Consider the following 56050-nt stretch of genomic DNA (forward strand, 5'->3'; position numbering starts at 1 on the left):
ATGACAACAACGACGGATCCCATCCTCCCGGCGCGGCTCGAAGACCTGGTCGCGCTCTTCGACGTGCGGCCCACCGACGTGCCGACGCCGGACGCCGAGCGCGCCGAGGCGCTCAGCGCGCCGAAGTTCGGGACGGTGTTCACGGACCACATGGCGCGGATCTCCTGGACCAGCACCGACGGCTGGCGGGACCGGCGGATCGAGAAGTACGGTCCGCTCCAGCTCGACCCGGCGACGGCCGTGCTGCACTACGCGCAGGAGATCTTCGAGGGCCTCAAGGCCTACAAGCATGCCGACGGGTCGGTCTGGACGTTCCGGCCCGACCACAACGCCGCGCGGTTCGCCCGGTCGGCGCACCGCCTGGCCCTGCCCGCGCTCAGCGTGGACGACTTCATCGGGTCCCTGGCGGCGCTGGTCCGCACGGACATCGCCTGGGTGCCCGACGGCGAGGACTCCTCGCTCTACCTGCGGCCCTTCATGTTCGCGTCGGAGGCGTTCCTCGGCGTGCGGCCGTCGCTCGAGGCCGAGTACCTGGTGATCGCCTCACCGGTCGGGCCGTACTTCGCGGGCGGCGTCAAGCCCGTGTCGATCTACGTGTCCGAGCAGTACCACCGGGCCGGGCCGCCCGGCGGCACCGGTGACGCGAAGTTCGGTGGCAACTACGCGGCGAGCCTGCTGCCGCAGCGCGAGGCGCAGGAGCACGGCTTCGACCAGGTGTGCTTCCTCGACGCCGGGGAGAGCACGTACCTCGAGGAGCTCGGCGGCATGAACGTGTTCCTCGTGATGGACGACGGGACGCTGCACACACCGGAGCTCGGCTCGATCCTGGAGGGAATCACGCGCGCGTCGGTCCTCCAGCTCGCGTCCGACCGCGGGTACGAGGTCGTGGAGCGGCGGATCCCGCTGACCGAGGTCGTGTCGGGCCTCGTGTCCGGCAAGGTCAAGGAGTTCTTCGCGTGCGGCACCGCCGCCGTCGTCACGCCGGTGGGGCGCCTCGCCGGCAGCTCGTTCGACCACGAGGTCAACGGCGGAGAGCCGGGCGAGCTCACCATGGCGATCCGCCAGGAGCTCACCGACATCCAGTACGGCCGCGCAGAGGACCGCCACGGCTGGATGCGCCGCCTGGCCTGACCTCTCCCGCCGAGGTAGTCACCTGGTAGAAGCCAGGTGACTACCTCGGTGAGACTTGCTGGTTGCGGGGTGGCGGTCAGCTCCAGAGCCGGCTGATCGCGTCCCGTGCCACGAGGAACCCCACGATGCCCACCACCCACGCGGTGGTGCTCGCCGCGTTCTTGGTGAGCCAGCGGTCCAGCCGTCCGAGGGGTCGCTCCACGAGCCGTGCCGCGACCAGCCGCGCCGCCATCAGCACGAGGGCCGGCACGATCATCACCAGGCAGTACCCCAGCACCCACACCCCCGACATCGGCCAGCCCGGACCCTGCGTCCCGATCAGGCCCAGCGCCGCGAGGTACGGGAGCATCGACGCGACCTCGACCAGGCCGGCACCGACGGCGAGCGTCGCGAGCGCCCCTCCGCTGCCGGACTCGCTGCCCAGTACCCGCTCGCGCCAGCGGCTCAGCCGCCCCGGCCGGCCCGGCACGTCGGTACCGGCCGCCGGCTCCGCCGGCTTCTTGCCGCCGATCGGGTCCAGCTTGAAGCTCCACGCGACGAGCCCCACGCCGAGCACGAGCTGAGCGATCAGGAACGGCCGGTTGCTGGAGAGCGTGCCGAGGGTGTCGCTCACCGCGCCGGCACCCAGCAGGATCGCCAGCCCGACCAGTGCGTAGAACCCGGCGATCGAACCGAGGTACACGAGCATCCGCCCCACCCGTACGCGTCCCGGCGACATGAGCAGCCACACGGGGATGAGCAGGGTGCCGAAGCTCGTCGAGTCGATGAGCGCGAGCACGGCCAGGGCGCCGATCAGTGCCGCGCCCGTCAGCTCGCTGGAGAGGAGGTCCATGCGGCCCAGCCTGGCGCAGGCCATGTGCGCGCGCATCGTCCGAAGCGCCGAGAACCCGGTACATCCTTTGGATGACCCGCACCGCTCCTCCTCGTGCTGAGATGGTGGCATGTCCCGCCTCGCCGACCTCACCATGCCCGTCGCCCGGGCGGTCACGAGGGCGGTCATGGCCGAGGACCGGCGCGGCGACGTCATCACGGCGGTCGGCCTCCTGGTCATCGCGTTCGCGCTCGACGCGCTGGGCCTGATCAGGACGTCCTGGAGCGGCTTGCCGGACACGCCGTCCTGGTGGTTCGTCGTGCCCGCCGCCGTCGGCTGCGCCGCGCTCGTCTGGCGCCGGTTCCATCCGCTCGGATCGCTCGGCGTCGTGGTGGTCGCGTTCGGCGCGGACACGGCGCTCGGTGGCAGCGTGGGCATGCTGGTGGTGCTGTGGGAGGCGCTGTACTGCGTGCACCTGCACGGCCGTCCGGTGGCGCGCCGGGTCACAGCGATCGGCGTCGGCATCATCTCCCTGGCCGCGATGATCGTGGTCGGCGAGGTCACGGGTGAGGTCAGGCCCGCGATCCTTGCCGGGCTCCAGGCGGTCACCCTCCTGGTCATGCCGATGTGGTGGGGTGGGAACGTCCGCCAGGGCCGCGAGCTCACCGCCGCCGCACACGAGCGGACGCGGCTCGAGCGGGAGCGCAGCACCGCGCTCCTCCGCCTCTCCGAGGCGGCCCGGCACGACGCCGTCCGCGCCGAACGCACCGCCGTCGCTCGCGACCTGCACGACGTCGTCGCCTCGCACCTCTCCGCGATCACCATCACCTCCGGCGCCGCGCTCGCCGGTGCGGCCGAGCCCGAGCGCGACCGCGCGGCGCTGCGCAGCATCCGGGCGGAGAGCCTCGCCTCGCTGCAGGACATGCAGGCCATGATCCGGGTGCTCTCCGCGCAGACGGGGCAGCCCGGCGCGGGACCGGACGGCGCAGGAGCGGACGACCGAGGACCGGACGGCACGGGACCGGTCGGCGGGGCGCGGTCCGGATCGGCCCGTCCCGGCGCGTCCGGCGGGGGCGGCTCCGACCTGCTGGCCGCGCCGCGCGTCGCCCAGCTGGCGCCCGTGCTGGAGCAGGTGCGGCTCGCGGGCCTGGACCTCGAGGTCACCGATCCCGGTGGTGTGCTGGACGGCGACACGATCCTGCCCGCGGCGGTGGACCATGCGGTGTACCGCGTCGTGCGGGAGTCGCTGACGAACGTGCTCAAGCACGGCGGCGCCCGGGCGGGGGTACGGGTCGCCGTCGGTGAGGCGCTGGAGCTCGAGGTGCACGACGACGGCGTCCGTCCCGGCGGTGCACCCCCCGACCCCGCCGATGTCGGCGGCGGGACCGGGCTCGGGCTGCTGTCGATGCGCGAGCGTGTCGAGTCGCTCGGTGGCTCCTTCGCCGCGGGACCCGCTGGACCCGCAGGACCCGCGGGTGCCGGGCCGGGCGGGGCCGAGCCCCATGGCCGGCCGGCCGGTACCGGATGGCGGGTCCGGGCGGTCCTGCCCATGCCGGAGGGGGCGGTCCAGGAGCCGTCGGGGCAGGAGTCGTCGGGTCAGGAACAGGCTGAGCCGGCGCCGACGGACCAGATCGCCCCGGAGCTCCGCGCATGATCCGCGTGCTGCTCGCCGACGACCACGCGGCGATCCGCGCCGGCCTGCGCATGCTGCTCGCGACGGCCGGCGACATCGAGGTGATCGGTGAGGCCGGCGACGGTGCGGTGGCGGTCGCGAACACGCGGGCGCTGCGTCCCGACGTCGTGCTCATGGACGTCCGGATGCCGGGGACCGACGGCGTGACCGCGACCCGCCAGATCGTCGAGGAGGGCTTGTCCGAGGTTCTGGTGCTGACGACGTTCGACCTGGACGAGTACGTGTTCGGCGCGCTGCGGGCGGGGGCGGCGGGTTTTCTTCTGAAGACCGCCGAGGCGACAGCGCTGGTGGACGCCGTGCGGCACGTCGCGGCCGGTGACGGCGTGGTCGCACCCGAGGTGACCCGGCGGCTCATCGCGGAGCTGGCGCAACCGGGCGTCCGGAAGGGTGCGGGCAACCGGGGCGGCTCCGCACGGCCCCTGCCCGCGGACCTGACGCCGCGAGAGCTGGACGTCCTCGCAGGTCTGGGGAGCGGCCTGTCGAACGCGGAGCTCGCCGCAGAGCTGATGATCAGCGAGGCCACGGCCAAGACCCATGTGTCACGCGTGCTCGCCAAGCTGGGGGTCACGTCCCGGGTCCAGGCGGCGATCGCGGCCCGCGACGCCGGGCTCGTCTGACGGAAAGCGGTTGCTCGGCACCCTTGACTTCACCCGCACCCACCCCGAGCATGGGAGCGTTCCCACAGGTGCACACGAGAAGGGCCTCGTCATGCAGAGAACTGCGCGCACCACCCTGGCCGGCATCGTCGCCGGCGTGGCACTGATACTCGTTCCGATCGCTCCGGCGGCCGGTGCTGGACCGGCCGGCGGACCCGAACCCGGTAGCGTCGCCGGGCGGGCGGCACAGCAGGAGCCGAACCGGTCCGAGAGCAAGGTCAAGGACAAGGTCAAGCACCGGAGCAAGGCCTCGGTGGCGGACATCGCCGCCGACATGCAGCCGGGATGGAACCTGGGCAACAGCCTCGACGCGGTCGGCGAGGACGAGACGGCGTGGGGCAACCCTCGCATCACCGAGGAGCTCCTGGACCAGGTCCGCGCCCAAGGCTTCAACAGCATCCGGATCCCGGTCACCTGGACCCAGCAGCTGGGCGGGCCGCCGGACCACACCATCGACCCCGTGTACCTCGACCGCGTCGAGGAGGTGGTGGGCTGGGCGCTCGACGACGGCTTCTACGTGATGATCAACATCCACCACGACTCGTGGCAGTGGGTGAACGCCATGCCGACGGACCATGACGCCGTGCTCGACCGCTACACCGACGTCTGGACCCAGCTGGCGGACCGGTTCCAGGACGCCGACAGCCGGCGGCTGCTGTTCGAGAGCGTGAACGAGCCGCAGTTCGCCGGCAGCTCGGGCGAGGCGCAGGAGCTCGAGCTGCTGGCCGAGCTCAACCGGGTGTTCCACGAGATCGTGCGCGGTTCCGGCGGCGGGAACGCGACACGGCCGCTCGTGCTGCCGACTCTCCACACCGGGTCCGAGCCGGCCCTGCTGCAGGCGCTGGCCACGGAGATCACGGCGCTGGACGACCCGAACCTCATCGCGACGGTGCACTACTACGGCTTCTGGCCGTTCAGTGTGAACATCGCCGGGTACACCCGGTTCGACGCCGAGGTGCAGCGGGACATCACCGACACCTTCGACCGGGTGCACTCCGCGTTCGTGGCCCGCGGTGTGCCGGTGATCCTGGGGGAGTACGGGCTGCTCGGGTTCGACCGGCACACCGGGACGGTGGAGCAGGGCGAGAAGCTGAAGTTCTTCGAGTACCTCGGGTACGCGGCGCGCGAGCGCGGCATCACGACGATGCTCTGGGACAACGGGCAGCACTTCGACCGCACGGCGCACACGTGGCAGGACCCGGCGCTGTTCGAGCAGATCTCGTCGAGCTGGACCGAGCGTTCCGGGACGGCGTCGTCGGACCTGGTGTTCGTCCCCGCCTACGGGGACGTCGCGGCCCAGAGCCTGACGCTCACCCCGAACGGCACCACCTTCGAGGCCCTCCTGCACGACGGCGCGGAGCTGGCCGCCGGGACCGACTACACGCTGTCGGGCGACCAGCTGACGCTGTCGGCCGGCCTGCTGGAGCGCCTCGCGGGCGACCGTACGCCCGGTCCGGCCGACGAGCTGGTGGTCCGGTTCTCGGGCGGCGTGCCCTGGACGGTGCGGATCATCAACCAGGAGACCCCGGTGCTGCGGGCCGCCTCGGGGACCACGGCGTCGTTCGAGATCCCGACGTCGTTCACCGGCGACCTGCTCGCGACGATGGAGGCGACCTACGCGGACGGGTCCAACGCGGGGCCGCAGAACTGGACGTCGTACAAGGAGTTCGACGTGACGTTCCGGCCCGACGACGCGGCCGGCACGATCACCCTCACTCCGGAGTTCTTCGCCGAGGTGAACGACGGGACGGTCCACCTGACGTTCCACTTCTGGAGCGGTGACACGGTGCGCTACACGCTGACCAAGAGCGGGACCACGGTCACGGGCGCCCCCTGACCTGCCCGGGCGCACAGTTCTTGCCGGGTCGGCACGCGCCGACCCGGCAAGAACCACGCACCCGACGACGGACGGTCAGGCCGTCGGCATGCGACGTACCACCGTGCGGCTCAGCGTCCCCGTCAGCAGGGAGTAGACCGCGGAGCCGATGATGATCCAGATGATCGCGGCGAGGATGGCGGGCACCAGCTCGAACTGGCCCGCGAAGGGAACCGCGGCGAGGATCACCGTCGCGAGGGCGACCACCCAGCCGAAGAACGACCGGGGCCGGGGCGTGCTCATCACGAGCAGATAGAGCACCGCCGCCGCCGCGAGCGCGAACAGCGCCCCCGCGACCACCCAGGCCAGCGTGTCGGATCCGGTGCCGAACAGGTCGGCCTGTGCCCGGACCTCAAGGTTCAGCACTTCCCCGAGGATGAAGTTCGCCGCCAGCCCGATCAGGGCGGCCACGAGCGTCGTCGCGAGCGCTCCGGCCCAGAAGCGGCCTACCTCGAGGCCGAGCCGAGGGTTCTCGGTGCCGGACGTGACGGGTTGGACGGCTGCACCGTCGGCAGTCTGGCCCACGGGTTGCGTCGGAGTTCCAGGAGTCTGCGCCGGCGGCGGGTAGACCGGTGGCGGCTGCTCCCCGTAGTCGGCGTCGTAGGGTCGGTTCGGGTCACTCATCGCGGTACCTCCCGGTTGTGAGCCCTATGTCCACTCCACCACACATCTGCACAGGCCGCACGGCACAGCGGGCCCCACCACCGAGATCGGGTGAGGATCAGCGAGCGCCCTGGAGGTCCAGGACCAGTCCCTTGACCGCGGTTGCCGGCACCTGGCCGGCATCGTCCTCGACCCAGCGCGCGACGGACTCGGGCACCTGGGCGTCCGAGCAGAGCACGAGCGGCGTGTCCGCCGCCGAGTCGGGCAGGCGGCCGTGGGTGCCGCGCACGTACGACGCGTCGAGCGGGGTGGTGCTCATCGCGTACCGCAGCCCGAGCTTCTTGCGCACCAGGTTCAGGCCCGCCTTCGCCTTGGCCAGCGGGTCGGCGGGGTTGAAGAAAAGCTCGGCGGGGTCGTAGCCCGGCTTGCGGTGGATGTCGACGCCGCGGGCGAACTCGGGCGCCCGGTCGTCATCGAGCCAGTAGTAGTACGTGAACCAGGCCCGCGGCTCGGCCACGACGACGAGCTCGCCGGCCCGCTCGTGGTCCAGCCCGTACCTGGCCTGCGCCTCGCGGTCGAGCACCTCGTCGACGCCGGGCACACCACGCAGCAGGTCGGCCACCCTGGTCACGTCCGACGGGTCGTCGACGTACACGTGCGCCACCTGGTGGTCGGCGACGGCGAAGGCGCGTGACGTCCACGGGTCGAGCTGTTCCCGGCCGTCCTGCGTGTAGACCTCGAGGAAGCCCTCGCGCCGCAGCACCCGGTTGATGTCCACCGGCTGGTTCGCGGGCCCGATGCCGTACTCCGAGACGGCGACCACGGTGACACCCGCCGCCTCGGCGTCGTCGAGGAGCGGCCTCAGCACGACGTCGAGCTCGGCGGCCGCCCGGTCCGCCTCGGGCGACTCCGGCCCGAAGCGCTGCAGGTCGTAGTCGAGGTGGGGCACGTACGCCGTCGTCAGCTGGGACGTCCTGGTCCGCAGCAGGTGCCTGGTGACGTCGACGATCCACTGCGACGAGGCGATGGACGCCGTCGGGCCCCAGTAGGTGAACAGGGGGAAGTCGCCGAACCGGCCCACCAGGTCGTCGTGCAGGGCCGCGGGCCGGACGTACGCGTCGGGCGACTTGCGGCCGTCGGCGTGGTAGACCGGGCGGGGCGTGACGGTGATGTCGGTGGTCATGCCCATCGCATACCACCAGCAGACGTTGTCGGCGGTGTAGGCGGGGTCGTGCCGGCGGGCCGTCTCCCACACCTTCTCGCCCGCGACCAGCTTGTTGTGCTGGCGCCAGAGGTACACGTCGCCCAGCTCGCGGAAGTACCAGCCGTTGCCGACGATCCCGTGCTCGGCCGGCATCAGGCCGGTGAGCATCGTCGACTGGACGCTGCACGTCACGGCGGGCAGCACGGTGGCGAGCTCGGACTGCCAGCCGGCCGCGGCCAGCCGCCGCAGCCGCGGCATGTGGGCCAGCGCCCGGGCGGTGAGACCGACGATGTCGAGCAGCAGGACCGGCTTCATGCCCTGACTCATACCGTGACTCATGCGGTGACTCCTTCCGTGGTCAGCAGGTTCTCCCGGGCCCAGCGGAGCTCCGCCGCGATCCCGGAGACGAGCTCGTCGGCGCCGTCGGGCAAGACGTCGGGCGGCAGCACCGACCACGTGTAGGTCTCGACGTCGAGGTGCGCCTCGGCGCCGTGCGGCGCCGCCCGGACGGCGGAGACGGCGTCACGCAGCACCTGGGTCGTCGCGGCCAGCGGCGGGGCGGGGTCGTGGTGCAGCGGCACGTGGAAGTGGACCCGCCACGGACCCTCGCCCGGCAGGCCGGGTCGCCGGTCGGTGTCCCCGAGCGCCACGGGCAGGTCGTCCGAGGCCAGCACGTCACCCGACGCCGTGAGCTCGCGCACCTGGTGCAGGTAGCGCTTCTCCACGAACCGTCCCACGGCGTCCCGCGCGCCCGGCGCCGACAGGTCCGCGACCTCCAGGGCCGCGGAGGCCTGCACCTTGACCACGCGCAGGCCCGAGTCCGTGATCCGGCGGACGGCGCCCGCGGGGTCGGCGAACGAGACGGCCAGGTGGCACGTGTCCAGGCAGACGCCGATGTACTCGGGATCGATCCGCCGGTCCTCCGGCCACTCGGGGCCGGTACGCGCCGACAGCCACGCGACGACGTCGTCCACGGTGTCCAGCACGCAGCCCGGTTCGGGCTCGACCGCGATGCGCACGGTCCGGCCGGTGCGTGCGGCCAGCTCGCGCAGCTCCGCGGACAGCGTGGCGAACGCCTTGGTCGCCTCGTCGTCGTCGGCGCGGGTCCAGGGGGCGCGCCAGGCCAGGGGCAGGGTGGAGATGGACCCGGAGGCACCGTCGGGCAGCAGGTCGGCCAGCACCCGCGCGCAGGCGAGGACGTAGTCCAGGCGGGCGCGTTCGGCCCAGGTGGGGGAGTAGACCGCGAGCTTGACCACCTCGCGGTGGAAGCCGCCGTACGGGAAGGCGTTCAGGGTGTGCACCTGGAGCCGGTGCTCGGCGAGCGCCGCGCGCAGCCGGGCACGGTCCTCGGCGGAGGCGTCCAGGCGGTGGGCGAGCTCGGCGGGCAGCCACAGCCCGACGCCGAGGGTGTCGAGGCCCGCGGCCTCGCGCACCGGTCCGGAGTACCGGGCGAGCTGGTCGATGACCCCGTCGAGGTCCTCGGACGGGTGGACGTTGGTGCAGTAGGAGAGCAGCATCTCGGATCCCCTCAGGCTCGTGCGCCGCGGAGGACCGAAGAGCCCTCGAACTCGACGCCGGGGGCGGGCGGCGCGCCTTCCGTGAACCCCGGCACGGGGTCGAGCACGAGGTTGCCGGACTGCCCGTAGAACGCGACGGGGTTGCGCCACAGCACCTGGTCGACGTCGTCCTCGGAGAACCCGGCGGCGAGCATCGCCCGGCCGGTCTTCACCGTCTTGAGCGGGTCGGAGCGGCCCCAGTCGGCGGCGGAGTTCACGATCATGCGCTCGGTGCCGTACTCCTGGAGCAGGGCGACCATGCGGTCCTCGTCCATCTTGGTGTCGGGGTAGATGGAGAACCCGGCCCACGCGCCGGCGTCGCGCACGAGGGCGACGTTGGTCTCGTTGAGGTGGTCCACGAGCACCCGTTCGGGCGCCAGGCCGGACTCGTGCACGACGTCGAGGGTGCGGCGCGTGCCGACGAGCTTGTCGCGGTGCGGGGTGTGCACCAGGACGGGGAGCTCGGCGTCGCGGGCCATCTGGAGCTGGGCGGCGAACACCTCGTCCTCCTCGGGGGTCATCGAGTCGTAGCCCACCTCGCCCACGGCGACCACGCCGTCCTTGAGCAGGTAGCGGGGCACCTCGGCGAGCACCTCGCGGCAGCGCGGGTCGTTCGCCTCCTTGGGGTTGAGCGCGATCGTCGCGTGGTGGCGGATGCCGAACTGCGCGGCGCGGAACCTCTCCCAGCCGAGCAGCGAGTCGAAGTAGTCGGTGAACGAGCCCACGCTGGTGCGCGGCTGCCCCAGCCAGAACGCGGGCTCGACGACCGCGCGCACGCCCGAGGCGTACATGGCCTCGTAGTCGTCGGTGGTGCGGCTCGTCATGTGGATGTGCGGGTCGAGGATGCGCAACGTCACTCCTTCGTGGTGCCGGGCGTGGTGCCGAGCCGGATGTTCGTGAGCAGGCCGAGATCGGTGGGCACGGGCCGGCCGGCCGCCTGGCGCTCGGCCGCGAAGTCGCGGGCCATGCGCTCGAGCTCGTCGTCGGCACGGTCCGCGAGACCGCTCGCGGCCTCCAGGCTCACCTCCTGGAAGACGAGCTTGAGGATCGCGTGCCGCCACGCGTGCTGGTCCAGGTACCGGGCACCGAACGGGCCGACGGCGGCCGCGACGAGGCTCGGGTCGTTGGTGCGCAGCGCGTCGGCGGCGAGCTCCAGACCGGCGGCCACGAGCGCGGGGGCGTCGCAGCCGGCAGCGGTATCGGCGCTGCCGAGGCCGTCGCGTTCCGCCAGCGCGTCGAGGCCCCGCAGCACACCGCGCCGCTCGGCGGCGTCACCCTGCCGGTAGAGGGCGACCAGGCGTGCCGCGCAGTCCGGACCGGTGCCCACGGTGTCGGCCAGCGAGACGACGAGGGACGCCCGGGCGGCGTCGTCGACCGTGCCGTGCACGACGCCGGCCGGGTCGGTGTCGGGGCGCCGCGGAGCGCGACCCACCCGCCGGGCGGCGAACGCGAAGGCGCGGGTGATGCTGTCCGGGTCGCGGACCACCTCGGCCCGGGCGTCGGTCAGCCAGTCGGAGCCCGCCAGGTCGGTCGGCGGACCGCTCGGCAGGGCGCTCGCAGCAGCAGGGCGGTCAGCGTTCATGGTCCGGTCCTCTCTCCGGTCGGGGTGCCGATGACGGTGCCCCACGCCCGCATGAGGGCGGCGCGGCTGTCGAGGGCCAGGCGGGGCGCGTCGTGCGAGTGCCGGGGCAGCTCGACGGCGGCGACGCCCGTGTACCCCACGTCGGCGAGGGTGGCGAGCACCATCGGCAGGTCGATGCCGCCCTCTCCGAAGGGCCGGTGCTCGTGGTGCGTGCGCGGCATGTCGTCGAGCTGCACGTTGCTCAGATAGGGCGCGGCGGCACGGAGCGCCCCCTCCACACCCCCGGGCTCCACGACGAGGCAGTGTCCGACGTCGACGGTGATCCCGAGCTCGGGCGGCATGCCGACGTCGGCCAGGAGCCGCAGGGCGTCGTCGACCGTCTCGACGAGCATGCCCGGCTCGGGCTCGAGCGCGAGCCGCACACCGCGCTCCCCGGCGTACTCGACCAGGGCGGGGATGCGGTCGCGGAGCCTGGCCCAGCCGTCGGCGGGAGCGGCGTCGGCTGGGAGGATCCCCGAGAAGAACGAGACGCAGCGGGCGTCGAGGTCCGCTGCGATCTCGATGGCCCGTTCGAGATAGCGCATGCGCAGGGCGGAGTCCCGGTCGACGAGCGTGGGCCGGTGCTTGTGCAGCGGGTCGAGCAGGTACCGGGTGCCGGTCTCCACGACCACCGCCGCTCCCGAGCCGCCGCGCATCCGCCCGAGGTGGGCGCGGACCGCGGTGACGTCGTCGCCGGCGAGCGGCGCGAACGGGTCCAGGTGCGGAAAGCCGAGGGTGAGCGCGACGGCGTCGTACCCGACGTCGTCGAGCACGTCCAGCGCCGTGTGCAGCGGGTGGTCGCCGAAGCCGTTGGTGCCGTAGCCCAGCAGGAACGGCGGCCTCATGTGATGCTCACTCCCGCCCTGCCGCGGGCGCGGCCCAGCAGCCGCAGCCCGTACCCGAGGCCGGCGACGCCGGCCAGGAGGGCCGTCGTGCCGAGGCCTCCGGAGCGGGCCGCCCACGTGGCCTGCAGCGGCACCATCGCCTGGATCCCGGACCGGGTGGCGGTGCGGGCGTTGGCCGCCGTCGGCGTGGCCGCCGCCCGGACCTGCGCGGGCAGGCAGGCTGCCGCGTAGGCGCCGGCCGCCGCGACGGTGGTCCAGCGGACGGCGGAGCGGCGGCCGGCGGTCACCGAGCCGGCGGCCGGTGAGGTGGCCGCCGCCGCTGCCGCACCCGCGAGGGTCCCGGCGGCGACACCGCCCGCGAGCCGCGTCGTGGTGCCGTGCACCTCGCCGCGGGAGAGCACGGTGACGCCGAGCGTGTGGGCGGCCAGCCCCGCGGCGGCCGGGAGCGCGGACCGCAGGTGCCCGGGCGTCGCGCCGAGCAGCACGTCCAGCCCGCGGCACGCGGCCATGACGAACGGCCCGGTCCGATGCTCCTTGGCGACCAGGTCGTAGGTCCAGACGCACGCGGCGAGCGGGACGGCGACCGCGAGCGCCCGGCGGCCGCCGGCGACTCCGGCCGCCGCGATGCCGCCCGCCGTGAGCGCCGTACCGACCAGGAGCGCGCCGCGTGGCGTGACCCGTCCCGAGGGGATGGGCCGTTCGGGGCGCTCGGTGGCGTCGAGGTGCCGGTCGGCATAGTCGTTGAGGGCCATGCCGCCCAGGTAGAGGCACGCCGAGGCGACCGGCAGCAGGACATGTCGTCCGCGGAGCGCCGTCGGCGTGCCCGCGCGGGCGGCGGCGAGCCCGGCCAGGGAGTCGCCGACCACGCTCAGGGCAGCGGGCGCGCGGACCAGCTCGGCGAGGTCGCCGAGGCTGGGCCGGTGCGCCGGCCCACCCGAGGTCGGGCGGGGCGAGTCGTCGCGCAGCGGGGGGTCGAAGTGGGGCCTGAACCGGGGTTCCGGCACCGGCTTCATGACCCGACCTGCGCCGAGGTGCGGCGGACCCATTCCTCGAGGACGCGGGCCTGCTCGGCGGCGTCGTGCACGTCGGAGTCCCAGGGGTCCTTGAAGAAGAAGCCCAGCTCCTGGACCGTCCCGCTGATCCCCGCCGCATGGGCGAGCGCGAGCAGGCGGGCCAGGTCGAGGACGAGCGGCGCGGCGAGCATCGAGTCGTGGGCGCTCCAGGTGGTCTGGAGCGTGAGCCGCGAGCCGAGGAAACCCTCGACGTGCACGTGGTCCCAGGCGACCTTGATGTCGCCCAGGTCGGGCACGTTGTCGATGTGCAGGGGTGTCGTCTCGCTCCCCGTCAGTGCTGTCAGCCCCCGGGACTTGGTCGCGAGCTTGCTGCGGACGGCGTCGGGGTCGGCGAGGGTGGCGCCGTCGCCGCCGCCGAGCAGGTTGGTGCCCGCCCACGACAGGACCTTCAGCCCACGAGCCGCGAACGCGGGTGCCAGCACCGTGCGGAGCCAGGTCTGGCCCGTCTTGCCGTCCTGCCCCGCGACGGGGATGCCGCGTTCGTCCGCGAGCCGGGCCAGGGCGGGGATCCCCATGCCGGCCGACGGTGTGAAGGCGGCGTACGCGGCTCCGGCAAGGATCGCCGCGTACGCGGAGACGGACGACGCCGGGAGCACGGCGCGGGCCGGGTCGGCCAGGGCGGTGAGCAGGGCGTCGAGGTCGTCGTGCTCGGGTGCCGGGGCGACCGGCGCCTCGGTGGAGGACAGGTCGACCACGACGACGCGTGCCAGCTCGTGCCGGTCGCGGAAGGAGGTGATGTCGGCGGCGAGCCGTTCGGCGACGGCCTGCTGAGAGGTGTCGTCCGTGCCGCCGCGCGGGTCGTACCCGGGACGTACCTCGGCGTCCGCCCGCTCGAGCGCGTCGTGGGTGGCGGCCAGCAGGCGCGGTGGGATCATCCCGGTCTCGACGAGGCACTCCGCCCGCTTCGTCATGGTGACGGAGGAGATGTCGTGCCCACCGACGACCAGGTCGGCGAACCCGGGCAGCCCGGCGGACGCGAACGGCTCCCGCGCGGTGACGCAGCCCGTCGGTGGTGCCTGCCCCTCGGCGATGGCCGCGAGCCCTACGGCTGCGGTGCTGGCCACGGAGCCACGGGCTCCGACGAACCAGATTCCTGTGCGTTCTGCTGCGTTGTGGCGTGCAGAGGCGTCGTGCATCATCGCTCCCCGGATCGACATCGTCGTCCTGAGCAACCTATCCCGGACTTATGGCGATTAGCAAACAAAAGTTCAAAGATCCCCGCAAGAAGCGAGATGACCGACATCGACCGGAAATTCTCCGCCGTCCGAGGGGCGGCAGCGAAGAAGCGCGGGCACGCCACCAGGCCTTCCCGGGACGGTGGATCAGCCGAGCCGCTCCAGCACCCGCCGTGCCGCGTGCACGCCGGACAGGCCGTGCACGCCGGGGCCGGGCGGGGTGGAGGACGAGCAGAGCCACACCCCGTCCGCGCCGGTCGCGTACGGGTCCGGCCGCCGGGCCGGTCCCAGCGCCAGCCGGGGGAGCGTGAGCGCCCCGCCGAGGATGTCGCCGCCGACGAGCGCGGCGTTGTGGTGCGCCATGCGTGCCGCGGGCACGCACCGGGAGGCGACGACCACGTCGCGGAAACCCGGTGCGAACCGCTCGATCTGCCGGACGACGTCCTGCGTCACGTCCCGGTCGGAGCCGAGCGGCACGTGCGCGTAGGCCCAGAGCGGTCGCAGCCCGCCGGACGCGCGGCCCGGGTCCACCACCGAGGGGTCCGACACCAGGCACACCGGCCGCTCGGCGTGCCGTCCTGCCGCGACGTCGGCCTCCGCCCGGGCGATGTCCGTAAGGGTTCCTGACACGTGGACGGTCCCGGCCCTGCCGACGTCGGCAGCCTCCCACGGGACCGGGCCCGAGAGGACGAGGTCGACCTTGGCCGCCGCGCTGCGCCGGGCGGGCGCCGCGAGCCGGCGCCGGACCGTCGCCGGCATCCGGTCGCCGAACACGGCCGCCACGACCTCGGGCGCCGTGTCGAAGAGGTAGGCCCGGGCGGGCGGCAGGTCCGCGCGGGACGCCACCCGGTGGCCCGTGACGATCTCCCCTCCTGCCGCCTCCAGCGCGGTGACGAGCGCGTCGACGATCGTCCGCGAGCCGCCGCGCGGGACCGGCCATCCGGCGCCGTCGTGCGCCAGCGCCGCGAGCAGCAGCGCCACGGCGGCCGCGGGCACCGAGGGCAGCGGCGTGATCCCGTGGGTGGCGACCCCGGCGAGCAGTGCGGGCGCGACGTCGCCCCGGAAGCCCAGGGCACGCTCGCTCCCGGGCCGGAGCATCGTCCCTGCCGCACCGACCCGGGCGCCCAGGTCGGCGAGCAGGGCCAGGTCCTGCACGCTCGTCGTTCCCCGCAGCACGGTGCCGGGCAGCCGGGACAGGTCGCCGAGGGCCAGCCCGGCGAGCCGGCCGGCGTCCCTGGACAGCCGCCCCACCATCCGCTCCCACGCGCGCCCGTCCGCGCCGAGGCCCTCGACCGTCCGGTCGAGCGAGCGGTAGGCGATCCCGGCCCGCGCGCCCGGGAGCGGCTGTGCGTAGGACACCTCCGGCGTCAGCAGCTCGATGCCCAGCCTCCCCAGGAACGGTGACGCCCAGGCCATCGGGTGTGCCGCCGAGCAGATGTCGTGCACGATCCCGGGTGCGAGGCCGAGGTCGAGCGTGCGGGCGCCGCCACCCGGTGTGTCCTGCTCCTCCAGCACCGTCACGGCCAGGCCGGCGCGGGCGAGCACGACGGCGGCGGCCAGGCCGTTCGGTCCCGCGCCGACGACGACGGCGTCCGTCACGTCGCCTGCTCCCTGCCGGCGGTCCCCGGGGCTCCGGCGACCCGTGCGGCCCCGAAGACCACGGCCGGAGCCGGCCGCCGGGGTCCGGGAGCGGTGCGCCCGCCGGTGCCGGCCGTCGCCCGAGCCGTGGACCAGCGCGCCGGGACGCCCGTGGCCAGGACCACCGCCCAGACCGTCAGCGCCCACGCGGCGTAGTCGATGCCGAGGAACGCCCAGATGCTGCCGTGCATCAGGGTCACCGCGACGGCGAACGGGAGCCGGGCCGGCTGCCAGGCGAGCCACAGCGGCGCCGACAGCTCGAGGGCGAGGGCACCGCCGGCCAGCAGGTTCGGCAGGACGGGGGTGTCCGCGACGAGGTGGATCAGCCCGTCCCCGAAGGGCGAGCTGCCCTGACGCAGGATCCACGCCATCGAGTCGCCGAGCACCCAGTCGGCGCCGCCGTGCGCCACCTTCTGCGCACCGGTCAGGAAGTAGACGCAGCCCAGCACACCGAGCGCCGCCCGGGGCGGCCAGCCCCAGGCCGGGTCCTCGGCCTCCGGCGAGGGCCCGTGCGGCCCGTGCGGCTCGCGTGCGTCGGGCGGAAGGTCCGGCGCCCGGGCGAACAGGAGCGGGAACGCGACCGTGAGGCCCAGGAGGTCGTTGTGCGTGAACTTGCCGGACGCACCCCAGAGCCCCGCCAGCACGAACAGGGCACCCCAGGCGAGGGCGAATCCCGCGCGCGGCGCCCGACGGGTCAGCACGAGCGCGACGCCCGCGAGCCCGGCGACCTGCAGCGCGGTCAGCATCGGCGCCGGGACGGGCCCCGGCAGCCAGCCGAGGACCCAGAGATGCTCGGTGAGCTCGGGCGGTCGCTGCGCGATCAGCGTCCAGTCCCGCGTCGCGAGCCGCAGACCGAACAGGAGCGCCAGCAGCGTCCGCAGGTTGTGGACGCGGCCCCCTGGCCCGGGTGCGACGAGCGCGGCGTCCAGGCGCCGGAGCAGCGTGAGCGCCGCCCGGAGCACGGCGGTCACAGCTCGCCCTCCACGGCGAGAGCGTCCGTCCAGCGGACGTCCAGGACCGTCTCCGACCAGGCGAGCGTCGCGGGGTCCACCACCCGGCGCACCCGCTCGGTGCGCAGGTGCCGGACCTCCGCCGGGTCCAGGCCGGCCTGCTCCAGCCAGGTCGTGAGCATGACCTGGCGGGTGGCGGGGCCGGCGTCGTGGAGCTCCGGGAGGAAGTTCTGGGTGGGTCCCAGCACGGGGTCCGCGCCCCGGCCGACCGCGGCCTCCCGCCCGTCGTCAAGGGTGGCGACCAGCCGGGTGGACGTGACCGTGTCGGTGCGCACGCCGCTGAACAGCTTGTACGCGGACAGCGGCCAGAAGTCGACCTGCGCCACGCCGGCGGCGAGCAGCATGCTGAGCGTGCCATAGGTGACGCGGCGCGCGATCCTCATCGGTCCTCCTCGGTTCAGGAACGGCGGCGGGTCAGGGTGACGCGGGAGCGCGTCACCGTCCAGGCCGCGACGGTGGCCAGGACCGGGACGGCGACGGCGAGGGCGGTGACCTGGAGCCAGGGGACCTCGACCGGATACCTCGACAGCAGCGTCCATCCGATGCCGATCGCGATGCCCGCCACGAGGCCGAGCGCCGACCCGATCACCGAGATCGTCGCGGCCTGCGCGGCGACCACCCGCCGTCGGGCCGACGGCGCCGCGCCCACCGCGGCGAGCGTCGCCAGGTCGGGCCGGGCGTCGACCGCGGACAGGGCGACCGCCGACCATGTCCCGGCCAGCGCGAGGAACACCGCCGCGAGCGCGATGGCCAGGCCGATGATGGGCCGAGCATCGTTGGTCCACGGAGTGGAGAGCGACCCCAGCAGGCTGTCGGAGCCCTGGCCAGGTTGCCTGCCCGTCTCGACCCTGACGTCGAGTGCTCTGTCGGAGGCGAACCCGACGAGCTCTGCGTTGACCCGGGTCTGCAGCAGCGACTTCTGCTCGGAGGTCGGAACGGTCGGGTTCTCGACCAGGTACCCCCCGAGCGCCGGTTCCGCGCCGAGCTCGTCGAGGAGCGCCTCCGGCAGGATCGGGAGGTTCCGGATCCGCTCTCCGGGCACGCCCACGACGGCGGCAGGGAGCACCCTGTCCTCCACGGGCGGGTCGTCGAAGTACGCCCGGACCGTCACGGTCGCGTTCCCGTCGGCGTCGACGTGCGAGGACGGCAGGGGCAGGCGTCCGTCGGCGAGCGCCGCGGCGACGTCGTCGAGGTGTTCCTCGGGGATGCCGAGCGCGTGCAGCAGCTGTCGGTCAGACCCGTCGGTGACGACGGGGCCGGGCCACCGGTTGAAGTCGGGAGACAGGTTGACATCGGGGCCGGCCGGATCGACCGGCAGGACGGTCAGGTCGAGCAGCTCCCGGCGAGGAGCCGGGCTGTTGTCGGCGGACGCGGGGATCACCGCGACCGGGAGGGGCAGGAGCGGGCCGGCGTCGGGGAGCGCCTCGTCGACGAGGGCCTGCAGGCGTTCGGACTCGTCCTCCGCGAAGACGTGCCCGTACCCCTGCGTCACGGCGACCGTCCCGGTCGAGGCCCACGGCCAGTACGGGGTCCCCTCCACCACGACCTTCTCGGCGTCGAAGTAGGTCAACCCGGCGGTGGCCCCGGCCATGGCGACCAGCACGGCCGCGACGGCGGGCACGGTGCGAGCCCGGTAGCGTGCGGCGTCGCGCAGGGCGAAGCGCCATGTCCAGGGCAGCCGGTGGGCGACCCGGCCGAGCAGGGCGACGATGCCGCCGCAGGCGAGGATGAGGCCGAGGTCCGCGACCACGATGCCCGCGGACAGCCCGACGGCCCAGTGCTGGGCGCCGGCCACCACGGCGAGGACGACGCCGCCCACCGCGGCGCTCGCGCCGATGATGGTGGGCCAGCGGGGGGTCGAGACCTCGGGCCGCCGCCCGGCCAGCACGGTGACGACGTCGGCGCGTGCCGCGCGCCGGGCCGGTGGCCAGGCGGAGACGACGGCGAGCAGCACCCCGACCAGGAGGATCGCGGTGAGCGGGCCCACCGGCAGGCGCAGCGCGGGGAGCCGGTCGGGGATCATCTGGGCGAGGACCGCGGTCGCCGCGATCCCGAGACCGACGCCGGCCAGCGATCCTGCCGCCCCGGTGAGCAGCCCGCGGGCGAGCATCACGGCGCGCAGGGTGGGTGCAGGTGCCCCGTTGACGGCCAGCAGCGCGAGCGACCGGGTCTCCCGCCGTGCCCCGACCGCGAAGGCGGGCCCGATGAGCCAGACCGCCTCCAGCAGCCCGACCAGCACCAGCGCGGCGATCACGGAGAGGGACGCCCAGTCGACGTAGCCGGACCACGTGCTCCCGGCGTTCACGGGCGCCGGTGGGTCGAGGAGCACGTCCCTGCTGGTCACGAACGCGCCGGCGGCGTTGATGTCCTGGACGTCGGACCAGGTGACGGGGGCGTCGCCGACCACGTACCACAGCGGGTAGTCGAAGCCGCGGGAGACGACCTCCTGGGGCGGTGTGAGCGGGCCCGACTCCGGCAGCAGCACCGGCGAGATCATGTCGATGGTGCGGGGGACGATGCCGCTGACGGTCGCGGTGGTGGTCGTGCCGTCGGCCAGCTCGACCTCGACGGTGTCGCCGAGGTCGAGTCCCAGGTCCCGGTGCCGTTGGGTCACGGCGATCTCACCGTCGCCGGGCAGGTGCCCCTGCAGCACCGGGAACCGGGCCGCGACGTCGGGCTCGGCGAAGTCGGTCTGCACGGCGACCGACATGGCCGCGCCCTCGCCGTCGTCGAGACGGACCGTGCCCTTGAGCGCCCGGACCAGCTGGTCGTCGTCGGGCAGCTGGCGCTCGATGCTCTGCTCGAGCTCCTGGTACGGCATCGAGACCGCTGTCACCGAGTCGTACTTCGTCCAGCCCACGGCGTCCCAGAACCATAGTGAGCCGTTCCCCTGCCAGAACTGCTCGATCGGCCCTCCGATGCCCTCGATCTTCGCCTGGAGCCCCGGTCCGAGCTCGGCCTCGGTGTCCGCGGGCGCGTACGGCTCGTTGGACTCGAGCGTGGTCATCACGAACGACCCCGCGGCCACGGGCAGCGCCACCATGACCGCGATGAGCACGGCGCGACCCGCGTGCCGGCGCAGGTCGCGCCGGGCGAGCCGGAGCGCGAGCCGCCAGCGGCCGACCACCTGCCGGTACCGGAGACCCGCCGTCGGCCGGTCGGTGCCCGGGATCCTGGCGTTCACGCGTCAGCTCCCTGCAGCTCGCCGCTCTCGTCCAGGCCTGCGCCGTCGGAGCCGGGCCCGCCGCCTTCCACGAGGCCGTCGCGCAGGTGCACGGTCCGGTCCGCCCACGCCGCGTACCGCGCGTCGTGCGTGACGAGCAGTCCCGCCGCGCCGGCGTCGACCCGTGCGCGCAGGAGGCGGATCACCGCGTCGCCGGTCACGGAGTCGAGGGCGCCGGTCGGCTCGTCGGCGAGCACCAGCCGCCGGGGCCCCACCAGGGCGCGGGCGATCGCCACGCGCTGCTGCTGACCGCCGGACAGGTCCTCCGGGAACCGGTCCGCCGCCTCCAGCAGCCCGACCTCGGCCAGCGCCGCCTCGGCGTCGCCCCGCGCGGCACCCGGCCGCATGCCGTCCAGCTCCAGGGGGAGCGCCACGTTCTCCAGCGCGGTGAGCGCGGGCACGAGGTTGAGGTCCTGGAACACGAAGCCGACGTCACGGCGCCGGACGGCGGCGCGCTCGCGCGCTCCCCGGCGTGCGATGTCCGTGCCGGCCACGTGCACGCTGCCCGACGTCGGGGTGTCCAGGCCGCCCGCGACGTTCAGCAGGCTGGACTTGCCGGACCCGGACGGACCCATGACCGCCACGAGCTCGCCCTCGCGGACCGTCAGGTCGATGCCGCGCAGGGCGTGCACCTCGTTCGCGCCGCGGCCGTGGACCTGGGTGACGCCTTTCATCTCCAGCGGGACGTTCATCGCGTCATCTCCTTGGTCAGTGCCCCGGTGGGCTGGTTCGTCGTGGTGTCGCTACCCGCTGTGCCCGCCCGTGCCGGCCCGTACGCCGCGACCGAGGCCTCGACGTGGTCCAGCCAGCGCGCCTCGGCCTCCGCGGCGAAGACCTGGGACTCCAGCACGAGGGAGTGGGCGAGGTCGGCGGCAGGGTCGAGGCCGCGCTTCTGCTTCGTCAGCGCTCTCAGCGCGCGCAGCGTCTCGTCCCGCTGCCGCCGCACGACGGCGGTGACGTCCACCCCGGGGACCGTCACCGCGAGGGCGAGCTTGATGGCCAGCTCGTCGCGGCCCGGCTTCTCGCGTCCGACGGAGGTGACCCACCAGGCCTCGGCCTGGACGGCGCCCGTACCGGTGAGGCGGAACTGCTCGGGCGATCCCTCCGTGCCGTCCGCGACGGGTTCCACGAGACCGTCGCGCTGCAGACGTGCGAGCGTCGTGTACGCCTGCCCGATGTTGAGCGGCCAGGCACCGCCCGTGCGGCGCTCGAACTCCTGGCGCAGCTGGTAGCCGTGCATGGGCTGCTCGCTGAGGAGCGCGAGGAACCCCTGGCGGATGGACACGAGGCGGCTCACTTCCCTGTCGGTTGCTTACTGGGTAACTACCTCTCGGATCGATAGTTACCGAGTAAGCATCCGTTGTCAACGGAAGAGCCGCCGGGGGAACGGGTGAAGGGCGGGCCGGGTGCGGTCGGTCCGCCTGCTGGTCACCACTTCCGTCGTCCGCGCGGCTGTGGCACGATGACCCGCATGACCCCGCGCTTCACCCTGCGACAGGCGATCATCATTTCGTAGCGCGTCCGGAGACACCCCACCGGACGCGCAGACCTTCCACACCCGGAGGGTCTTTTTTTGTTGGTCTGGCGGTTCTGCTCCCGCGGGATCGTCAGCCCTCTCGTCAGCCACATCGTTGGGAGCATCGATGACCACCTCCTCGTTGACCGCCGCCTCGTTCCAGGTGTACGACACGACGTTGCGCGACGGCGCGCAGCAGGAGGGGATGAACCTCTCCGTCTCCGACAAGCTCGCCATCGCGGTGCTTCTCGACGAGCTGGGCGTCGGCTTCATCGAGGGCGGCTGGCCGGGCGCGGTCCCCAAGGACACCGACTTCTTCGCGCGTGCCGCGACCGAGCTCACCCTGAAGAACGCGGTGCTCGCCGCCTTCGGGGCGACCCGGCGGGCGGGCGTCCGGGCGGGCGACGACCAGCAGGTGCGAGCCCTGCTCGATGCCGCGACGCCGGTGGTGACGCTCGTGGCCAAGTCGGACGTGCGGCACGTGGAGCGTGCCCTGAAGACGACGCGCGCCGAGAACCTCGCGATGATCGCCGACACCGTCGCGTTCCTCGTCGCGGAGGGCCGCCGTGTCGTCCTCGACGCCGAGCACTTCTTCGACGGCTACCGGCACGACGCCGAGTACGCGACGAGCGCCGTCACCGCCGCGTTCGAGGCCGGCGCCGAGGTCGTCACGCTCTGCGACACCAACGGCGGCATGCTGCCGACCTGGGTCGGCGAGATCGTGGGGGAGCTGAAGAGCGCGATCACGCCCGGCACCGGGCAGCTGCTCGGCGTGCACGCGCACAACGACAGCGGCTGCGCCGTCGCGAACTCGCTCGCCGCCGTCGAGGCGGGCGCCACGCACGTGCAGGGCACCGTCAACGGGTACGGCGAGCGCACCGGCAACGCCGACCTCGTCACCGTCGTCGCCAACCTTGAGCTGAAGGGCGGCATGTCCCTCCTGGCCGACGACGGCCTGCGGGAGGCCGCCCGGATCTCCCACGCCATCAGCGAGATCACGAACATCTCACCGTTCGCGCGGCAGCCCTACGTCGGGGCGAGCGCGTTCGCGCACAAGGGCGGGCTGCACGCCAGCGCCATCCGCGTGGACCCGGACATGTACCAGCACACCGACCCGACGCTGGTCGGCAACGACATGCGCATGCTCGTCTCGGACATGGCCGGTCGTGCCTCGATCGAGCTCAAGGGCCGGGAGCTGGGCTTCGACCTCGCCGGCCAGGGTGAGCTGCTGTCCCGGGTCACCAACCGCGTGAAGGCGGACGAGGCCGCCGGCTACACCTACGAGGCGGCCGACGCGTCGTTCGAGCTCCTGCTGCGGTCCGAGCTGGGCCGCCGTCCGGAGTTCTACACGGTCGAGTCGTGGCGGACCATCATCGAGACCGTTCCCGCGGGCGCGGCGCCGCCGGCGGTCCACGCGCCCGATGCCGTCGCCGTGGCCGAGGCGACCGTCAAGATCCGGGCCGGCGGTGAGCGGATCGTGACGACGGGCGAGGGCAACGGGCCGGTCAACGCGCTGGACCAGGCGCTGCGGACCGCGTTGTCCCAGGTCTACCCGGAGCTCAGCCGGTTCGAGCTCATCGACTTCAAGGTGCGCATCCTCGACACGGAGCTGGGCACCGACGCGATCACCCGGGTCCTGATCGAGACGACCGACGGCGAGCACTCCTGGTCCACCGTCGGGGTGGGTCCCAACGTGGTCGAGGCCGCCTGGGAGGCGGTCACCGAGGCCTACGTGTACGGCCTGCTGAAGTCGGGCGTAGCCCCCCACCCCTGACCCCCGGAGCGCCGAGGTAGTCGTCTGGCGAGGCCCTCGCCAGACGACTACCTCGGCGGTGGGGAAGGGTCAGGCGACCGGGGTGGCCGGGGTCGCCGGACGGTCCGGCTTGCTGTTGCCCTGGTCCAGGCGCTGGTCGCGCACTGCCTCGTACGTCGCCTTGATGGCGATGGACGAGCGGTCGTACGTGCGCTGCGCGACGCGGACGAACAGGTAGTCCACGACCGTGAGCTGGGCGATGCGGCTCGACATGGCGCCGACCCGGAACTGGGTCTCGCGGGCCGTGGTGGCCAGGACGACGTCGGACACGAGGCCGATCGGCGCGTCCGGGAAGTTCGTGATCGCCGCGGTGAGCGCGCCGCGCTTGCGCGCGATCTCCAGCGCCTGGTTGGTCTCCCGCGTCTGTCCCGAGTGCGAGACGGCGATCGCCACGTGGCCCGGCTCGAGCAGCGCCGACGAGGCGAGCTGCTGGTGCGGGTCGGGGGAGGTGAAGACGAACACGCCGATGCGCTGCAGCTTCATCGCGAGGTCGGCAGCGGCGAGGTTGGACGAACCCACGCCGTAGACGTCGACCCGCTTGGCCTCGGAGATGGCCGTGGCGACCCGCTCGATCGCGTCGGTGTCGATCATCCGGGCGGTCTCTTCGATGGTGCGGGCCTCGTGGAAGGCGATCTTCGAGACGACGGCTTCGATGTCGTCGGTCTGGTTGATCTCACCCTCGGCGATGCCGGAGCGCTCCATCTCCACCTCGCGCCGGCTGGTCGCCTGCGCCAGGTCGATCCGGAACTCGGGGTAGCCGGCGTAGCCCACGGCACGGCAGAACCGCACCACCGTGGCCTGTGACGTGTCCGCGTGACCGGCGAGCTCCGTGATGGTCGACTGGACGACGGTGTTCGGGTCGTCGAGGACCGTCTGCGCCACTCTGGCTTCTGCTGGTCGCAGCGTCGGTAGTGCGCGCCTGAGTCGGACGAGGACGTCACCTGTCATGTCGCATCTCCCGGGATGGGGTGGGGGGTCTAGGGGTCGAGAACTTACACCCGTACCGGGGATTCGGGCACGACGGGGTAGTGAAGGGAGGCGTCAGTGAACGACCGTCGGTCACTGAAGCTCGTCACCGGGCAGCTCGGTCGCCGAGAGCTCAGCAGTGAGGGTTTCCGCGGCCCCCATGTCCTCGGCGGCCTCGTGGAGCGTGTGGTGGCCGTCCACCCGGACGGTGAGCCACGGCCGGAAGCCGGCGACCGACTGCGGCGTCTCGCGCAGGCGCTGGGCCAGCTTGAGCGCGCCGTCGAGCGGCGAACCGGCACTCGGTACCAGCGAGACGTCGGGCCGGTCCTCCGAGAGGTGCTTGGTGAGCGACACCGTGAGCGGCGACTCCTCCTGCACCAGGCGGCCGGTCGTCGACGCGAGCGGCGGGATGCCGCGGCCGAGCGCACTCGACAGCGTGTCGGCGAGGTGCCGCCCGGCCTCCTCGAGGATGCGGATCGACGTGGGGTCGCCCTCGGCCGCCGCGATCATGACCTCGGGGGCCATCGAGGCGAGCTGCCGGGCACGCTCCGCGTTCTTGTAGAACTGGTTGGGCCAGCTCTCGATGAGGCCGAACTTGGCGACCGCTGCTTCCAGCAGGCGCTTCGAGGCGCCACGGGACGCGCCGTCGTGGTAGCGGCCTGCGGCGCGCAGCGCCTCGCCACCGACCCAGACGCCGGCCCCCAGGTCACCGAGCAGGTGGCCCCAGCCATCGGCGCGGCGCCAGCGGCTCACGCCGTCGAAGCCGAACGCCACGGCGCCCGTGCCGACGGAGAGCACGGCTCCGGCGCGGCCGGCCAGGGCGCCGAGGTGGGCGGTGAGCGCGTCACCGGCGACGGCGGTGCGGTTGGTCCGCAGCTCGCGCGCCAGGATGTCGTGCACGTCGGTCGGCTTCTCGACCAGCGAGGTCAGCCCGGTGATGCCGACAGCGGCGGAGGCGACGGGGGCGGTGCTGCCGTCGCTCATCCCGTCGTGGCCCATGCGGGCGGCCCACGCGTTGAAAGACTGGCACAGCGAGGCGACGACCGCCGGAGCGTCGCTGCCGTGGTGGCTCACCTTGACGGCGCGTCCGCTCAGGCTGATGCGCTCGGGGTGTGTGGAGTTGCCGAATTCAGCGACGAGGCGCGAGCCGCTGCCGCCTACGTCGAGAGCGACGACCCAGGCGTCGACCGCCATCTCATCAATACCCTGTGCGAGTTCGGACACCCGGCCATTCTGACATGAAACCAGGGCAAGGTTGTCTAAAGAGAGGAGGAAATTCTGGTCTGTTCTACGACGCCTTCTGGCCAAATTTCGGATGTGCCCGACGCCGGAGTCGTACCTTCCGTACCAAAGGTCGGGCTCCGGCGTCGGGCACCGCAGGCACCGTCGCCTACTGTGAACACGTGCGAGGAGAGTTCAAGGTTCCACACGGAAAACTGGTTCGTGTCGAGACCGAGGTGGTCGAGACGGAGGGGTCGCCCGGCCGGCTGACGGGCACGCGGGTGAGCGGGGACTTCTTCCTCGAACCCGACGAGGCCCTCGAGGCGATGGGGGAGGCCCTCGACGGGCTGCCCGCCGACTCCTCGAAGGCGCAGCTCGCCGAGGCCGTGCGGGGAGCGCTGGAGGGTGCGACCGCCGTCGGGTTCGACGCCGACGCCGTGGCGGTGGCCACCCGGCGCGCGCTGGGCCACGCGACCGCCTGGGAGGACCACGAGTTCCAGGTGATCCGTACTCCCGCGGTGTCACCCCTGCTCAACGTCGCGCTCGACCAGGTCCTGACCGAGGAGCTCGGCGGCGGACGGCGTGGGCCGACCCTGCGGTTCTGGGAGTGGGACGAGTCCGCGGTGATCATCGGATCGTTCCAGTCGCTGAGCAACGAGGTGGACGTCGAGGGTGCCACGCGGCACGGGGCCCGCGTGATCCGGCGGATCTCCGGGGGCGGCGCCATGTTCATGGAGCCCGGCAACACCATCTCGTACTCCCTGTACGCGCCCGGCTCGCTCGTGGACGGGCTGAGCTTCGAGCGGTCCTACGCGTTCCTGGACGACTGGGTGATCGGTGCGCTGCACGGGCTCGGCATCGACGCCGCGTACGTGCCGCTCAACGACATCGCCTCGCCCGCGGGCAAGATCGCCGGGGCGGCCCAGAAGCGGCTGGCCGGGGGCGCCGTCCTGCACCACGCGACGATGGCCTACGACATGGACGCCGACAAGATGACCGACGTGCTGCGGATCGGGCGCGAGAAGCTCAGCGACAAGGGCACCCGCAGCGCGAACAAGCGGGTCGACCCCCTGCGTTCCCAGACCGGGCTCGGCCGCACCGCCGTGATCGACGCGCTCGAGGCGTCGTTCCGTGCGCGGTACCGCACGGTGACCGGCGAGATCACCCCCGCGGAGTGGGCGCTGGCGGACGGCCTGGTCGAGTCGAAGTTCGGTACGCCGGAATGGACCGCGCGCGTTCCCTAGGCCCCGTGCCATGATGAGCAATCACGGTTTGGTAACACCCCTAGCAGATACCTGACTGCGTCAGTAATCTCCACGCAATGCCGCGTATTGGGAAGTTCATTTCTCAGGTATTCCACTGGCTACTCTCGCGGCACCGAGCGGAAGGAAGCCGAACGATGACTCGAGCGATGCGGCGGCCCATAGCGGCAGCCATCGGTGCACTGCTTGTCGCGGCCACGACGGCCGCCTGCGGCGGCGGCAGCGGCAACGACGCGGACGAGGGTGACGACACCCTGGACGTCTGGATCATGCAGGGTACGAACCCGGACGCCGACGACTTCTTCGCCGAGGTCTCGACCGCGTTCGAGGAGGAGACCGGAGCGACCCTCGAGGTGGAGTTCGTCGAGTGGGGCGACGCCCACGACCGGTTCGTCACCTCCATCGCCGGCGGCACGACGCCGGACGTCGCCGAGACCGGCACCACCTGGACCCCCGAGTTCGCCGACGCCGGCGCGCTCGCACCGCTCGACGAGCACGTGGACGGCGCCGGTGTCACGGACGACCTGGTCGAAGGGCTCGTCGAGGCCGGGACGTACGACGGGCAGCTCTACGGCATGCCCTGGTACGCCGGGGTGCGCTCGCTGGTCTACAACACCGAGATGTTCGAGCAGGCCGGCGTCGAGCCGCCCACCACGTGGGCCGAGCTGGAGGACGCGGCCGCCGCGCTGAAGAAGGAGTTCCCGGACAAGATCGCCGTGGCCGTCCCCGGTGACGCCGAGTTCACCGTCTACCCGTGGGTGTGGGGCGCGGGCGGCGAGGTCGCCACGCTCGAGGGCGAGACCTGGACCTCGCACCTCGACAGCCCCGAGTCGCAGGAGGGCATCGAGTTCTGGACGGGCCTGGCCACCGAGGGCGGCTACTCGTCCGCCGGTGCGACCACGTGGCGCGAGACCGACGTGCTCGACTCGTTCGCGGCGGGCGACGTCGGCATGGCCGTCATGGGCTCGTGGACACCGGGCGCGATCGTCGACGCCAACGCCGACATGGAAGGCAAGTTCGCGGCCGTGCCGATTCCCGGCAAGGACGGCGGCATCTCCCCGTCCGTGCTGGGCGGCTCGCACCTGAGCATGTTCGAGACGGCCGAGGACAAGGACCTGGCCTTCGCGTTCATCGAGATGATGACCACCGGCGAGTTCGCACAGCAGTGGGGCCAGGAGTCCGGGTACTTCCCGGGCCAGGTCTCGCTGCTGGACGAGACCCTCGAGAGCACCGACCCGCTCGTGGCGCCGTTCGCCGAGCAGTTCGTCGACGGCGGCGCATCCGTGCCGGCCGCGCCCACCTACGGCGCGGTGCAGGCCAAGGCCACCACGAGCACCATGATGCAGTCGATCCTCTCGGGCGACGCGGACGTCGCGACGGCGAGCGAGGCCGCCGCCGAGGAGATGACGAACATCCTGAACGGGTCTGAGTGACTCAGCAGCTGACCGCGGCGCCGCCGCGGATCGGTCGGGCCAGGGCCGCCATCGTGCGGCCCTGGCTGCTGCTCGCCCCCGCGCTGCTGGTCCTGGCGGTGCTGCTGCTGTGGCCGCTGGTGCGGGTGTTCCTCTTCTCCCTGCAGGACTACGGCCTGCGGGAGATCACCACCGGTGAGCCGAACTGGATCGGCGCCGACAACTACGCCGGGATCCTGTCCACGCCCGAGCTGTGGACGGTCGTGCTGCCCAACACCATCGGGTTCGCCGTCCTGGCCGTCGCGGGCACCGTCGCGTTCGGCACGGGTGTGGCGGTGCTGCTCGCCTCGCTCGGGACCTTCTGGCGCACCGTCACCTCCAGCGCGATCATGGCGGCCTGGGCCATGCCTGCGGTCACCGGCACCTACGTGTGGGTCTGGATCTTCGACGCCGACCGCGGCGTCTTCAACGACGTCCTGATGGGTCTCGGTCTGCTGGACGACCCCACCAACTGGTTCACCAACCGCTGGACGTTCTACGCCATCGTGCTGCTCAACGTGATCCACCACGGCTTCCCGTTCGTCGCGGTCACGGTGCTCGCCGGCCTCCTCGGCGTGCCGAAGGAGATGCTGGAGGCCGCGGAGATGGACGGCGCCGGAGCGTTCCGCCGGTTCTTCTCGATCATCGTCCCGCAGCTGCGGCAGGTGTTCGCCGTCGTGATCATCCTGTCGACCATCTGGGACTTCAAGGTGTTCGCCCAGGTGTACCTCATGCCCGGTGGCGCGGGATCGAACCGGTCGGTGCTGAACCTCGGCGTGTGGTCGTACGTCGAGTCGTTCGGGCAGAACCGGTACGGCTTCGGGTCGGCGATCGCCGTGCTGCTGACCGCGCTGCTGCTCGTGATCACCGCGGTCTACGTCCGCACCGTGCTGGCGGAGGAGGAACGATGAGCACCACCCGCACGGCCCCCACCCTGCGCCCGCTGCGCCGCACCGCGCGCCGCTCGCCGCTGCGCCAGCTCGGCAAGGGGGTGCTCGTCGCCCTCCTGCTGGCCTTCACGCTGTTCCCCGTCTACTGGATGCTGAACAGCTCGCTGGACGCGCAGGCCGGCCACACCAGCAGCTTCTGGCCCGCAGAGCCGACGCTCGACCACTACGCGTTCGTGCTCACCGAGGGCGGGTTCGGCACGTTCCTGCGCAACTCGCTGCTCGTGGCGCTCGGCACGGTCCTCGTCTCGTCCGCGCTCGCCCTGCTGGCCTCCGTGGCGGTGGCCCGCTTCCGGTTCCGGATGCGCACCCAGATCCTCATGCTGGTGCTGATCGTGCAGATGGTGCCGCTCGAGGCGCTCGTCATCCCGCTGTTCGTGCAGGTGCGTGACCTGCAGCTGCTCGGGACCCTGATCGGCCTCGTCGTGGTGTACGTGGCGCTCGCCCTGCCGTTCGGGATCTGGATGCTGCGCGGTTTCGTCGCGGCGGTGCCGGTCGAGCTGGAGGAGGCCGCCTACCTCGACGGTGCCAGCTGGGGCCGGATGTTCTGGTCGGTCCTGCTGCCCCTCGTCGCGCCCGGCCTGGTCGCCACCAGCATCTTCGGCTTCATCACCGCGTGGAACGAGTTCATCTTCGCCATGACCATGCTCGGCGGGGCGACGGAGAACTACACGGTGGCGATCGGCCTCCGGTCGTTCTTCGGCATCCACTCCAACGACTGGGGCGCCATCATGGCGGCGTCCACGATCATCACCGTGCCCGTGATGATCTTCTTCATCCTGGTCCAGCGCCGCCTCGCGTCGGGTCTCACCGCGGGGGCCGTGAAGGCATGACCACGGAGCCCGCCGGGCCGGACCGCACGCAGCGCGCCGTCAACGGCGTGCTCCTGCCCGGCTTCGAGGGCACGCGCGTCCCGGACCGGCTGGCCGACGCCGCCCGCGCCGGCCTGGCCGGCGTCGTCTACTTCGCGCGGAACACGCCGGACGTCGCCACCACCGCCGCGCTGTCCGCCGCCCTGCACTCGGCCTCGCCCGACCTGCTGATCGCCGTCGACGAGGAAGGCGGCGACGTGTCCCGGCTCGAAGCGGTCAGCGGGTCGTCCCTGCCCGGCGCCGCAGCACTCGGCGCCCACCCCGGCGGAGCGGCCGTCTCGCTGGACGCCGGCCGGGCACTGGGCCGCCTGCTCGCCGCCACCGGCATCGACCTCCTCCTCGGCCCGGTGCTCGACGTCGTCTCCGAGCCGGACAACCCGGTGATCGGCGTGCGCGCCTTCGGCACCACGCCCGACGACGTCACCCGGCACGGCACGGCGTTCGCCCGCGGCGTGCGCAGCGCCGGGGTCGGCGTCTGCGGCAAGCACTTCCCCGGCCACGGTGCCACCACCGTGGACTCCCACGTAGGACTACCCGTCGTGGACGAGCCGCTCGACGCCGTCCGGGCGCGCGACCTGCTCCCGTTCGCGCGCGCCCTGCGGCCCGAGGGGCGGGACGCCGGCCAGTCCGTCCTCGACGCCGTCATGACCGCCCACGTGCTCTTCCCCGCGCTCGGCCCGGCCCCCGCCTCCATCGAGCCCGCCGCCACCCGGCTCCTGCGCGAGCTCGGCCACGCGGGCCCGATCATCACCGACGCCCTCGACATGGGCGCCCTGCGCCAGCTCACCGGCTCCGTGGGGGAGGCCGCCGTCCGCGCCGTCGAGGCGGGCGCCGACCTGCTCTGCCTCGGGCTCGACCCGGCCCTGTACACCGAGTCGTACGACGCGCTGAGCCGGGCGGTCGCCGCCGGCCGCCTGACCGTCGAACGGCTCGAGGAGTCCGCGACACGCACACAGGCGCTCGTGACGGCACTCCGGGACCGGCGGTCGGCGGCCGGGACGGCGACCGGCGTCGACGCCGCGAAGGAGGCGCTCGCGGACCTGTCCGAGGTCGGTGCGTGCATCGCGGACGCCGTCGTGCACGTGCGGGGCGCCCGTCTGGTGCCGCTCCCGCCCGAGGCCGAGCCCGACGTGGTCGACCTCCGGACCCGGCTGGACCACGCCGCCGGACGGATTGCCCGGCACGTGCAGGCCGCCGTCGGCGCGGCGTGGCCAGGGGCCAGGATGACCCCGGACGAGGGCGGCGAGATGCCTGGTGACGGAGGCGGCGATGCCGTGGCGGGCGAACTCGGTCCGGACGAACATGGACTTGCGGTGCTTATTGCCCGATTCTCCCGGTACGGTGTATCGGCGGATCTCGACAGAGTTGGCACGAAACGTGGCGCAGAATTTCCTGGGGTCGGTCCCCGGGTCGCGTCCCGCTCCCGACCGCTCGTCGTGATCACCCGTGAACCCGTCCCGGGTTCGGCGGAACGCACCAGGCTGGAACGGCTCTGGGCGGTCCGGCCGGATCTCGTCGTGGTCCACACGGGCCTTCCCGGTCCGGTCGACGACTGGTTCGGGGCGTTGAGTGGTGGTGGCCCGGCTGTCGTGGTGGCGTGCGGGACGGGACGAGCGAACGCGGTGGCCGCCGTCGAACGCCTCCGCGGCCCCGCGAGCAGCCAGGACGGCGAAGAGCAGCACAGCAGCGAGCAGTGATGAGCAGCGATGAGCAGTGAGCAGCACACGTTTCACCAGCAGCACAGGGTCCAGGAGTACAGAGCACGGAGAACGAAAGGGGCTCGCCGATGATCGCGGAGGCGGGATTCGAACGGCACGCACAGGCGACGCCGCGCCCGGTCTCACCCACCGAGGAGCGCAACCCGCGCACACGTGACATCGACGTGGTCTCCACGGCGGAGATGGTGCGCATGATCACCGACGAGGACGCCGCCGTCATCGCCGCGGTCCGTGCGGCGCACCCGCGCATCGTCGAGGCGATCGACCTCGCGGTGGACGGGATCCGTGCCGGGGGGCGGGTGCACTACGTGGGCTCGGGCACCTCGGGCCGCATGGGCCTGCTCGATGCCGCGGAGCTGCTGCCCACCTACGGCGTGGGGGAGGAGATGTTCGTACCCCACCTCGCGGGCGGCCTGAACGCGTTCAAGAAGGCGGCAGAGGGCGCGGAGGACGACGTCGAGGCGGGCGGCGCGCTCGTCGCCGACGTCGGGCCGGCCGACATCGTGTTCGGGATCGCCGCCAGCGGTGGCACCCCGTACGTCGGGGGAGCGCTCGACATGGGCCGTGCCCGCGGGGCGCGGACCGTGCTGCTCGCGTCGAACCCCTTCGCCGCGCTGGCGCCGAGGGCGGACGTGCCGATCCTGGTGAACACCGGTCCCGAGGCCATCACGGGCTCCACCCGCATGAAGGCGGGCACCGCCCAGAAGATGGTGCTCAACACCTTCTCGACGGCGGTCATGGTGCGGCTCGGAAAGACCTACTCGAACCTCATGGTCGAGGTGCTCGCGACCAACCACAAGCTGCGCCGGCGGCTGGTCCGCCTGCTGACGCAGGCCACGGACCTGGAGCCGGACGTGTGCGAGAACGCCCTGGCCGCGACCGACGGCGACCTCCGGGCCGCCCTCGTGATGCTCGTGGCGGGTGTGGACCGGGCCGCGGCCACGCGGGCCCTGGCCGTCGAGCCCGGCCGGGTCGGCGGGCCGTCCGTACGCGAGGCGCTCGCGACGCTGGGCATCGAGCCGGCCTAGCGGCAGGTCAGGCGGGGACCGCCAGCTGGGCGGGGCTGGCCGGGGCGTGCGCGTTGCTCACGTCGGCGGCCAGCTTCGCCACCAGGATGTCGCCGCCCTTGGTGAGCTGCTGCCCGCGCTCCTCGAACCCGAGGCGGCCGTGGAAACGCAGCGACCCGGGGTTCGGCGGGTTCAGGTTGACCTCGCAGGTGACGACGTCGTGCCCGGCGGTACGGGCGGCGTCGAACACCGCGTCGTAGAAGAGGCGGCCGATGCCGCGGCCGCGTGCCTGCTCGCCCACCACGATGCGGTCCACGTACAGGTGGTCCAGGCCGCGCTCCTCGAACCAGGCGTAGTTCTCGCCGGACCAGTCCTCGCCGCCGTCGAGCGCGACGACGAAGCCGAGAGCGTCCGCCGGGGTCCCCGGGTCGACCGCGACCAGGGCCAGCGACGAGGCGTCGAGCAGCTCGACCATGTCGTCGGCAGGGGTCTCCGGGACGGCGGGGATCGAGGCGTTGTTCAGCGTGACCAGGCGAGAGACGTCGGCGTCAGTGGCGGGGCGCAGCAGGGTGGCCGTAGGCATGGCGCGATCACTCCAGGGAGTTGGTGGGGGGACCGACGACTTTATCCGGTTCGCCCCCGCAGGTCTGTGACCTGGGTCAAAGAGTGGCGGCGGTCACTCGGGGACCGAACACCGCTGTGCCCACCCGCACGATCGTCGCGCCCTCGGCGATCGCCGGCTCCAGGTCGCCGGTCATGCCCATCGAGAGCTCGGTCGCCGTGCTCGTCCCCGGGGCCCCGGAGGCCAGCACCGCGTCGCGGATCGCGCGCAGGCGGGCGAACCCGGCGCGGACCGTGTCCTCGTCCGTGTCGTCCAGGCGTGCGCCGATGGTCATGAACCCGGTCAGCCGCAGGCCCGGCAGGGTGGCCACCGCGCCGGCGAGCTCGACGGCGTGGTCGGGCGCGACGCCGGACTTGCTCTCCTCGCCCGTGACGTTGACCTGGACCATCACCTCCAGGGCGCGGTCGCCGGTGCGGCCGTCGCGCACGCAGCGCTCCGAGATCGCCCGGGCGAGGTCCAGCGAGTCGAGCGTCTCCAGGCCCGTGGCCGTGGCCAGCACCTGGTTGATCTTGTTGCGCTGCAGGTGGCCGATCATGTGGACCTGCAGCGCGCCCTCCGCCACCCGGTCGGCGACGGCCGGTGCCTTCGCGACGAGCTCCTGGACCCGGTTCTCGCCGATCAGGTCGACACCGGCCGCCAGCGCCTCGAGCACGGCCTCCGGCGTCTGCGTCTTGGTCGCGACGAGCAGGCGCACCTCGCGGGGATCGCGGCCGGCGGCGACGGCGGCCGCCGTGATCCGGCCGCGGACGACGGCCAGCCGGGTGGCCACCGACCCGTCGGTGGAGGGCTCTGGCACGGAGGGCTGGGGCTGGTCGGACACGCAGCGAGTCTATTTCGGCGGAGCCGTGCGGTTGCACGTCGGCCCGGGAGCGGCTCAGGGTGGGATCAGGGGGTCTCCCGGTTCCGAGGACCTGCTCCCCTACGGAAGGATGGGTCCTATGAAGACGCTGCTGAACATCATCTGGGTCATCTTCGCGGGATTCGGGCTGTGGCTCGGGTACATGCTCGCGGGGATCATCTGCTGCCTGCTCATCGTCACCATCCCGTTCGGCATCGCTTCCTTCCGCATCGCGGGGTACGCGCTGTGGCCGTTCGGCCGTGAGGTCGTCGAGAGCCCGCGCTCGGGAGCGTTCGCCCTGGTCGGAAACGTGATCTGGGTGATCGTCGCCGGCTGGTGGCTCGCCCTCGGGCACATCGTCACGGCGATCCCGCTGGTGATCTCGATCATCGGCATCCCGATGGCCTGGGCGAACCTCAAGCTCATCCCGGTCTCGCTCATGCCGCTCGGCAAGCAGATCGTGTCCAGCGACGCCCTGCTGCCGACCTACCGCAAGGCCGTCGAGGCCTGACCCGGATCGGGCCCGGCCCGCTCGGGACCTGACTTGACCGGGCCGGGGCCGGCTCAGTCGCGGGCGATCGGCGCCGTCGTGCCGCCCGTCAGCTGCAGCAGGTCGGCCGGCGCGAGGCCGACGTCGAGCCCGCGCCGGCCGCCGGAGACGTACACGACGTCGTACGCCTCCGCGGACTCGTCCAGCACCGTGCGGTGCCTCACCTTCTGGCCCAGCGGCGAGATGCCGCCCACGACGTACCCGGTGGCGCGCTCGGCCGCCGCGGGCTCGGCCATCGCGGCCTTCTTGCCGCCCGCCGCCCGGGCCAGGGCCTTGAGGTCGAGCTTGCGGTCCACGGGGACGATGCCCACGACGAGCTGCCCGTCGACGTCGGCCAGCAGCGTCTTGAAGACCTGCGGGGCGTCGACGCCGATGGCCTCCGCCGCCTCCAGGCCGAAGCTCAGGTCGCTCGACGGGTCGTGCTCGTAGGGGTGCAGCGTGTGCGGGACGCCCGCCTTCTCGAGCGCCACGACGGCGGGGGTCCCGTGGCTGGCGCGTGCTGTCTTCTTGACCACGACGCGATTCTGCCTCCTCCGGCGCTCGCCCGCGTACGGATTTCCGGCCGGCTCGGTAGGGAAGCAATCAGTTAGTTTGAGCAACGTGTTAGCCCTCCTGGTCCTCGCCATCCTCGTCGGGGGCTCGTTGCAGCGGGTCACAGGAATGGGCTTCGGGCTCGTCGCCGGCCCGTTCATCGTGCTCCTCCTCGGCCCTGTCGAGGGCGTGCTCTTCGTCAACCTCGCGGGCGCGATGATGGCGCTGCTCGTGCTCGGGCGCACGGTCCGCGGCGTGGACTGGCGCCGGTACGGCTGGCTCGTCTCGGCGTCGATAGCGGTCAGCGTGCCCGCGGCGCTGCTCATCCGGGACGCCAGCGCATCCGTGCTCGAGATCAGCGTGGGCGGCGTCGTCGTGCTCGCGATGACGCTCGCCCTGTTCGCCTCACGGCTGCGCGGTGCCGAGCGGCCGTTCGCGCCCGAGGCGCGCCTGCCGCTCCTGGTGACCGGCGCGGCGGCCGGGTTCGGCAGCGTGGCCGCGGGGATCGGGGGCCCGCCCATCGCCGTCTACTCGGTGCTGGACCGCTGGGACCCGCGCACGTTCGCGGCGACCGTCCAGCCGATCTTCCTGACGAACGCCCTGGCGGCGATGACGGCGAAGCTCCTGGTCGCCGACGCCACGTTCCCGGATCTGGCCGTCTGGGAGTGGGTGACCGTTTTTGTCGCCCTCCTGGCCTCCGTCGGGCTGGGCGAGCTGCTCGCCGGGCGGATCTCGGCGAGCGCCACGCGCAAGGTGCTCGTGACGCTCGCCTACGTGGGTGGTTTCGCGACCCTGGGCCGCGGTGTCCTCGACCTGGCCGGCTGACTGGCCGGCACTCTGCGGATCAGGGCACCGGCACGGTCAGCCCAGGTCGAGCGGGCCCAGGACCATCGACGGCTCGCCCGACGACGTGAGCCTGGCCGTCCCGAGGTTGCCGACGGTGCAGCTCCCGCTGCGCGGGTCACCGGCGTTCCAGACCTGGCGCAGGCAGTTGCGCATCGCGAGCTGTCCCCAGTAGCTCGGGTGCAGGGACTCCTGGACGGAGTACGGCGAGCCGCCGATCGTGGAGACGGTGCGGATCTGGTTGATCCACTCGGTCCGGTCGACGGCGCCGGGCGACTGCCAGCCGGGCAGGCCCACCTCCTCGTACAGCCCGACGCCGTTCTCGCACAGCCGCCTGCCGTCGAACGCGTGCGTCATGTCGAGGGTGCGCACGTTCGGCAGCCCGACGTCGGACGCGGCGTCGAGCAGCGCACCGTTGATCGTGGGGAGCGCCGTGGCGTTGGCCCAGTCGGCGTCCCGGTTCCAGATGCCGCACCCGCCGACCGACTGCCGCGTGTACCCGGACTCGCGGTACCGGAAGCCCGAGCCGTCCGGCACGGGCGACGGGTAGGTCTGGACCACGAGCGTCCACTGGTCGGTGCCGTACCCGGCGTTGCTCATGGCGGTCGCGACGTTCCCGAGTGCTTCCGTCACCTTGGAACGGACGGCGGCGACGTTCGCCGCGCTGAAGTTCTCCGCGACCGAGCTGTCGTCGTGACAGTAGTTCTTCCACCAGGACGGCGAGGTGAGGAAGTTGACCACGCAGGACTGGACGACGCTCGCGAACTCGAAGTCGTTCCCGCCGATCGAGACCACGACCATGCGGACGTTCCTGCTGGCGGCGGCCTCCTGGAGCATGAGGGCCTGGCCCTGGCCCGCCGAGCCGTCGTAGAAGTCGATGCCGGGCTTGAAGTACTTGCCGGTCGAGGTGGCGGTCGTCGCCCCGCTGCAGGCGAGGTTCAGGCCGTTCACGCCGCCGCCGATGTGGGCCTCGGCGGAGGACGCGCGGTGGCAGCGGGCGATGACCTCGCCCGTGCCGCTGGGGTTGTCGTGGTACGCGTGCGGGCCGAGAGCGTCGGCGCGGCGGTAGTCGGCGTTGGAGCTGCCGGCCCAGCGGCCGGCCTCCCCGGAGATGTAGGAGTCGCCGAGCGTGACGACCCACGGTGTCCCGACGCCGGGACCGTCGGCCGCTGACGGCACGGCGGCCGCCGAGGGCGTGGCTGGGGCCGCGGGCGTGGCTGGCGCCGACGGGGCAGCTGATGCCGGGGTCGCGGTGATCACGAGGCCGACGAGCAGGCTGAATACGCCGAGGCAGGCGGCGCCGAGCGAGGTGAGGTGGCGGAGGTGGCGGTCGGGGCTTCGCAGGTGCGTCTTCATTGGCACTCCTGTGTCCAGGCTGCGCTGGTGGCGCTGCTGACCGGAACTCTAATAGCAGGAGTTTAGGGTAAGGCCGAGATAACGTAAATAGTCGGTAAATCGCCCGATCGCCCGCTGGGTCAGCCGGGCGGGCGTCGGGCGGCGAGTGTCGGTCGGCGGGTTAGATCTGGCCGACGCTCAGCACCGTGAGCACGACCTCGCCCGCCTCGTCGCTCGCCGCCAGGTCGATCTGCGCGGTGATGGCCCAGTCGCGGTTGCTGTCGGCGTCGTCGAGCACCTGGCGGACCCACCAGGTGCCGGGCTCGACGCGGACGGAGTCTCCGCCGGCGCTGCCCGGCAGCTCGGCGCCCGGCTCGAGGATCGTCAGCAGGGCGGCCGACCGCGCCTCGGGGCCGAAGCCGACGGCGTCGTCGCCCTGCTCCTCGAACAGCGGGTCGAGGGCGTCGGCCCAGGCGTCCGCGTCCCAACCGCCGCCGAGCGCGGCCAGCGCGCCGTAGGACTCGCGGGCGACCAGCTCGACGCGGCGGAACATCGCGTTGCGGACCAGCCGGCGGAACGCCCGGGGGTTGCCGGTGACGGGTCGCACGGGAGCCTCGGCCCCGGCCTCGGCCAGCTCGCCGTCCGTCACGAGGTCGGCATCGTCGTCCACCGGGTTGGCCAAGCGCTCCCACTCGTCGAGCAACGACGAGTCGACGCCGCGCACGAGCTCGCCGAGCCACTCGATGATCTCCTGCACCTCTTCGGTGCGGTGCTCGTCGGGGACCACCTGGCGCACCGCACGGAAGGCGTCGGCGAGGTAGCGCAGGACCACACCCTCGGTGCGCTCCAGCCCGTACACGCTCACGATCTCGGCGAACGTCATGGCCTTCTCGACCATGTCGCGCACCACCGACTTGGGGGACAGCTCCGCGTCCGCCACCCACGGGTTGGTGCGGCGGTAGGTCTGGAACGCAGGCTCCAGGAGATCGGCCAGCGGCTTCGGCCACGTGACCTCCTCGAGCAGCTCCATGCGCTCCTCGTACTCGAGACCCTCGGCCTTCATCGCGGCGACCGCCTCGCCGCGGGCCCGGTTCTGCTGGCCCATGAGCACCTGGCGGGGGTCGTCGAGCGTGGCCTCGATGACGGAGACGACGTCGAGCGCATGCGTCGCGCTCTCGACGTCGAGCAGGTCCATGGCGGCCAGGGCGAACGGCGAGAGCGGCTGGTTCAGCGCGAAGTCGCGGGGGAGGTCCACCATGAGGCGGGCGGACGGCCGGAGCCGGCCGTCCGCGTCGGGCACCCGGACCTTCTCCACCACGCCGGCGATCCGCAGGGAGCGGTAGATCCGGAACGCCTGCCGCACGTGCTCGGCCTGCTGCGTCTCCGTGTCGTGGTTGGCCGTCAGGAGGTGGCGCATGGCGTCCACCGGGTCGATCCCGCTGGCCGCGCCCGCGGGGCCGTGGCCGCCGGAGCGGGCCGAGGCCCGGGCCAGGACGTTCAGCACCATCGCGTGGTTCACGCGGAACTGGGACACGAGCTGCTCGGGGTCGGCGTCGCGCAGGCGCTCGAAGGTGGCGTCCGTCCAGTTCACGGAGCCGGACGGCGCCTTCTTGCGGACGATCTTCTTGAGCTTCTTCGGGTCGTCGCCCGCCTTGGCCAGGATCTTGCGGTTCTCGATGACGTGCTCGGGCGCCATGACGAGCACCTCGCCCACGGTGTCGTACCCGGCCCGGCCCGCGCGGCCGGCGATCTGGTGGAACTCGCGCGCGCTCAGGTGCCGCATGCGTTCGCCGTCGAACTTCACGAGGCTGGTCAGGAGCACCGTGCGGATCGGCACGTTGATACCGACGCCCAGGGTGTCCGTGCCGCAGACGACCTTGAGCAGGCCCTTCTGCGTGAGGCGCTCCACGAGGCGGCGGTACTTCGGCAGCATGCCGGCGTGGTGCACGCCGACGCCGTGCCGCAGGAACTTGCTGAGCGTCTTGCCGAACCCGGTGCCGAACCGGAAGGCGCCCATCTCCGCGATGATCGCTTCCTTCTCCGCCTTCGAGGAGACGTTCATCGACAGCATGGACTGCGCCCGGTCGACGGCGTCCTTCTGCGTGAAGTGCACGACGTAGACCGGCGCGCGGTGGGTCTGCACGAGCTCCTGGATGACGTCCGTGAGCGGCTCGACCACGTACGAGAAGGTCAGCGGCACGGGCCGTTCGGCACCGGCGACCTCGGCGACGGGCCGGCCGGTGCGCTCCTCGATGTCCTCGCGGAGGCGGGACGTGTCGCCGAGCGTGGCGCTCATGAGGATGAACTGGGTGTCCGTGAGCTCCAGCAGCGGCACCTGCCAGGCCCAGCCGCGCTGCGGGTCGCCGTAGTAGTGGAACTCGTCCATGACGACCTGCGAGATGGCCTCGTCGTCGTCGGCGGTCCCGTCGCCGGTGGTGCCGCTGTCGCCGCGGCGCAGCGCGAGGTTCGCGAGGATCTCGGCGGTGCAGCAGATGATCGGGGCGTCCGGGTTCACCGCGGAGTCGCCGGTCATCATGCCGACGTTCTTCGAGCCGAACGCCGCCACCAGGTCGAAGAACTTCTCGCTGACCAGCGCCTTCAGCGGGGCCGTGTAGTACGTCCGGCCGCCGCGCCCGGAGCGGTGGGCGGCCAGGGCGGCGAACTGCGCACCCATCGCGACCATCGACTTGCCGGAACCGGTCGGCGTCGCGAGGACGACGTGGGAGCCCGTCATGACCTCCAGGAGGGCTTCCTCCTGGTGCGGGTAGAGCGCACGTCCGCCCGCGGAGGCCCACTCGCTGAAGCTCTCGAACAGGACGTCCGGATCAGGGTCCTTGCCCGTGGGTGCGGGCAGGTACGGGATCAGGGTCCCGGCGGGCTTCGGGGTGGCCGACGCCGGTCTGGGCTCGCTGGTGGCGGAGAAGGCTGTCGCGGAGGTCGAGGTTGTCGAGGAGGGCGCCGTCATGGTGCTGCCCATTCTTGCAGGCGGGTGAAGCGTGCCGTTCGCTCAGGTGGCATTCTCCGTCGGTGTCGGGCGTGCGGGTGCCGTCGTGGTCCGCTTCTCGCCCGCCTGGACCGCTATGACGCCGGCGAGGATCAGGACGCCACCCACGAGCTGGATCGCACGGGGGAGCTCGTCGAGCAGCAGCCAGGCGAAGCCGATGGCGGCGACCACCTCGAACAGCCCGACGAACGAGGACAGCCGCGGGCCGAGCCGGCGCCCGGCGGCGATCCCGGCCACGTAGGCCAGCGCCGCCGTCACGACACCGAGGCCGAGCAGGGGCAGCCACCACGCCACCTCCGTGCCGGCGTAGACCGGCGACGCGGTGCTGTAGGTCAGGGGCATGATCCCGGTCGCGCCGAGCAGGCCCAGCGCCAGGGAGGCCGTGGTCAGCCCGCCCGCTGCCAGCGCGAAGGGCGGGAGGCCCGTGTCGGCGTCGGCGTTGATGACGAAGTAGGTGGACACGCCCAGCATCGCGACCAGCGCCCACGCGATGCCGACGGGGTCGACGGCGCCCTGCGTGCCGCTCACCAGGTCCAGCACGAGGACGAGCCCGACGGCGGCGAGCAGCGTGCCGGCGATGGTGGCGCGCGTCGGACGCTGGCCGTGCCGCAGCCAGAACCAGAGCACCACGGCCGCCGGGGCCGTGTACTCGATGAGCAGGGCCGGGCCGACCGGCATGTACTGCACGGCGGAGAAGTACGCGAACTGACAGCCCGCGACGGACACCACCCCGTAGACCGTGATGAGCCGGAGGTTTCGGCGCACCGGCCGCCAGTCCCCGCGCAGCGACACGATCCCGAGCGGAAGGACGACGAGCGCCGCGATCGCGACCCGCACGAGGACCATCGCGCCGGGGCTCCAGCCGGTGTCGAGCAGCCCGCTGGCGAACACCCCCGACAGGCTGAACGCCGCGGCCGAGACCCCCGCGAGGACCAGCCCCGTGGTCAGACGGCGACCGGGTGCGGGGCGAGGGCTACGGAGGTTCGCTCCGGCAGTGTCAGGTGTCACGGCGCTCATGGGTCCTGACAGTAGGGTGGTGGGGGTAATGTGTCAACGTGGTTTTTACTCATGACACCGCGGGTGCCCTCCAGTCCGCCGTCGAGCTGGTGAACAGCGGCGAGCCACCGGTCACGATCGCGACGGTCGCGGACCTCGGCGCGTTCTTCGTCAAGCACGTCTACACCGGGCGACACGACGGCACGCAGGCCGAGCTCGGCGAGGTGCTGGCGCTCCGGCCCCGCCTGCGCGAGCTGCTGACCGCCGACCGCGACACGGCCGCGCTCCTGGTGAACGACATGCTGGCCGAGGCGGGCGCGGTGCCCCAGCTCGTGCGGCACCCGCCCGTCGACTGGCACATCCACGCGGTACCGGCCGAGGCCCCGCTCGCCACCCGCATCCTGGTGGAGACCGCCATGGCGATGATCGACGTCATCCGGGAGGACGAGCTGTCCCGCCTCGCCGTCTGCGCGGACGACGGCTGCGCGGGGCTGGTCCTCGACCTCTCCCGCAACCGCTCACGCCGCTACTGCTCGACGACGTGCAGCAACCGCAACGCCCAGGCCGCCCATCGGGCGCGCCGCGCGGATCAGCCGTCGACGGCGTAGCGGGGCCGCCCGCTCAGCCCAGGTCCCACAGGAGCCGGTAGTAGGCGACCCGGTCCCGGTCCTCGTCGATCCCGTACGCCTCGTAGACCAGGTGGTCGTGGCCGGGGCCGTAGTTCCAGCCCAGGCTGTAGGTCGCGATGGCCAGGTCGGCCCAGCGGTCGGCGACCCCGAGCGCGCCCAGGTCGACGTGCCCCGCCCAGCGGCCGTCGTCGGACAGCAGGGTGTTGGGCGCGCAGGCGTCGCCGTGGCAGACGACGAGCCGGTCGTGGTCCGGCGCGTCCTCGAGGCGGGCGCGTCCCTCGACCGACCAGCCGTCGGACGGATGACCGCCCGCTGCCCGGGCCTCGGCGACGGCCAGCCGGTCCTCGATGCTCCAGGACCAGGGGCACTCGTCGACGGGGAGGGCGTCGTGGAACGCGCGCAGCCCGGCTCCGATGGCTCGGGCGGCGGTCTCGGGCTCGGCCAGCCAGCGGGGGTCGACGGCGGAGCGCGCCTCGATCGCTTCCGTCGCCAGCCACTGCGCCTGGTCGTCGGCGCCGACCTCGAGCACGTGCGGCACCGGCGTGTACGGCGCCGCCCACCGCATCCGGGCCGCCTCGTCGGCGAGGTCGACACCCTCGATGGTGGCCCGGTCGGTGCGCGGCGCCCACTTCACGAAGCAGGCGTTCGGCTGCGTCGGGCCGGGGTCGACGCGGAACGTGAGGCCGCCCAGCTCGTTGCTCCAGACCGGCGTGACGAGCCCGTCGCCGGCGAGCTCCCGCACGACGTCGGGCACGGTGATCGCGTCGGTCGGGATCGTCATGCCGTCAGCGTGCCAGACCCGGCGGCGGGGCCGCGACGTGATCTCCGGGGGCCGGGCAGGGGGAGGCGCAGGGTGCGGGGGCGTCCAGGTCCTCCGAACGATGTACACGCCGTGGTGGGAGATCGCCCGTCCGGCCGACGACGCGGCGGCCCGGCCGCGCCAGGGTCAGGACATGCCTGCCACCACACCACCGAGCGCGTCATCCGAGCGGACGCCGGAACCGGCGACCACGCCCACGAGCACGGGAGGCCGGATCGCCGCGCTCGACGTGCTGCGCGGGGTGGCGATCATCGGCACGCTCGCCAGCAACATCTGGATCTTCACCGTGCCCGGCGGCCCGGCGGAGTGGATCTCCGACGGCTTCGCCACCGCGGACCCGGTGCAGCGGGTGCTGCAGGCGCTGGCCAACGGGAAGTTCCTCGGGCTGCTCACCCTGCTGTTCGGGGTCGGCCTCGAGCTCCAGTACCGGTCGATGGTCCGTCGCGGCATGCCCTGGCCGGGCCGGTACGTGCTGCGCGCCGGGATCCTGTTCGTCGAGGGCCTGGTGCACTACGTCCTCGTCTTCGAGTTCGACGTCCTGATGGGCTACGCGATCGCGTCCGTGCTGGCCGCCTACCTGATCGGGCGGAGCGACCGGGTGGTGCGCGCCTGGGGCGGGGCGCTGGCCGGGGTCTTCGTGGCCGGGATCGTCGGCGTCACGGCGCTGCTCGTGGCCACTGGTGGGTCGGGCGGGGCTGACGGCACCGCGCCGGCCGGCGGCGCCCAGGCCGACGCCGCGACCCTGTCGACGGCCAGCTGGCTCGACCAGGTGCTGCTGCGGCTCGCGCACATGGAGGTGTTCCGGATCGAGCTGATCCTGATCGTGCCGTCGGCCACGGTGCTGTTCCTCGTGGGTTCCCGGCTGGTGCGCGCGGGCCTGTTCACGACGACCGAGGGCGGAGCACGGCTGCGCCGCCGGCTCGCGTGGGTGGGCCTGGGCGCGGGCGTCCCGCTCAACGCGCTGACGACGTGGGCCGGGCCGGACTGGTTCCTCGTGGACCGGTACCTGGTCCCGCCGCTGGTGGCGCTCGGCATCCTGGCGCTGGGCACCACCCTCGTCAGCAGGGCCCAGGCGCGGGCCGAGACCCGCCCGCAGGGGGCGGCGCAGGCTGTGGGCCGTGGGCCGGGTGCCCTGCTCCGCCGCGGTGTCGAGGGCGTCGGGCGGACGGCGCTCTCGTGCTACGTGCTGCAGAACGTGCTGGCCTCGGCGCTCTGCTACGACTGGGGGCTGGGGCTCGCCGGTGGCGGACCCTGGCAGGCCGTGGCGATCTGGGCGGGCATCTCGCTGGCCCTGATGGTCCTGGCGCCGCTCTGGCTGCGGCGGTGGCCGCGCGGGCCCATCGAGCTGCTGATGCACCGCGTCTACGACGCGCGACGCGTCTCCTCGGCGTCCCACAGCGCCCGGTAGTACGTGGTGCGTTCGTGGTCGGGCGCCACGCCGTAGGCCGCGAGCACCAGCGGTTCCAGCCCGGGGCCGTAGCGGCGCGTGACGCTGCGTGTGGTCACCGCGATGTCGGACCAGCGGTCGGCGACCCCCATGTCCCCGATGTCGACGTGGGCCGCGAACCGGCCGACATGGTCGAGGAGGGTGTTCGGCACCGTGGCGTCACCGTGGCACACGACCGCCCGGTCGACGGGCGGCGGGGACTCGAGGGCGAGCGGGGTCGTCGCGCGCTGCGCGGTGCCGAGCGGGGCCGTCGGCGCCGCCGTCAGGGCCGCCACGCGAGTCTCGGCGGTGCGGACGAACGGGCAGGTGTCCGTGGGCAGCGCGTCGTGGAAGCGGCGCAGGCCGATGCCGATCGCCACCGCGGCGCGCTGGGCCAGGCGGCGCCAGCGGGGCTCGATGGCCGACGCCGCCACCGCGCCGCCGATCTCGACCGCCGCCGTGAGCAGCCACGAGCCCCGGGCGTCCCGCCCGACGTCCAGCACCCGGGGGACCGGCGCGAACGAGGCTGCCCAGACCAGGCGGTCGGCCTCGGCGAGCGGGTCGGGGCACGCGGCGCCGTGGGGCACCCACTTGAGGTACGAGCTCCGGCGGGTGCACGTCTCCTCGAGCCGGACGGTGAGGCCGCCGTACTCGTTGCGCCACACCGGCACGACCGTCGCTCCGGACCGCAGCCTGCGGGCCACGGCATGGACGACGGACGGCACTTCGACGGGCGTCGGTCTGATGCCGACGAGCGCGTTCGACACGACTCCATCGTCCCATAGAGCGGGTGAAAAAGTGCTCCTGGTTCGCGCTGTCCCGGGGCACTGGGCAACATCGCGAGGCCGGGTGCCCGCGCGCAGGTCGGCGTCGGGCACCCGGCCTCCGGGCGGTCCAGGTCCTCGGGTCAGACGGCGCTCAGCCCGCCCCCGACACGCACGGCGCCCGGCAGGCCGGAACCGGCAGCGGCCCCCGACGGTGCCGCGGCCGCCGCGCCCGTCACCGTGATGTCGACGCACTGGTAGAAGGCGTTCACGGTGTCGGCGATGTTCCAGCGGGCCAGGATGGTGTGGTCACCGGCGGGGAGGCCGGTCAGGGTGTGCTCGACGGTTGCCCCGGGCTGCGCGCCGCCGCCGTCCACGGTCTTGACGAGCTGGCCGTCCACGAAGTACTCCCAGGTGGCCGTGGAGTGGCGGGCCGTGATCTGCCAGCGGAACGTCGTGTCGCTGCCGACGGTCGTGCGCGGCCAGGGCAGCGAGTCGTCGTCGACGACGGTGAAGCCGCCGCCGCCCGAGCACTGCGTCGAGCCCTTGGGCGCCTCGACGCTCTGCGGCTCGTACTGGAGGCCGCCGCAGTCGAAGCTCACCGTGCCCGTGGCGCAGTGGTCCGCACGGCTGGGCGGGCTGGTGATCCAGCCGTGGGCCTGCGCCTGCGGCAGGAGGGCGCCCGGGGAGGCGACGAGGAACCCGCCGGCGAGTGCCACGGCCGCGAGGGCGGTGAGCAGGGGTCGGGTGCGGGAGGTGGCTGAGCGTGCACGGTTCACGGTGATGCCTTCCGTCTGCGGATACGGCTGACGGTGTGAGCGAGGCCCCGAAGGAGCGACCTCGCCGTACCGGGTGAAATTGCTGTGCCCTGAACCTAGGAAATGTTCGCGTTGCTGACAATGAGGGTGAATTCGTACGCGGATCCCCGTATTTCTCCCGACGGCCGACCACCACGGGGCGTCGTCACCCACGGCCGGCAGCACGAACGGCTGGTGCCCGACGTCGGACACCAGCCGTTCGTGCTGCTCCGTGCTGCGTGCTCAGCGGCTCTTCCGCGGACGCGTCAGAGGTGCATCGCCAGCTGGCGCCCGCCGACGCTCCGCGGCTCGGTGTCGACCGCGGTCGTGCCCGCGACCGCGCTGCCGCTGCGGACGTTCACGTCCATGCAGGCGTAGAACGCCATGGCGGTGTCGTACACGTTCCACCGGGCGAGGATCGTGTGGTTGCCGCTCGGCAGGCCCGACAGCGTGTGGGTGACCGTCGGAGGCGGTGTGGCGCCGTTGTCGTTCACCGTCTTGAAGAGCCGGCCGTCCACGAAGTACTCCCAGCTGGCCGTGCGGTGGAAGGCGGTCAGCGTCCACTGGAACGTGTGCGTGCTGCCGATGCTCGTGCGCGGCCAGGCGAGCGAGCTGTTGTCGAGAGTGGTGAAGCGGCTGCCGCCGGAGCAGAGCATCGACCCCTTCGGGGCCTCGACGCTCTGCGGCTCCCACTCGACGCCGTTGCAGGACCAGCTCACGGTCCGCTTGGCGCAGTGGTCCTGCCGGCTGGGCGGCGACACGACCCAGCCGTGGGCCTCGGCGCTCGGCGTCATGGACCTCGGGGCGGCGACCAGCGCCGTCAGGGTCAGGGCTACGACGGCGAGAACGCCGAGCAGGACTCGGGTGACGGGCGTACGCAGTGCGGTGACTCTCATGGGGCTCACCTCGGTGTGTGGAGTTGGATGTTTCCTGGACTGCTCCTGTGTGCTGGGGTGCGACGTCATCGACGCTAGGAAGCGGGCGGCCCCACGACAAGTGGGGCAACTACCTACGCAGAGCAGCCGACTACGCAGGACAGGCCGGCCGCTCCGGAGATCAGGTCCGGAGATCAGGGACCGCGCAGGCGGGATCAGGGGCAGCACAGGGGAGTCCCCGATGCGGCAGGCGTCCGGCCGGCAGAAGACTGGCCACCATGCCCTCCAGCTCCGAGTCCCGCGCCGCCGTGGTGGCGGTGGTCACCGCTTTCGTCCTGATGACCGCGCTGTGCGTCCCGTTCCTCCTCACCGACCACGACGTGCCGACCGCCGTCGTCCTGGCCGGCCGGTACGTCCCGGCCCTCGCGAGCCTGGTCGCGATCCTGGCGGTGCTCGGGCGCGGGCACCTGGTCCGGCTCTGGCGGCTGCGGCCGGCGTCGCCGCGCGAGCTGTTCGCCTCCTACGGGCTGGCGCTCGCGGTGATGGTCCCGGCGCTCGTCGCCCCGGCGCTGGCGGGCCTGGCGGTCGGCGCCGAGCTCAAGCCCGCCGGTGTGCTGCTGGCCGCGGTGCCGATGATCGTGCTGGGCACCGTCCTGTTCGCGCTCTCGACCTTCGGCGAGGAGGTCCTGTGGCGGGGCCAGCTCCAGACGGCGCTTCGTCACCTGGGCTTCTGGCGCTCGTCGTTGCTCGTCGGCGTGATCTGGATGGTCTGGCACCTGCCGCTGCACCTCACCTACCTGTCGGTGGGGGCGCTGACGGGCGAGCAGGTCGTCGCGTCCACCCTCGGCATCGCGGCCTGGGCTCCGCTCCTCGCCGCCCTGGTCGAGCGGCGCGGCACCATCTGGCCCGCCGTGCTTGCCCACGCGGTGCCGCTCTCGTCACTGCAGCTGCTGGCGGACCCGTCGGTTCAGGGCCCGGTGCCGTTCTGGACCGTGACCGTGGCCAGCTGGGTGGCGCTGCTCGTCGCGGCGCTGGTCGTCTGGGACCGGGGGTCGGCGGCCGTGCCGAGCACCGTGTCGCAGACCGCGACCAGCCGGTAGCGGAGGTCGTCGGACCGCCGGGCGAAGTCGCGCTGCCGCCGCACGTACTCGGCCTTGCCCTGTGGTGTCTCGATCTCGACGGCGTCGACCCCGTACGCGGACACGTCGTACGGCGAGGCGGCCATGTCGGTCCAGCGGATGTCGCGGGCCAGCTCGAACGCGTCCAGCAGCAGGTCGCCGGGAACGGCCGGGCCGAGCTTGAGGCACCACTTGTACAGATCCATGTTGGCGTGCAGGCAGCCCGGCTGCTCCATGCCGACCTGCGCGGCGCGGGTGGGCTGCAGCTGGTTGCGCCCCGTGGCCTCCGGCGTGAAGAACCGGAACGCGTCGAAGTGCGAGCAGCGCACCGGGTTCGCCTCGACCACGGAGTCGGTGCCCGCGTGCCCGAGCCGCAGCGGCAGCGGGTGCCGCTGGTCGCGTCCCGCCTCGCGGTCGCGGTAGACCATCGCCCACTCGTGGAGACCGAAGCAGCCGAACGTCCCCGGGCGCGACGCCGTCGCCGACAGCAGGTCGCGCACGTAGCGCACGGTGTCACCGCGGTCGGCGAGGAAGGCGGCGACGTCGAGCGTGACCGTGTCGAGCGTGACCGTGTCGCGGGTGCGGGCGTCGCCGGCCGCGCTCCGGGTGGCCGTGTGCCACCGCCACGAGCGGCGGTCCTCCGGGCCGGGTGCGTCGTCCGCGGCGGTGGCGCCCTCGCCGTCGGGCAGCAGGAGCGTGACGCCGGCGCCCGGGTGCCAGCGGCGCAGGTGCGTGAGCCGGGTCGGGTAGTACGTGAAGAGGAAGTCCTCGATCGCGTGCTTGCGGCCGGCGTCGCGGGCCTCGCGCCAGACGGCGGTGAGGGCGTCCGCCCGCTCGGCGTGCGCGTCCGCGAGGGGCTGCCACTCCTCGGGGCGCAGCACCCGGGCCGGACTCGCACCGGCCTCGCGCACGACAGGTTCGTGCCCGACGGCGTCGGGCGCACCGGGCGCGACCGGCTCGCCAAGGGCTGTGCTCACCGGTCCAGGGTAAGTCCGGTCCAGCACTCTTCGAGGGCGGCTGAAGCGCCACACGCCGCCGTCCTGGTCGCCACGAAGGCTCGAACCCCGGTGTGTGGTGCCAACGCTCTGCTACCCATGATGTGCTCCTACCTGTATACAGGTACCCTTGAGGTGTAAGCAGTTAGGAGTCCAGGTCATGGTGTCCTCTTCGGTCGTGCTGACTCTTGACGACGCGCGTGCTGCCGGGCTGCGCAAGGACCAGGTGTATCGCATGGTTGAGAGCGGTGAGCTGGAGCGGGTTGCGAGGGGTGTGTTCATCCGTCCAGACCGGATCGATCCGACATTGGTTCCTCTCGCGGCGGCTACGGCGCTCCGACCTCGAGCGACGATGTGTCTGACCAGCGCGTTGGTCCACCATGGGCTGAGCGATGCGATTCCGTTCGGTCCGGACGTTGCCCTGCCGCGAGGAGTTCGTCGGCCGGCGGGATTCGATCACGTGACCTGGCACAGCTTCGATCCCGCGACGTTCGACATCGGGCGCATCAGACTGGCTGATACGGACGATCTGGAGTTGTGGGTCTACTCCGCCGAGCGCACCATAGTCGACAGCTTCCGCCTGGCGCATCGCGAAGGCCTTGATGCTGCCCGTACAGCGCTACGCCGCTGGGTACGCCAGCGGGGGAACTCACCTGCTGCCCTTCTCACGACGGCTGGCGCGTTCCCGCAGTCCTTGCCTCGCATTCGACAAGCCCTGGAGATTCTGCTGTGACTCGACCTACCCGTGGCACATCGGCAGGTCGCGCCTACAACGACCTGCGGAACCTGGCCCGCCGCGACGGCCGTGACGTTGCCGAATACCTGACGCTCTATGGCCTCGAAGGTTTCCTGGCCCGCCTGGCCGCGTCGAAGCACGCCGAAGACTTCGTTCTCAAGGGTGGTGTCCTGATGGCGGCCTTCGCCGCCCGCCGGCCCACGCGTGACGTAGATCTCGCCGCGTCAGGCCTCCCGAACGACATCGACGACGTCGCCGAGCACGTGCGCCAGATCGTCGCTGTCGATCTCGACGACGGGCTGGAATTCGACCTGGCGTCGGTCTTCGGCGAGGAGATCCGCGACGAGGCCGACTACACAGGTGTGCGCGCGAAAGTCACAGCACGGCTCGCTACGGCCCGCATCGCGCTGCACGTGGACGTGAACTTCGGGGACCCGATCTGGCCCGCACCCGCTCGCACCGAAGTGCCCCGCCTGCTCGGAGGCGTCGTGGAATTGATGGGCTACCCGGACCACATGGTTCTCGCTGAGAAGATCGTCACCGCCGTCGAACGGGGCACTGCGAACACTCGCTGGCGAGACTTCGTCGACATCGCCGCCCTCGCGCGGACCCGACACATTCGCCAGTCCGACCTGGCTCCTGCGATCGAACACGTGGCCGTGTACCGCGGCGTCGTACTGCAGCCCTTGAACGTCGTGCTTGACGGCATGGCCGCCGTCGCCCAGACCCGATGGGCCCAATGGCGGCGCAAGCAACGTCTCGAAGCCAGCACACCGGAACGATTCCAGGAGTTGCTGGACGAGATCGTCGCCTTCACAGGCCCAGCACTTGACGGCAGTTCCGAGAACCGGACGTGGGATCCCGAAACGAGCGCTTGGCAGACGCCACGGGTGGTTTCGACGACCGCGTAAGGGGCCGGCGCGTTCGCTCCGCAGACCGTCGTAGGGTGCCAGCATGTCCGATCTTCCTCTGCGCCGCCTCGGGCGCTCCGGCCTGTCCGTCCCCGTCATCGGTCTGGGGTGCAACAACCTCGGCCGGACCGGCACCGTCACCGAGACCGGGGAGGGCGCGACCGCCCTGGTCGACGCGGCGATCGACGCCGGCGTGACGTTCTTCGACACCGCCGACCGGTACGGCGCCCGTCCGGGCCTCTCCGAGGAGCTGCTCGGCGCCGCGTTGAAGGGCCGCCGGGACGACGTCCTCGTCGCCACGAAGTTCGGCCTCGACATGGGCGGTGCGAACGGCACCGACTTCGGGGCACGCGGTTCGCGCCGCTACATCGTGCGCGCCGCCGAGGCGTCGCTGCGCCGGCTCGGCACCGACTGGATCGACCTCTACCAGCTGCACACGCCGGATCCCGCGACCCCGATCGACGAGACGCTCGCCGCGCTCGACGACCTCGTCCGCTCCGGCAAGGTCCGCTACGTGGGCCACTCGAACCTCCAGGGCTGGCAGGTGGCCGACGCCGAGCACGTCGCGCGGTCGCTGGGCTCCGGCACCCGGTTCGTCTCCGCGCAGAACGAGTACTCGCTGCTGTCCCGCGGCGTCGAGCGGGAGGTGCTGCCCGCTGCGAAGGCGTACGGCGTCGGTGTGCTGCCGTACTTCCCGCTGGCGAACGGTCTGCTCACGGGCAAGTACTCCGGTGGTGCGCGGCCCGACGGCTCCCGGCTCGTGGTCGCCAAGCAGCACCTGCTGGAGACGGCTCCGTGGGAGGCCCTGGACCGGTTCGGCGCGTTCTGCCGGGAGCGCGACGTCACCGAGACCGTCGTGGCGTTCTCGTGGCTGCTGTCCCGCCCCGAGGTGTCCTCGGTGATCGCGGGAGCCACGCGGCCCGAGCAGGTGCGCGCCAACGCCCAGGCGTGGTCCTGGACGCCGACGGCGGAGGACCTCGCCGAGCTGGACGAGATCTTCCCGGCCTGACGCGCCGGCACCTGTCGTCACCTGTCTGCAGCCGTCGGCACCTGTCGGCTCGGTAGCGTAGGCCGCATGAGCCTTCCGTTCCGCCAGGTCGACGTCTTCTCCGAGGTCCCGACGGGCGGTAACCCCGTCGCCGTCGTGCACGACGCCGACGGCCTCACCGACGACCAGATGGCGGCCTTCGCGCGGTGGACCAACCTCTCGGAGACCACGTTCCTCCTCGCGCCGACCGAGGCGGGGCGCGCCGGCGGCGCCGACTACCGCGTGCGGATCTGGACGCCGGGCGGCGAGCTGCCGTTCGCCGGCCACCCGACGCTCGGCACCGCCCACGCCTGGCTGGAGGCGGGCGGCGAGCCGGCTGGGCCGGGCGTGGTCCAGGAGTGCGGCGTGGGCCTGGTGCGGCTGCGGCGCGACGCCGTCGGCGAGGGCCACCGCCTGGCGTTCGCCGCCCCGCCGCTGCGGCGCTCGGGCTCGGTCGACGACGCCGACCTCGCGCAGATCGTGCGGGCGCTGCGCCTCGAGGCGTCCGACGTCGTCCGTTCGGCCTGGATCGACAACGGCCCCGGCTGGGTGGCCGTCCAGCTGCGCGACGCCGACGCCGTGCTCGCGCTGGACCCGGACCTGGTGGCGATCGGTGACCTGAAGCTCGGCGTCGTCGGCGAGCACGGGCCCGCCGGTGCCGGAGCAGCAGGACCGGGCGCCGACGTGCCGGCGGTCGAGGTGCGGGCGTTCGTGCCGTCCATCGGTGTGGGGGAGGACCCGGTGACCGGCAGCCTGAACGCCGGCCTCGGGCAGTGGCTCGCCGGGGACGTGCTGCCGTCGTCGTACGTCGCGTCCCAGGGCACCGTCCTGGGCCGCACGGGCCGGGTGCACGTCGAGAAGATGCCCGACGGCGAGGTGTGGGTCGGCGGCGACACCCGCACGACCGTCGTCGGCGCGGTGACCCTCTAGGAGGCGACCGTCTCAGGCGCCGGCTGGTCGGGGCGTCCGGGGAACGCCTTCCGTGCCACCAGCGCGAAGAGCCGCTCCAGCGGGCCCCGGCCGAGCAGCGCACGCCAGAGCGTCGCCGCGGCCAGGGTGATGAGCACCATCCAGCCGAGGGGCTCGTTGGTCGCGGGGTCGAGCAGGTCCCAGTGGGTGCGGGTCCACCACCAGATCGTGACGATCTGCACCGAGTAGACGGTGAGCGCCAGTGCGCCCACCGCGGCCAGCGGCGTGACGGCCACCAGCAGCACCCACCGCACGGCCCGCAGGAGCCGGCCGGCCCCGCCGCGGGCAGTCGACCCGTCGGTGACGACGGACCCGACGAGCAGGCACAGCCCGAGCACCCCGAGCGCGAACCCGCCCGACCCCAGGGCCTCGAACATCGTGTCGTCGTGCGGCCCCTCCAGGTACAGCCCCGCCGGCGACGGCCAGGGGTCCGACCAGGTGGGCGGCGGCACGATGTTCTCGGCGGTCGTCACCGCGACCTGCCCCTCGATGGCGGTCGTCCCACCGGCGTCGGCCACCAGGATCGCCGAGCCGATCGAGCTGACGGTGGCCAGCGTGAACCCGCCCGCGACCAGGCCGAGGTGGAGCACCGGCGACCGCAGGTCGCAGCGCCCCACCGCGAGACCCGCGAGCACGTACGCCATCCAGACCAGGGCCGGGTAGTGGCCGGTGAGCAGGAAGTCGGTGGCGGCGCCGGAACCGTCGTGCGGCGCGCGGAGCCCGGCCCGGACCAGGGCCTCCGGCCCGTAGTACACCAGGACCGGCCCGATCACCGCGATGACCAGCGCCGTCGCGGCGAGCCGGGCGGGCGGCAGCCGCAGGAACGGCAGCGCGAGCACGAAGTACGCGGCGTAGAAGCCGAGGATGAGCAGCACCCGTGTCCCGAACAGGTCGAGGACCGCGACCAGCGCCATCAGCAGGACCGCTCGGACCAGGATCCGGGACCGCGCGGTGCGCATCGCCGCCCCGGTGAACGGCACGGTCCCGCCGGTGACCAGCGCGAGCGAGAGCCCGGCGACCGTCGCGAACAGGATCGACGAGCGTCCGTTCGCCAGGCCCAGCCAGCCCTCGAACGTGCCGACGTCCGCCGAGGTGACGCCCACGTGCGCGGTGAACATCCCGAGCACGGCGATCCCCCGGGCGATGTCGGCCCCGACGACGCGGCCCGGACCGCCCGTCAGGTTGCGGCCGACCCGGCCGAGCACTCCGCGGACGGGGCCGCCATCGGTGACGCCGGAGAGCGCGACAGGTTGGTCGGACGGCTGGGCGAGCGTCGGCATGCGGGCATCCTTCCGCGTTGCCGACGCCGACGCGCGCGGGCCACGCCGTCGGCCGGTTCCCCGGCTGAAGCGCTGGACAAGTGTCCCGAGGGATGAGAACGCAGATGTGCCGCCCCGCACGGCGCACATACAGTGCGCCCATGACCGGCAGCGCCAACGAGCACGACACGGCCCGCAGCACCACGCCCACCGACCTGTCCCGGGAGACACCCAGGGGCACGGCGCGGGACCAGGCCCAGCCCGCAGGAACCGACCCCATCGACGCGGTCGACGCCCCGAGCAGCCTGTCGGGCCTGAACAACCCGGGTGCCGTGAAGGACCTGTCCAAGGAGTCCGAGTCGTACACGCACGGGCACCACGAGTCCGTGCTGCGCTCGCACCGGCGACGAACGGCGGCCAACTCCGCCGCCTTCCTGCTGCCGCACCTGCTCTCCGACATGACGCTGCTCGACGTCGGCTGCGGCCCCGGCACCGTCACCGTCGACCTGGCCGAGCGGCTCACGCAGGGCAGCGTCGTCGGCGTGGACGCGTCCGACGACGTGCTGGAGTCCGCCCGCGGGCTCGCGGACGCGCACGGCACCGAGAACATCAGCTTCGAGCACGCCAACGCCTACGAGCTGCCGTTCGAGGACGACTCGTTCGACGTCGTCTTCGCGCACCAGCTCCTGCAGCACCTGTCCGACCCGGTGGCCGCGCTGCGCGAGATGAAGCGCGTCGCCAAGCCCGGCGGGCTCGTCGCCGTCCGCGACGCCGACTACGAGGCCATGACCTGGTACCCGGAGTCCGCCGAGCTCACCGAGTGGAACATGCTCTACCACGAGGTCACGCACACCTACGGCTTCGAGCCCGACGCCGGCCGTCGGCTCGCCTCCTGGGTGCGCGATGCCGGGTTCGACCCCGCCACCATCGAGCCCGGCGCGAGTGTCTGGTGCTACGCGACCCCCGACGACCGCACCTGGTGGGGCGGCCTGTGGGCGGAGCGGTGCACCCAGTCCAACTTCGCGGTCCAGGCCAAGGACTCGGCGCTCGCGGACGACGTGGCCCTCGAGCAGCTCGCCCAGGGCTGGCGCGAGTGGGCGGCGGCCCCCGACGGCTGGTTCGCGGTCCTCAACGGCGAGGTCCTGGCCCGCGCCTGACCCCACCACGACGCCGGGGACGTAGATTGGGCTCGTGCGTATAGCGAGATTCACCACCGGAGACGACCCCCGCTTCGCCCTCGTGCAGCAGGAGGGTGACAAGACCTTCCTCGCCGTCCTGGGCGGAGACCCCCTGTACATGCCGGCGATGCCGACCGGCGAGCGCGTCGAGCTGGGTGACGGCGTCCGGCTGCTCGCCCCCGTGATCCCGCGCTCCAAGGTGGTGGCCGTGGGCAAGAACTACGTCGACCACGCCAAGGAGATGGGCGGCGAGGTCCCGTCCAGCCCGCTGCTGTTCTTCAAGCCGAACACCTCGGTGGTCGGTCCGGACGACCCGGTGGTGCTGCCGGACTTCACGCAGGAGGTCAGCTACGAGGCCGAGCTCGCCGTCGTGATCTCGAAGGTGTGCAAGGACGTCACGCCGGAGAACGCCCGGTCGTACATCCTCGGCTACACGGTCGCGAACGACGTGACGGCACGTGACGCCCAGCGCGTCGACGGGCAGTGGGCCCGCGCCAAGGGCTTCGACACCTCGTGCCCGCTGGGTCCCTGGATCGACACCGACCTGAACCCGGAGGACGTCGGCGTGCGCTCGCGCGTCAACGGCGAGCTGCGCCAGGACGGCCGCACCCGGGACATGGTGTTCGACGTGCCGTTCCTCGTCTCGTACATCTCGGAGGCCATGACCCTGCTGCCGGGCGACGTCATCCTCACCGGGACGCCCGCGGGCGTCGGCCGGATCGACCACGGCGACCGCGTCGAGTGCGAGGTCGAGGGTCTGGGCGTCCTGGCCAACCCGGTCATGCGGCGCCGCTGAGGTGACGTCGGACCACGTCGCGTCGCTGCACGACGACGCGTCCCGGGTGCTGCGCTCGTGGACCGGGCCGACGCCGGAGCAGGAGCGGCTCAGGGCGCGGTACGTGCGGCACCTCGCGGAGCACGACGACGGCGTGCTCCGCG

51 protein-coding genes and 1 pseudogene (1 of these 52 cut by a window edge) are annotated in these 56050 nt (G+C 72.7%); 23 read left to right on the forward strand and 29 right to left on the reverse strand.

What is annotated here, in order from left to right; genetic code table 11:
* Positions 1–1131: a branched-chain amino acid aminotransferase gene (locus LUM46_RS05110; RefSeq protein WP_274992703.1), complete on the forward strand. Its 1131-nt coding sequence runs from the start codon at positions 1–3 to the stop codon at positions 1129–1131.
* A 76-nt stretch (positions 1132–1207) separates the two neighbouring features.
* Here LUM46_RS05110 and LUM46_RS05115 read toward each other — a convergent pair whose 3' ends face one another.
* Complete coding sequence (locus LUM46_RS05115; protein WP_274992704.1) at positions 1208–1963, reverse strand: GAP family protein; 756 nt, start codon at positions 1961–1963, stop codon at positions 1208–1210.
* A 109-nt stretch (positions 1964–2072) separates the two neighbouring features.
* Between LUM46_RS05115 and LUM46_RS05120 the strand changes: the two genes are divergently transcribed.
* The 3 genes from LUM46_RS05120 (at position 2073) to LUM46_RS05130 (ending at position 6128) form a co-directional block, all read left to right on the forward strand.
* Entirely contained in the window at positions 2073–3596 is a 1524-nt protein-coding gene (locus LUM46_RS05120) for a sensor histidine kinase (RefSeq protein WP_274992705.1), read from the forward strand.
* Positions 3593–4252, forward strand: coding sequence for a response regulator (locus tag LUM46_RS05125; protein WP_274992706.1), 660 nt, complete (start codon positions 3593–3595; stop codon positions 4250–4252). The genes LUM46_RS05120 and LUM46_RS05125 overlap by 4 nt, the downstream gene beginning before the upstream one ends.
* 91 nt (positions 4253–4343) lie before the next feature.
* A complete protein-coding gene (locus LUM46_RS05130) occupies positions 4344–6128 on the forward strand; it encodes a cellulase family glycosylhydrolase (RefSeq protein WP_274992707.1) in 1785 nt (594 codons plus the stop codon).
* Between the two features lie 75 nt (positions 6129–6203).
* Here the strand turns inward: LUM46_RS05130 and LUM46_RS05135 are convergent, their stop codons facing one another.
* From LUM46_RS05135 to LUM46_RS05200, 14 genes are all read right to left on the reverse strand, one after another.
* On the reverse strand, positions 6204–6791 hold the full coding sequence (locus tag LUM46_RS05135) for a hypothetical protein (RefSeq protein ID WP_274992708.1): 588 nt from the start codon (positions 6789–6791) through the stop codon (positions 6204–6206).
* Between the two features lie 97 nt (positions 6792–6888).
* Entirely contained in the window at positions 6889–8313 is a 1425-nt protein-coding gene (locus tag LUM46_RS05140) for an alkaline phosphatase family protein (protein ID WP_274992709.1), read from the reverse strand.
* Positions 8310–9491 carry a metabolite traffic protein EboE gene (gene eboE, locus LUM46_RS05145; protein WP_274992710.1) on the reverse strand — a complete coding sequence of 394 codons (1182 nt, stop codon included), beginning with the start codon at positions 9489–9491 and terminating at the stop codon, positions 8310–8312. Before eboE ends, LUM46_RS05140 begins: the two co-directional genes overlap by 4 nt.
* An 11-nt stretch (positions 9492–9502) precedes the next feature.
* Positions 9503–10381, reverse strand: a complete 879-nt coding sequence (locus LUM46_RS05150; protein ID WP_477742925.1) for a TatD family hydrolase — start codon at positions 10379–10381, stop codon at positions 9503–9505.
* A gap of 2 nt (positions 10382–10383) precedes the next feature.
* Complete coding sequence (locus LUM46_RS05155) at positions 10384–11112, reverse strand: EboA domain-containing protein (RefSeq protein ID WP_274992712.1); 729 nt, start codon at positions 11110–11112, stop codon at positions 10384–10386.
* Positions 11109–11996, reverse strand: coding sequence for a sugar phosphate isomerase/epimerase family protein (locus LUM46_RS05160; RefSeq protein ID WP_274992713.1), 888 nt, complete (start codon positions 11994–11996; stop codon positions 11109–11111). The genes LUM46_RS05155 and LUM46_RS05160 overlap by 4 nt, the downstream gene beginning before the upstream one ends.
* A complete protein-coding gene (locus LUM46_RS05165; protein WP_274992714.1) occupies positions 11993–13009 on the reverse strand; it encodes an SCO3242 family prenyltransferase in 1017 nt (338 codons plus the stop codon). The genes LUM46_RS05160 and LUM46_RS05165 overlap by 4 nt, the downstream gene beginning before the upstream one ends.
* Complete coding sequence (locus LUM46_RS05170; protein ID WP_310243084.1) at positions 13006–14226, reverse strand: inositol-3-phosphate synthase; 1221 nt, start codon at positions 14224–14226, stop codon at positions 13006–13008. The genes LUM46_RS05165 and LUM46_RS05170 overlap by 4 nt, the downstream gene beginning before the upstream one ends.
* A 165-nt stretch (positions 14227–14391) precedes the next feature.
* Positions 14392–15843, reverse strand: coding sequence for a phytoene desaturase family protein (locus LUM46_RS05175; RefSeq protein ID WP_274992716.1), 1452 nt, complete (start codon positions 15841–15843; stop codon positions 14392–14394).
* Positions 15840–16853 carry a hypothetical protein gene (locus tag LUM46_RS05180; RefSeq protein ID WP_274992717.1) on the reverse strand — a complete coding sequence of 338 codons (1014 nt, stop codon included), beginning with the start codon at positions 16851–16853 and terminating at the stop codon, positions 15840–15842. The genes LUM46_RS05175 and LUM46_RS05180 overlap by 4 nt, the downstream gene beginning before the upstream one ends.
* Entirely contained in the window at positions 16850–17275 is a 426-nt protein-coding gene (locus LUM46_RS05185; protein WP_274992718.1) for a hypothetical protein, read from the reverse strand. The genes LUM46_RS05180 and LUM46_RS05185 overlap by 4 nt, the downstream gene beginning before the upstream one ends.
* 14 nt (positions 17276–17289) lie before the next feature.
* Complete coding sequence (locus tag LUM46_RS05190) at positions 17290–20076, reverse strand: FtsX-like permease family protein (RefSeq protein ID WP_274992719.1); 2787 nt, start codon at positions 20074–20076, stop codon at positions 17290–17292.
* Entirely contained in the window at positions 20073–20807 is a 735-nt protein-coding gene (locus LUM46_RS05195) for an ABC transporter ATP-binding protein (protein WP_274992720.1), read from the reverse strand. The genes LUM46_RS05190 and LUM46_RS05195 overlap by 4 nt, the downstream gene beginning before the upstream one ends.
* Positions 20804–21400, reverse strand: a complete 597-nt coding sequence (locus LUM46_RS05200) for a PadR family transcriptional regulator (RefSeq protein ID WP_274992721.1) — start codon at positions 21398–21400, stop codon at positions 20804–20806. Before LUM46_RS05200 ends, LUM46_RS05195 begins: the two co-directional genes overlap by 4 nt.
* Positions 21401–21758: 358 nt before the next feature.
* Here LUM46_RS05200 and cimA point away from each other — a divergent pair, with 358 nt between their 5' ends.
* Entirely contained in the window at positions 21759–23405 is a 1647-nt protein-coding gene (gene cimA / locus LUM46_RS05205) for a citramalate synthase (protein WP_274992722.1), read from the forward strand.
* Between the two features lie 69 nt (positions 23406–23474).
* Here the strand turns inward: cimA and LUM46_RS05210 are convergent, their stop codons facing one another.
* A complete protein-coding gene (locus LUM46_RS05210) occupies positions 23475–24392 on the reverse strand; it encodes a MurR/RpiR family transcriptional regulator (protein ID WP_274992723.1) in 918 nt (305 codons plus the stop codon).
* A gap of 111 nt (positions 24393–24503) precedes the next feature.
* Positions 24504–25634, reverse strand: coding sequence for an N-acetylglucosamine kinase (locus LUM46_RS05215; RefSeq protein ID WP_274992724.1), 1131 nt, complete (start codon positions 25632–25634; stop codon positions 24504–24506).
* A gap of 179 nt (positions 25635–25813) precedes the next feature.
* On the opposite strand from LUM46_RS05215, the gene LUM46_RS05220 reads away from it, so the two are divergent.
* The 6 genes from LUM46_RS05220 to murQ all read left to right on the forward strand — a co-directional run bounded on the left by LUM46_RS05220 (position 25814) and on the right by murQ (position 32909).
* Positions 25814–26875 carry a lipoate-protein ligase small subunit gene (locus LUM46_RS05220; protein WP_274992725.1) on the forward strand — a complete coding sequence of 354 codons (1062 nt, stop codon included), beginning with the start codon at positions 25814–25816 and terminating at the stop codon, positions 26873–26875.
* A 155-nt stretch (positions 26876–27030) separates the two neighbouring features.
* A complete protein-coding gene (locus LUM46_RS05225; RefSeq protein WP_310243087.1) occupies positions 27031–28326 on the forward strand; it encodes a sugar ABC transporter substrate-binding protein in 1296 nt (431 codons plus the stop codon).
* Positions 28323–29255, forward strand: coding sequence for a carbohydrate ABC transporter permease (locus LUM46_RS05230; RefSeq protein ID WP_274992727.1), 933 nt, complete (start codon positions 28323–28325; stop codon positions 29253–29255). Before LUM46_RS05225 ends, LUM46_RS05230 begins: the two co-directional genes overlap by 4 nt.
* Positions 29252–30124: a carbohydrate ABC transporter permease gene (locus LUM46_RS05235; protein ID WP_274992728.1), complete on the forward strand. Its 873-nt coding sequence runs from the start codon at positions 29252–29254 to the stop codon at positions 30122–30124. The genes LUM46_RS05230 and LUM46_RS05235 overlap by 4 nt, the downstream gene beginning before the upstream one ends.
* Positions 30121–31860, forward strand: a complete 1740-nt coding sequence (locus LUM46_RS05240) for a glycoside hydrolase family 3 N-terminal domain-containing protein (protein WP_274992729.1) — start codon at positions 30121–30123, stop codon at positions 31858–31860. Before LUM46_RS05235 ends, LUM46_RS05240 begins: the two co-directional genes overlap by 4 nt.
* A gap of 89 nt (positions 31861–31949) precedes the next feature.
* Complete coding sequence (murQ, locus tag LUM46_RS05245) at positions 31950–32909, forward strand: N-acetylmuramic acid 6-phosphate etherase (protein WP_274992730.1); 960 nt, start codon at positions 31950–31952, stop codon at positions 32907–32909.
* Positions 32910–32916: 7 nt separating this feature from the next.
* Here the strand turns inward: murQ and LUM46_RS05250 are convergent, their stop codons facing one another.
* Positions 32917–33471, reverse strand: coding sequence for a GNAT family N-acetyltransferase (locus LUM46_RS05250; protein WP_274992731.1), 555 nt, complete (start codon positions 33469–33471; stop codon positions 32917–32919).
* Positions 33472–33547: 76 nt separating this feature from the next.
* A complete protein-coding gene (locus LUM46_RS05255; RefSeq protein WP_274992732.1) occupies positions 33548–34330 on the reverse strand; it encodes a YggS family pyridoxal phosphate-dependent enzyme in 783 nt (260 codons plus the stop codon).
* A 118-nt stretch (positions 34331–34448) separates the two neighbouring features.
* On the opposite strand from LUM46_RS05255, the gene LUM46_RS05260 reads away from it, so the two are divergent.
* Positions 34449–34859: a YccF domain-containing protein gene (locus LUM46_RS05260; protein WP_274992733.1), complete on the forward strand. Its 411-nt coding sequence runs from the start codon at positions 34449–34451 to the stop codon at positions 34857–34859.
* Positions 34860–34912: 53 nt separating this feature from the next.
* Here LUM46_RS05260 and ybaK read toward each other — a convergent pair whose 3' ends face one another.
* Positions 34913–35413, reverse strand: a complete 501-nt coding sequence (gene ybaK / locus LUM46_RS05265) for a Cys-tRNA(Pro) deacylase (protein WP_274992734.1) — start codon at positions 35411–35413, stop codon at positions 34913–34915.
* Positions 35414–35498: 85 nt separating this feature from the next.
* Here ybaK and LUM46_RS05270 point away from each other — a divergent pair, with 85 nt between their 5' ends.
* On the forward strand, positions 35499–36254 hold the full coding sequence (locus tag LUM46_RS05270; protein WP_274992735.1) for a sulfite exporter TauE/SafE family protein: 756 nt from the start codon (positions 35499–35501) through the stop codon (positions 36252–36254).
* A gap of 36 nt (positions 36255–36290) precedes the next feature.
* Here LUM46_RS05270 and LUM46_RS05275 read toward each other — a convergent pair whose 3' ends face one another.
* The 3 genes from LUM46_RS05275 to LUM46_RS05285 all read right to left on the reverse strand — a co-directional run bounded on the left by LUM46_RS05275 (position 36291) and on the right by LUM46_RS05285 (position 41628).
* On the reverse strand, positions 36291–37628 hold the full coding sequence (locus LUM46_RS05275; RefSeq protein ID WP_274992736.1) for an SGNH/GDSL hydrolase family protein: 1338 nt from the start codon (positions 37626–37628) through the stop codon (positions 36291–36293).
* Positions 37629–37788: 160 nt separating this feature from the next.
* The gene (locus LUM46_RS05280; protein ID WP_274992737.1) at positions 37789–40572 is read right to left on the reverse strand and encodes a DEAD/DEAH box helicase; all 2784 of its coding nucleotides are present in this window, start codon (positions 40570–40572) and stop codon (positions 37789–37791) included.
* 42 nt (positions 40573–40614) lie between these two features.
* On the reverse strand, positions 40615–41628 hold the full coding sequence (locus LUM46_RS05285) for an EamA family transporter (RefSeq protein WP_274992738.1): 1014 nt from the start codon (positions 41626–41628) through the stop codon (positions 40615–40617).
* A 38-nt stretch (positions 41629–41666) separates the two neighbouring features.
* Here LUM46_RS05285 and LUM46_RS05290 point away from each other — a divergent pair, with 38 nt between their 5' ends.
* Positions 41667–42215, forward strand: coding sequence for a CGNR zinc finger domain-containing protein (locus LUM46_RS05290; protein WP_274992739.1), 549 nt, complete (start codon positions 41667–41669; stop codon positions 42213–42215).
* Positions 42216–42228: 13 nt separating this feature from the next.
* Here the strand turns inward: LUM46_RS05290 and LUM46_RS05295 are convergent, their stop codons facing one another.
* Positions 42229–43017 carry an aminoglycoside 3'-phosphotransferase gene (locus LUM46_RS05295; protein ID WP_274992740.1) on the reverse strand — a complete coding sequence of 263 codons (789 nt, stop codon included), beginning with the start codon at positions 43015–43017 and terminating at the stop codon, positions 42229–42231.
* Positions 43018–43117: 100 nt separating this feature from the next.
* On the opposite strand from LUM46_RS05295, the gene LUM46_RS05300 reads away from it, so the two are divergent.
* Entirely contained in the window at positions 43118–44464 is a 1347-nt protein-coding gene (locus tag LUM46_RS05300) for a DUF418 domain-containing protein (protein ID WP_274992741.1), read from the forward strand.
* Here the strand turns inward: LUM46_RS05300 and LUM46_RS05305 are convergent.
* The 3 genes from LUM46_RS05305 to LUM46_RS05315 all read right to left on the reverse strand — a co-directional run bounded on the left by LUM46_RS05305 (position 44419) and on the right by LUM46_RS05315 (position 46939).
* A complete protein-coding gene (locus tag LUM46_RS05305) occupies positions 44419–45249 on the reverse strand; it encodes a phosphotransferase (RefSeq protein WP_274992743.1) in 831 nt (276 codons plus the stop codon). The two genes, LUM46_RS05300 and LUM46_RS05305, sit on opposite strands and share 46 nt — an antisense overlap.
* 140 nt (positions 45250–45389) lie before the next feature.
* Positions 45390–46025 carry a lytic polysaccharide monooxygenase auxiliary activity family 9 protein gene (locus LUM46_RS05310; RefSeq protein WP_274992744.1) on the reverse strand — a complete coding sequence of 212 codons (636 nt, stop codon included), beginning with the start codon at positions 46023–46025 and terminating at the stop codon, positions 45390–45392.
* A gap of 284 nt (positions 46026–46309) precedes the next feature.
* On the reverse strand, positions 46310–46939 hold the full coding sequence (locus tag LUM46_RS05315; protein WP_274992745.1) for a lytic polysaccharide monooxygenase auxiliary activity family 9 protein: 630 nt from the start codon (positions 46937–46939) through the stop codon (positions 46310–46312).
* Positions 46940–47550: 611 nt separating this feature from the next.
* Between LUM46_RS05315 and LUM46_RS05320 the strand changes: the two are divergent.
* Positions 47551–47835: pseudogene (locus LUM46_RS05320) on the forward strand (CPBP family glutamic-type intramembrane protease); the annotation flags it as partial.
* Between the two features lie 50 nt (positions 47836–47885).
* Here LUM46_RS05320 and LUM46_RS05325 read toward each other — a convergent pair.
* On the reverse strand, positions 47886–48947 hold the full coding sequence (locus LUM46_RS05325) for a 3-methyladenine DNA glycosylase (RefSeq protein WP_374727023.1): 1062 nt from the start codon (positions 48945–48947) through the stop codon (positions 47886–47888).
* Between the two features lie 244 nt (positions 48948–49191).
* On the opposite strand from LUM46_RS05325, the gene LUM46_RS05330 reads away from it, so the two are divergent.
* The 4 genes from LUM46_RS05330 (at position 49192) to LUM46_RS05345 (ending at position 52635) form a co-directional block, all read left to right on the forward strand.
* Positions 49192–49764: a type IV toxin-antitoxin system AbiEi family antitoxin domain-containing protein gene (locus tag LUM46_RS05330; RefSeq protein ID WP_274992746.1), complete on the forward strand. Its 573-nt coding sequence runs from the start codon at positions 49192–49194 to the stop codon at positions 49762–49764.
* Positions 49761–50678: a nucleotidyl transferase AbiEii/AbiGii toxin family protein gene (locus LUM46_RS05335; RefSeq protein WP_274992747.1), complete on the forward strand. Its 918-nt coding sequence runs from the start codon at positions 49761–49763 to the stop codon at positions 50676–50678. Before LUM46_RS05330 ends, LUM46_RS05335 begins: the two co-directional genes overlap by 4 nt.
* 43 nt (positions 50679–50721) lie before the next feature.
* Positions 50722–51687 carry an aldo/keto reductase gene (locus LUM46_RS05340; protein ID WP_274992748.1) on the forward strand — a complete coding sequence of 322 codons (966 nt, stop codon included), beginning with the start codon at positions 50722–50724 and terminating at the stop codon, positions 51685–51687.
* A 66-nt stretch (positions 51688–51753) separates the two neighbouring features.
* The gene (locus LUM46_RS05345; RefSeq protein WP_274992749.1) at positions 51754–52635 is read left to right on the forward strand and encodes a PhzF family phenazine biosynthesis protein; all 882 of its coding nucleotides are present in this window, start codon (positions 51754–51756) and stop codon (positions 52633–52635) included.
* Here LUM46_RS05345 and LUM46_RS05350 read toward each other — a convergent pair.
* Entirely contained in the window at positions 52632–53954 is a 1323-nt protein-coding gene (locus tag LUM46_RS05350; RefSeq protein WP_274992750.1) for a heparan-alpha-glucosaminide N-acetyltransferase domain-containing protein, read from the reverse strand. The two genes, LUM46_RS05345 and LUM46_RS05350, sit on opposite strands and share 4 nt — an antisense overlap.
* A 140-nt stretch (positions 53955–54094) precedes the next feature.
* Between LUM46_RS05350 and LUM46_RS05355 the strand changes: the two genes are divergently transcribed.
* The 3 genes in view from LUM46_RS05355 to LUM46_RS05365 are tightly spaced (at most 34 nt apart) and all read left to right on the forward strand, a layout consistent with a single transcriptional unit that may run on beyond the window.
* Positions 54095–55090, forward strand: coding sequence for a class I SAM-dependent methyltransferase (locus LUM46_RS05355; RefSeq protein WP_274992751.1), 996 nt, complete (start codon positions 54095–54097; stop codon positions 55088–55090).
* Between the two features lie 34 nt (positions 55091–55124).
* Positions 55125–55907 carry a fumarylacetoacetate hydrolase family protein gene (locus tag LUM46_RS05360; RefSeq protein ID WP_274992752.1) on the forward strand — a complete coding sequence of 261 codons (783 nt, stop codon included), beginning with the start codon at positions 55125–55127 and terminating at the stop codon, positions 55905–55907.
* A 1-nt stretch (position 55908) separates the two neighbouring features.
* Positions 55909–56050 carry the start of an NUDIX hydrolase gene (locus tag LUM46_RS05365; RefSeq protein WP_274992753.1) on the forward strand. Its footprint extends 455 nt past the window's final position, so only the first 142 of its 597 coding nucleotides appear in the window; it begins with the start codon at positions 55909–55911; its stop codon lies beyond the right edge, outside the window.

Source organism: Promicromonospora iranensis (assembly GCF_028994805.1).
In the GTDB taxonomy this organism is placed as follows: Bacteria; Actinomycetota; Actinomycetes; order Actinomycetales; family Cellulomonadaceae; genus Promicromonospora; species Promicromonospora iranensis.

What these genes read in the sequence shown, in the direction of transcription:
- LUM46_RS05110 (WP_274992703.1), top strand. Translation starts at nt 1, where the DNA reads ATGACAACAACGACGGATCCCATCCTCCCGGCGCGGCTCGAAGACCTG.
- LUM46_RS05240 (WP_274992729.1), top strand. Translation starts at nt 30,121, where the DNA reads ATGACCACGGAGCCCGCCGGGCCGGACCGCACGCAGCGCGCCGTCAAC.
- LUM46_RS05170 (WP_310243084.1), bottom strand. Translation starts at nt 14,226, where the DNA reads ATGTCGATCCGGGGAGCGATGATGCACGACGCCTCTGCACGCCACAAC.
- LUM46_RS05345 (WP_274992749.1), top strand. Translation starts at nt 51,754, where the DNA reads ATGAGCCTTCCGTTCCGCCAGGTCGACGTCTTCTCCGAGGTCCCGACG.
- LUM46_RS05260 (WP_274992733.1), top strand. Translation starts at nt 34,449, where the DNA reads ATGAAGACGCTGCTGAACATCATCTGGGTCATCTTCGCGGGATTCGGG.
- LUM46_RS05280 (WP_274992737.1), bottom strand. Translation starts at nt 40,572, where the DNA reads ATGACGGCGCCCTCCTCGACAACCTCGACCTCCGCGACAGCCTTCTCC.
- LUM46_RS05185 (WP_274992718.1), bottom strand. Translation starts at nt 17,275, where the DNA reads ATGAGGATCGCGCGCCGCGTCACCTATGGCACGCTCAGCATGCTGCTC.
- LUM46_RS05210 (WP_274992723.1), bottom strand. Translation starts at nt 24,392, where the DNA reads ATGACAGGTGACGTCCTCGTCCGACTCAGGCGCGCACTACCGACGCTG.
- LUM46_RS05130 (WP_274992707.1), top strand. Translation starts at nt 4,344, where the DNA reads ATGCAGAGAACTGCGCGCACCACCCTGGCCGGCATCGTCGCCGGCGTG.
- eboE (WP_274992710.1), bottom strand. Translation starts at nt 9,491, where the DNA reads ATGCTGCTCTCCTACTGCACCAACGTCCACCCGTCCGAGGACCTCGAC.
- LUM46_RS05115 (WP_274992704.1), bottom strand. Translation starts at nt 1,963, where the DNA reads ATGGACCTCCTCTCCAGCGAGCTGACGGGCGCGGCACTGATCGGCGCC.
- LUM46_RS05155 (WP_274992712.1), bottom strand. Translation starts at nt 11,112, where the DNA reads ATGAACGCTGACCGCCCTGCTGCTGCGAGCGCCCTGCCGAGCGGTCCG.
- cimA (WP_274992722.1), top strand. Translation starts at nt 21,759, where the DNA reads ATGACCACCTCCTCGTTGACCGCCGCCTCGTTCCAGGTGTACGACACG.
- LUM46_RS05195 (WP_274992720.1), bottom strand. Translation starts at nt 20,807, where the DNA reads ATGAACGTCCCGCTGGAGATGAAAGGCGTCACCCAGGTCCACGGCCGC.
- LUM46_RS05275 (WP_274992736.1), bottom strand. Translation starts at nt 37,628, where the DNA reads ATGAAGACGCACCTGCGAAGCCCCGACCGCCACCTCCGCCACCTCACC.
- LUM46_RS05225 (WP_310243087.1), top strand. Translation starts at nt 27,031, where the DNA reads ATGACTCGAGCGATGCGGCGGCCCATAGCGGCAGCCATCGGTGCACTG.
- LUM46_RS05330 (WP_274992746.1), top strand. Translation starts at nt 49,192, where the DNA reads ATGGTGTCCTCTTCGGTCGTGCTGACTCTTGACGACGCGCGTGCTGCC.
- LUM46_RS05300 (WP_274992741.1), top strand. Translation starts at nt 43,118, where the DNA reads ATGTACACGCCGTGGTGGGAGATCGCCCGTCCGGCCGACGACGCGGCG.
- LUM46_RS05295 (WP_274992740.1), bottom strand. Translation starts at nt 43,017, where the DNA reads ATGACGATCCCGACCGACGCGATCACCGTGCCCGACGTCGTGCGGGAG.
- LUM46_RS05355 (WP_274992751.1), top strand. Translation starts at nt 54,095, where the DNA reads ATGACCGGCAGCGCCAACGAGCACGACACGGCCCGCAGCACCACGCCC.
- murQ (WP_274992730.1), top strand. Translation starts at nt 31,950, where the DNA reads ATGATCGCGGAGGCGGGATTCGAACGGCACGCACAGGCGACGCCGCGC.
- LUM46_RS05160 (WP_274992713.1), bottom strand. Translation starts at nt 11,996, where the DNA reads ATGAGGCCGCCGTTCCTGCTGGGCTACGGCACCAACGGCTTCGGCGAC.
- LUM46_RS05315 (WP_274992745.1), bottom strand. Translation starts at nt 46,939, where the DNA reads ATGAGAGTCACCGCACTGCGTACGCCCGTCACCCGAGTCCTGCTCGGC.
- LUM46_RS05340 (WP_274992748.1), top strand. Translation starts at nt 50,722, where the DNA reads ATGTCCGATCTTCCTCTGCGCCGCCTCGGGCGCTCCGGCCTGTCCGTC.
- LUM46_RS05165 (WP_274992714.1), bottom strand. Translation starts at nt 13,009, where the DNA reads ATGAAGCCGGTGCCGGAACCCCGGTTCAGGCCCCACTTCGACCCCCCG.
- LUM46_RS05140 (WP_274992709.1), bottom strand. Translation starts at nt 8,313, where the DNA reads ATGAGTCACGGTATGAGTCAGGGCATGAAGCCGGTCCTGCTGCTCGAC.
- LUM46_RS05285 (WP_274992738.1), bottom strand. Translation starts at nt 41,628, where the DNA reads ATGAGCGCCGTGACACCTGACACTGCCGGAGCGAACCTCCGTAGCCCT.
- LUM46_RS05235 (WP_274992728.1), top strand. Translation starts at nt 29,252, where the DNA reads ATGAGCACCACCCGCACGGCCCCCACCCTGCGCCCGCTGCGCCGCACC.
- LUM46_RS05350 (WP_274992750.1), bottom strand. Translation starts at nt 53,954, where the DNA reads ATGCCGACGCTCGCCCAGCCGTCCGACCAACCTGTCGCGCTCTCCGGC.
- LUM46_RS05125 (WP_274992706.1), top strand. Translation starts at nt 3,593, where the DNA reads ATGATCCGCGTGCTGCTCGCCGACGACCACGCGGCGATCCGCGCCGGC.
- LUM46_RS05120 (WP_274992705.1), top strand. Translation starts at nt 2,073, where the DNA reads ATGTCCCGCCTCGCCGACCTCACCATGCCCGTCGCCCGGGCGGTCACG.
- LUM46_RS05135 (WP_274992708.1), bottom strand. Translation starts at nt 6,791, where the DNA reads ATGAGTGACCCGAACCGACCCTACGACGCCGACTACGGGGAGCAGCCG.
- LUM46_RS05250 (WP_274992731.1), bottom strand. Translation starts at nt 33,471, where the DNA reads ATGCCTACGGCCACCCTGCTGCGCCCCGCCACTGACGCCGACGTCTCT.